The sequence below is a fragment of the Duganella sp. BJB1802 genome (genome assembly GCF_013369445.1).
Taxonomy (GTDB): Bacteria; Pseudomonadota; Gammaproteobacteria; order Burkholderiales; family Burkholderiaceae_D; genus Rugamonas; species Rugamonas vulcania_A.
Genome location: NZ_JABWEF010000012.1, coordinates 56,843 through 113,298 on the forward strand (window position 1 = coordinate 56,843; position 56,456 = coordinate 113,298).

At 66.2% G+C, this 56,456-nt stretch carries 53 protein-coding genes (2 of these 53 running past the window's edge); 16 read left to right on the plus strand and 37 right to left on the minus strand.

All coding sequences use genetic code 11. From position 1 onward, the window contains the following. The 3 genes from HUX88_RS18990 to HUX88_RS19000 all read right to left on the minus strand — a co-directional run. A protein-coding gene (locus HUX88_RS18990; protein WP_176362779.1) for a hydantoinase B/oxoprolinase family protein crosses the window boundary here: on the minus strand, positions 1-295 show its 5' portion. The gene continues 3,317 nt to the left of window position 1, outside the view; only the first 295 of its 3,612 coding nucleotides appear in the window; it begins with the start codon at positions 293-295; its stop codon lies off the left edge, out of view. A gap of 22 nt (positions 296-317) precedes the next feature. After that, a complete protein-coding gene (locus HUX88_RS18995; RefSeq protein WP_117013644.1) occupies positions 318-1,589 on the minus strand; it encodes an MFS transporter in 1,272 nt (423 codons plus the stop codon). An 81-nt stretch (positions 1,590-1,670) separates the two neighbouring features. Next, positions 1,671-2,444 carry a putative hydro-lyase gene (locus HUX88_RS19000; RefSeq protein ID WP_176362780.1) on the minus strand — a complete coding sequence of 258 codons (774 nt, stop codon included), beginning with the start codon at positions 2,442-2,444 and terminating at the stop codon, positions 1,671-1,673. A gap of 156 nt (positions 2,445-2,600) precedes the next feature. On the opposite strand from HUX88_RS19000, the gene HUX88_RS19005 reads away from it, so the two are divergent. Beyond that, the gene (locus HUX88_RS19005) at positions 2,601-3,536 is read left to right on the plus strand and encodes a LysR family transcriptional regulator (RefSeq protein WP_117013642.1); all 936 of its coding nucleotides are present in this window, start codon (positions 2,601-2,603) and stop codon (positions 3,534-3,536) included. Between the two features lie 117 nt (positions 3,537-3,653). Next, on the plus strand, positions 3,654-5,393 hold the full coding sequence (locus HUX88_RS19010) for a PHB depolymerase family esterase (protein WP_176362781.1): 1,740 nt from the start codon (positions 3,654-3,656) through the stop codon (positions 5,391-5,393). An 11-nt stretch (positions 5,394-5,404) separates the two neighbouring features. On the opposite strand, the gene HUX88_RS19015 is transcribed toward HUX88_RS19010, so the two are convergent. Beyond that, the gene (locus HUX88_RS19015; protein WP_176362782.1) at positions 5,405-7,429 is read right to left on the minus strand and encodes a pyridoxamine 5'-phosphate oxidase family protein; all 2,025 of its coding nucleotides are present in this window, start codon (positions 7,427-7,429) and stop codon (positions 5,405-5,407) included. 12 nt (positions 7,430-7,441) lie between these two features. After that, positions 7,442-8,065, minus strand: a complete 624-nt coding sequence (locus HUX88_RS19020; protein WP_117013639.1) for a glutathione S-transferase family protein — start codon at positions 8,063-8,065, stop codon at positions 7,442-7,444. Positions 8,066-8,187: 122 nt separating this feature from the next. On the opposite strand from HUX88_RS19020, the gene HUX88_RS19025 reads away from it, so the two are divergent. Beyond that, the gene (locus HUX88_RS19025; protein WP_176362783.1) at positions 8,188-9,093 is read left to right on the plus strand and encodes a LysR family transcriptional regulator; all 906 of its coding nucleotides are present in this window, start codon (positions 8,188-8,190) and stop codon (positions 9,091-9,093) included. A gap of 49 nt (positions 9,094-9,142) precedes the next feature. On the opposite strand, the gene HUX88_RS19030 is transcribed toward HUX88_RS19025, so the two are convergent. Together HUX88_RS19030 and HUX88_RS19035 are read right to left on the minus strand one after the other, a co-directional pair. Beyond that, entirely contained in the window at positions 9,143-10,084 is a 942-nt protein-coding gene (locus HUX88_RS19030; RefSeq protein WP_176362784.1) for a hypothetical protein, read from the minus strand. A 795-nt stretch (positions 10,085-10,879) separates the two neighbouring features. Further along, positions 10,880-11,779 (minus strand): DMT family transporter, encoded by a 900-nt coding sequence (locus HUX88_RS19035; protein WP_176362785.1) that lies wholly within the window; start codon positions 11,777-11,779, stop codon positions 10,880-10,882. Positions 11,780-11,925: 146 nt separating this feature from the next. Between HUX88_RS19035 and HUX88_RS19040 the strand changes: the two genes are divergently transcribed. Genes HUX88_RS19040 through panC form a run of 3 tightly spaced genes read left to right on the plus strand, consistent with a single transcriptional unit; the run spans position 11,926 to position 13,993 of the window. Further along, entirely contained in the window at positions 11,926-12,135 is a 210-nt protein-coding gene (locus HUX88_RS19040; RefSeq protein ID WP_117013636.1) for a DUF3460 family protein, read from the plus strand. Positions 12,136-12,153: 18 nt separating this feature from the next. Further along, positions 12,154-13,110: a ScpA family protein gene (locus HUX88_RS19045; RefSeq protein ID WP_229219418.1), complete on the plus strand. Its 957-nt coding sequence runs from the start codon at positions 12,154-12,156 to the stop codon at positions 13,108-13,110. 43 nt (positions 13,111-13,153) lie between these two features. Beyond that, a complete protein-coding gene (panC, locus tag HUX88_RS19050; protein ID WP_117013635.1) occupies positions 13,154-13,993 on the plus strand; it encodes a pantoate--beta-alanine ligase in 840 nt (279 codons plus the stop codon). On the opposite strand, the gene HUX88_RS19055 is transcribed toward panC, so the two are convergent. From HUX88_RS19055 to flhD, 17 genes are all read right to left on the minus strand, one after another. Then, positions 13,990-14,475 carry a hypothetical protein gene (locus HUX88_RS19055; RefSeq protein ID WP_176362786.1) on the minus strand — a complete coding sequence of 162 codons (486 nt, stop codon included), beginning with the start codon at positions 14,473-14,475 and terminating at the stop codon, positions 13,990-13,992. The genes panC and HUX88_RS19055 overlap by 4 nt on opposite strands. A 63-nt stretch (positions 14,476-14,538) precedes the next feature. Further along, positions 14,539-15,747, minus strand: a complete 1,209-nt coding sequence (locus HUX88_RS19060) for an EAL and HDOD domain-containing protein (protein ID WP_176362787.1) — start codon at positions 15,745-15,747, stop codon at positions 14,539-14,541. Positions 15,748-15,792: 45 nt separating this feature from the next. Continuing rightward, on the minus strand, positions 15,793-16,440 hold the full coding sequence (cheZ, locus tag HUX88_RS19065) for a protein phosphatase CheZ (protein WP_117013632.1): 648 nt from the start codon (positions 16,438-16,440) through the stop codon (positions 15,793-15,795). Beyond that, positions 16,440-16,829, minus strand: a complete 390-nt coding sequence (gene cheY, locus HUX88_RS19070) for a chemotaxis response regulator CheY (RefSeq protein ID WP_008450066.1) — start codon at positions 16,827-16,829, stop codon at positions 16,440-16,442. Before cheY ends, cheZ begins: the two co-directional genes overlap by 1 nt. A gap of 133 nt (positions 16,830-16,962) precedes the next feature. Next, a complete protein-coding gene (locus HUX88_RS19075; protein WP_117013631.1) occupies positions 16,963-18,033 on the minus strand; it encodes a chemotaxis response regulator protein-glutamate methylesterase in 1,071 nt (356 codons plus the stop codon). A 47-nt stretch (positions 18,034-18,080) separates the two neighbouring features. After that, positions 18,081-18,680, minus strand: coding sequence for a chemoreceptor glutamine deamidase CheD (gene cheD / locus HUX88_RS19080; protein WP_117013630.1), 600 nt, complete (start codon positions 18,678-18,680; stop codon positions 18,081-18,083). Between the two features lie 9 nt (positions 18,681-18,689). Then, on the minus strand, positions 18,690-19,559 hold the full coding sequence (locus tag HUX88_RS19085; protein WP_117013629.1) for a CheR family methyltransferase: 870 nt from the start codon (positions 19,557-19,559) through the stop codon (positions 18,690-18,692). An 85-nt stretch (positions 19,560-19,644) separates the two neighbouring features. After that, entirely contained in the window at positions 19,645-21,363 is a 1,719-nt protein-coding gene (locus tag HUX88_RS19090; protein WP_176362788.1) for a methyl-accepting chemotaxis protein, read from the minus strand. Between the two features lie 123 nt (positions 21,364-21,486). After that, on the minus strand, positions 21,487-21,975 hold the full coding sequence (locus HUX88_RS19095; protein ID WP_117013627.1) for a chemotaxis protein CheW: 489 nt from the start codon (positions 21,973-21,975) through the stop codon (positions 21,487-21,489). A gap of 19 nt (positions 21,976-21,994) precedes the next feature. After that, entirely contained in the window at positions 21,995-24,193 is a 2,199-nt protein-coding gene (cheA, locus tag HUX88_RS19100) for a chemotaxis protein CheA (RefSeq protein ID WP_176362789.1), read from the minus strand. 45 nt (positions 24,194-24,238) lie between these two features. Beyond that, complete coding sequence (locus HUX88_RS19105) at positions 24,239-24,604, minus strand: response regulator (RefSeq protein ID WP_117013625.1); 366 nt, start codon at positions 24,602-24,604, stop codon at positions 24,239-24,241. 65 nt (positions 24,605-24,669) lie between these two features. Beyond that, the gene (locus HUX88_RS19110; RefSeq protein WP_117013624.1) at positions 24,670-25,218 is read right to left on the minus strand and encodes a chemotaxis protein; all 549 of its coding nucleotides are present in this window, start codon (positions 25,216-25,218) and stop codon (positions 24,670-24,672) included. Between the two features lie 24 nt (positions 25,219-25,242). Next, positions 25,243-26,187 (minus strand): flagellar motor protein MotB, encoded by a 945-nt coding sequence (motB, locus tag HUX88_RS19115; protein WP_117013623.1) that lies wholly within the window; start codon positions 26,185-26,187, stop codon positions 25,243-25,245. Positions 26,188-26,232: 45 nt separating this feature from the next. Continuing rightward, entirely contained in the window at positions 26,233-27,093 is an 861-nt protein-coding gene (gene motA, locus HUX88_RS19120) for a flagellar motor stator protein MotA (protein ID WP_117013622.1), read from the minus strand. Positions 27,094-27,224: 131 nt separating this feature from the next. Then, positions 27,225-28,019 (minus strand): class I SAM-dependent methyltransferase, encoded by a 795-nt coding sequence (locus HUX88_RS19125; protein ID WP_373886812.1) that lies wholly within the window; start codon positions 28,017-28,019, stop codon positions 27,225-27,227. Continuing rightward, positions 28,016-28,561, minus strand: a complete 546-nt coding sequence (gene flhC, locus HUX88_RS19130; RefSeq protein ID WP_117013621.1) for a flagellar transcriptional regulator FlhC — start codon at positions 28,559-28,561, stop codon at positions 28,016-28,018. The genes HUX88_RS19125 and flhC overlap by 4 nt, the downstream gene beginning before the upstream one ends. 20 nt (positions 28,562-28,581) lie before the next feature. Then, positions 28,582-28,899 (minus strand): flagellar transcriptional regulator FlhD, encoded by a 318-nt coding sequence (gene flhD / locus HUX88_RS19135; RefSeq protein WP_117013620.1) that lies wholly within the window; start codon positions 28,897-28,899, stop codon positions 28,582-28,584. Positions 28,900-29,497: 598 nt separating this feature from the next. Between flhD and kynU the strand changes: the two genes are divergently transcribed. The 4 genes from kynU to HUX88_RS19155 all read left to right on the plus strand — a co-directional run bounded on the left by kynU (position 29,498) and on the right by HUX88_RS19155 (position 33,169). Continuing rightward, positions 29,498-30,748, plus strand: coding sequence for a kynureninase (gene kynU / locus HUX88_RS19140; RefSeq protein WP_176362790.1), 1,251 nt, complete (start codon positions 29,498-29,500; stop codon positions 30,746-30,748). Between the two features lie 16 nt (positions 30,749-30,764). After that, positions 30,765-31,637, plus strand: a complete 873-nt coding sequence (gene kynA / locus HUX88_RS19145; RefSeq protein WP_176362791.1) for a tryptophan 2,3-dioxygenase — start codon at positions 30,765-30,767, stop codon at positions 31,635-31,637. Positions 31,638-31,964: 327 nt separating this feature from the next. Further along, positions 31,965-32,510: an alpha/beta hydrolase gene (locus tag HUX88_RS19150; RefSeq protein WP_176362792.1), complete on the plus strand. Its 546-nt coding sequence runs from the start codon at positions 31,965-31,967 to the stop codon at positions 32,508-32,510. Positions 32,511-32,569: 59 nt separating this feature from the next. Continuing rightward, the gene (locus HUX88_RS19155; RefSeq protein WP_176362793.1) at positions 32,570-33,169 is read left to right on the plus strand and encodes a CHRD domain-containing protein; all 600 of its coding nucleotides are present in this window, start codon (positions 32,570-32,572) and stop codon (positions 33,167-33,169) included. On the opposite strand, the gene HUX88_RS19160 is transcribed toward HUX88_RS19155, so the two are convergent. The 3 genes from HUX88_RS19160 to HUX88_RS19170 all read right to left on the minus strand — a co-directional run bounded on the left by HUX88_RS19160 (position 33,170) and on the right by HUX88_RS19170 (position 38,899). Next, positions 33,170-35,161, minus strand: a complete 1,992-nt coding sequence (locus HUX88_RS19160) for a CocE/NonD family hydrolase (RefSeq protein ID WP_229219419.1) — start codon at positions 35,159-35,161, stop codon at positions 33,170-33,172. It lies immediately after the preceding gene. Positions 35,162-35,219: 58 nt separating this feature from the next. Beyond that, positions 35,220-37,139: a molecular chaperone HtpG gene (gene htpG / locus HUX88_RS19165; protein ID WP_176362794.1), complete on the minus strand. Its 1,920-nt coding sequence runs from the start codon at positions 37,137-37,139 to the stop codon at positions 35,220-35,222. Positions 37,140-37,219: 80 nt separating this feature from the next. Further along, the gene (locus HUX88_RS19170) at positions 37,220-38,899 is read right to left on the minus strand and encodes a PLP-dependent aminotransferase family protein (protein ID WP_176362795.1); all 1,680 of its coding nucleotides are present in this window, start codon (positions 38,897-38,899) and stop codon (positions 37,220-37,222) included. A 106-nt stretch (positions 38,900-39,005) separates the two neighbouring features. On the opposite strand from HUX88_RS19170, the gene HUX88_RS19175 reads away from it, so the two are divergent. The 4 genes from HUX88_RS19175 to HUX88_RS19190 all read left to right on the plus strand — a co-directional run bounded on the left by HUX88_RS19175 (position 39,006) and on the right by HUX88_RS19190 (position 43,439). Beyond that, complete coding sequence (locus HUX88_RS19175; RefSeq protein ID WP_176362796.1) at positions 39,006-39,977, plus strand: DMT family transporter; 972 nt, start codon at positions 39,006-39,008, stop codon at positions 39,975-39,977. Positions 39,978-40,064: 87 nt separating this feature from the next. Further along, positions 40,065-40,526: a RidA family protein gene (locus HUX88_RS19180; RefSeq protein WP_117013612.1), complete on the plus strand. Its 462-nt coding sequence runs from the start codon at positions 40,065-40,067 to the stop codon at positions 40,524-40,526. 100 nt (positions 40,527-40,626) lie between these two features. Further along, positions 40,627-41,820: a PLP-dependent aminotransferase family protein gene (locus HUX88_RS19185; RefSeq protein ID WP_117013611.1), complete on the plus strand. Its 1,194-nt coding sequence runs from the start codon at positions 40,627-40,629 to the stop codon at positions 41,818-41,820. A 254-nt stretch (positions 41,821-42,074) separates the two neighbouring features. Next, on the plus strand, positions 42,075-43,439 hold the full coding sequence (locus HUX88_RS19190; protein WP_217916374.1) for a diguanylate cyclase domain-containing protein: 1,365 nt from the start codon (positions 42,075-42,077) through the stop codon (positions 43,437-43,439). Here HUX88_RS19190 and HUX88_RS19195 read toward each other — a convergent pair. Next, a complete protein-coding gene (locus HUX88_RS19195; protein WP_176362797.1) occupies positions 43,417-44,580 on the minus strand; it encodes a hypothetical protein in 1,164 nt (387 codons plus the stop codon). The two genes, HUX88_RS19190 and HUX88_RS19195, sit on opposite strands and share 23 nt — an antisense overlap. A gap of 173 nt (positions 44,581-44,753) precedes the next feature. On the opposite strand from HUX88_RS19195, the gene HUX88_RS19200 reads away from it, so the two are divergent. Beyond that, positions 44,754-45,809 (plus strand): AraC family transcriptional regulator, encoded by a 1,056-nt coding sequence (locus tag HUX88_RS19200; protein WP_176362798.1) that lies wholly within the window; start codon positions 44,754-44,756, stop codon positions 45,807-45,809. Between the two features lie 10 nt (positions 45,810-45,819). Here HUX88_RS19200 and HUX88_RS19205 read toward each other — a convergent pair whose 3' ends face one another. The 3 genes from HUX88_RS19205 to HUX88_RS32470 are packed head-to-tail and all read right to left on the minus strand — an operon-like array spanning position 45,820 to position 49,627. Then, on the minus strand, positions 45,820-46,686 hold the full coding sequence (locus HUX88_RS19205) for an SDR family oxidoreductase (protein ID WP_176362799.1): 867 nt from the start codon (positions 46,684-46,686) through the stop codon (positions 45,820-45,822). Between the two features lie 11 nt (positions 46,687-46,697). Then, positions 46,698-48,218, minus strand: coding sequence for an aldehyde dehydrogenase (locus HUX88_RS19210; protein WP_176362800.1), 1,521 nt, complete (start codon positions 48,216-48,218; stop codon positions 46,698-46,700). Positions 48,219-48,229: 11 nt separating this feature from the next. Beyond that, the gene (locus HUX88_RS32470; RefSeq protein WP_117013606.1) at positions 48,230-49,627 is read right to left on the minus strand and encodes an NAD(P)/FAD-dependent oxidoreductase; all 1,398 of its coding nucleotides are present in this window, start codon (positions 49,625-49,627) and stop codon (positions 48,230-48,232) included. 249 nt (positions 49,628-49,876) lie between these two features. On the opposite strand from HUX88_RS32470, the gene HUX88_RS19220 reads away from it, so the two are divergent. After that, positions 49,877-52,303 carry a TonB-dependent receptor gene (locus HUX88_RS19220; protein ID WP_373886813.1) on the plus strand — a complete coding sequence of 809 codons (2,427 nt, stop codon included), beginning with the start codon at positions 49,877-49,879 and terminating at the stop codon, positions 52,301-52,303. Positions 52,304-52,383: 80 nt separating this feature from the next. Here HUX88_RS19220 and HUX88_RS19225 read toward each other — a convergent pair whose 3' ends face one another. From HUX88_RS19225 to HUX88_RS19250, 6 genes are all read right to left on the minus strand, one after another. Beyond that, a complete protein-coding gene (locus HUX88_RS19225; protein ID WP_176362801.1) occupies positions 52,384-52,749 on the minus strand; it encodes a DUF4844 domain-containing protein in 366 nt (121 codons plus the stop codon). A 30-nt stretch (positions 52,750-52,779) separates the two neighbouring features. Then, complete coding sequence (locus tag HUX88_RS19230) at positions 52,780-53,430, minus strand: GNAT family N-acetyltransferase (RefSeq protein ID WP_373886814.1); 651 nt, start codon at positions 53,428-53,430, stop codon at positions 52,780-52,782. Between the two features lie 23 nt (positions 53,431-53,453). Further along, positions 53,454-53,747: a type II toxin-antitoxin system VapC family toxin gene (locus tag HUX88_RS19235; protein ID WP_176362802.1), complete on the minus strand. Its 294-nt coding sequence runs from the start codon at positions 53,745-53,747 to the stop codon at positions 53,454-53,456. Positions 53,748-53,779: 32 nt separating this feature from the next. Then, positions 53,780-54,016, minus strand: a complete 237-nt coding sequence (locus tag HUX88_RS19240; protein ID WP_176362803.1) for a type II toxin-antitoxin system Phd/YefM family antitoxin — start codon at positions 54,014-54,016, stop codon at positions 53,780-53,782. Between the two features lie 70 nt (positions 54,017-54,086). Next, the gene (locus HUX88_RS19245) at positions 54,087-55,046 is read right to left on the minus strand and encodes a hypothetical protein (protein ID WP_176362804.1); all 960 of its coding nucleotides are present in this window, start codon (positions 55,044-55,046) and stop codon (positions 54,087-54,089) included. Between the two features lie 47 nt (positions 55,047-55,093). Beyond that, a protein-coding gene (locus tag HUX88_RS19250) for an FGGY-family carbohydrate kinase (protein WP_117013600.1) crosses the window boundary here: on the minus strand, positions 55,094-56,456 show its 3' portion. Its footprint extends 200 nt past the window's final position; only the last 1,363 of its 1,563 coding nucleotides appear in the window; its start codon lies beyond the right edge, outside the window — the gene reads right to left on this strand; its stop codon occupies positions 55,094-55,096.

Genomic DNA, 56,456 nt, shown 5'->3' on the forward strand with positions numbered 1-56,456 from the left:
TGATCGCCAGCGCGGTGCGCGCGCCCTTGCGCTCCAACAGCGCGTTGGTGGCGACGGTGGTGCCCATCTTGATCACTTCGATCTGATCGGCCGGCAGCGGATCGCCGGTCTTCAGTCCGAGCAGGTCGCGCATGCCCTGCGTGACGGCGTCGTCGTAGCGCTCCGGGTACTCGGACAGCAGCTTGTGCGTGACCAGCTTGCCGTCCGGGCGGCGCGCGACGATGTCGGTGAATGTGCCGCCACGGTCTACCCAGAACTGCCAGCGGAGCTGTTGGGTGGGGATGTCGTTTTTCATGATAATGCCTCTACTGTCTAAATCAGGATTCAAGTTGTTTGCCGGCGGTTTCGGGCAGCGTCAGCGCGGCCAGGATCATCACGCCGTAGGCGGTGCCGGCGAACACGCCGATCGCCTCGCCCAGCGCCATCGACTGGCTGCTCATGCCGATCATCAGCGGGAACAGCGAGCCGATGGCGCGGCCCATGTTGTAGCTGAAGCCCTGGCCCGAGCCGCGTATCTCGGTCGGGAACAATTCGGTCAGGAAGGCGCCCATGCCGCTGAACACACCGGACACACAGAAGCCCAGCGGGAAGCCGAGGAACAGCATCACGCCGTCCGTCACCGGCAGCCGGGTGTAGGCCAGCGCGATGCACAGCGAGCCGGTGGCGAACAGGATGAAGTTCTTCTTGCGGCCCAGGTAATCGGTCAGGAAGGCGCTGACGATGTAGCCCACATACGAGCCGACGATCACCATCGCCAGGTAGCCGCCGGTGCCCAGCACCGTCAGATGGCGCTCGGTTTTCAGGAAGGTCGGCAGCCAGGTGGTGATGGCGTAGTAGCCGCCCTGGGCGCCGGTGGTCAGCAGCACGGCGCGCAGCGTTGTGCTCAGCATCTTCGGCGCGAAGATCTGCGCGAACGAGGCGCGGTCCGCCGGCGCCACCTTCTTCTGCTGCGCCACGAACACCTCAGGCTCGTCGACGAAGCGGCGGATGAAGATCACGAACAAGGCGGGCAAAATCCCCAGGAGGAACAGCGAGCGCCATGCCCATTCGGCCGGCAGCAGCGAGAACATCAGCGCATACAGCAGCGCCGACACGCCCCAGCCGATCGCCCATCCCGCCTGCACCATGCCGACCGCCTTGCCGCGGTCCTTGGCGCGGATTACCTCGCCGATCAGGATGGCGCCGGCGGTCCACTCGCCGCCCATGCCGAAGCCCATCAGGCCACGCGCCACCAGCAGCTGCGTGAAGTTCTGCGCCAGCCCGCACAACACGGTGAAGAAGGCGAACCACAGGATGGTCAGCTGCAGTGTCTTGACGCGGCCGATGCGGTCAGACAGGATGCCGGCGATCCAGCCGCCGGCGGCGGAGGTCAACAGCGTGACGGTGCCGATCAAGCCGGCGTCGCCCTTGGACAGGCCCCAGGTGGCGATCAGCGTCGGGATCACGAAGCTGAGGAATTGCGTGTCCATCGCATCGAGCGCGTAGCCGATCTTGCAGCTCCAGAAGGTGCGGCGCTCCTTGCCGGTCAAGGCGTGGAACCAGGCGAAGAATCCTTCCGGCTGGGTGGTTGATAGTGCTCTGGTGTTCATGGTGGTCCCCTTTTGTCAGGCGTAGCACTCCCCTGCGGACGCGCTGTACGGGTCCGTCGCGGGTGCCACTTTGGTTTTAAATCAGAACGCTGCTAAAGATGAATTGAGTATGTCCGTCACCAGCATGTAGCCCGGCTGGTGGGTGATCGCCAGCGGCAGGCGCGCGTGGCGCAAGGCTTCCTGCGGCGTCACGCCGCATGCCCAAAAGACCGGTATCTCGTCCGGCATGATCTCGACCGGATCGCCGTATTCGGGCCGCGCGATGTCGGCGATGCCGATCAGCGCCGGATCGCCCAGGTGTACCGGCGCGCCGTGCACCGCCGGGTAGCGGCTGGTGATCTGGATCGCGCGGATCGCGTCGGCCGCCTTCATCGGCCGCATCGATACCACCATCTCGCCGCCGAACGGGCCGGCGGCCTGGTTGCGGATATTGGTGCGGTACATGGCGACGTTGCGGCGCTGTTCGATGTGGCGCAGCTTGATGCCGGCCTCGATCAGCATCTGCTCGAACGAGAACGAGCAGCCGATCGCGAACACCACCAGGTCGTCGCGCCACACGTCGTGCAGCGCGTGGGTTTGCGACGCCAGCTGGCCGCCGCGATAGATGTTGTAGCCGGGGACGTCGCTGCGCAGGTCCATGTCGGCGCCCAGGCGCGGCACGTTCCACTGGCCAGGCTCGCCCACCGCCAGCAGCGGGCAGGCGCGCGGATTACGCTGGCAGAAGAGCAGGAACTCATCGGCATGCGCCTGCGGCAGGATCACCAGGTTGGCCTGGGCGTACGGACCGCAGTAGCCGGAGGTCGGCAGGCGGAACTCGCCGCTGCGTACCTTGTGACGTAATTCGAGTGGGGTCATTGGATGGCTCTCTGTCAAATCATGAATAACTTGCATGAGTTAAGAATAAACTTGAATACCCCTACACGCCATCTAGTTATTTTTGCTGTTGTTGTATAGTTTTTCTTACCACTCTGCGCTATCTTGGTGCGTCAGGTTAAGGTATTCTTGTTTGCCATGAACACCCGCTTCCTGGAGACCTTCGTCACCCTCGCCCAATTGCGCAGCTTCCGCGCCACAGCCCGCGCGCTGCACGCGACGCCGGCCGCCATCTCGCTGCGCATCAAGACGCTGGAGGAGGAACTGCAAACGGAGCTGATCGACCGCACCAGCAAGGACTTCCGCCTGACCGCCAACGCCGAATACCTGCTGGCCCACGCCAAGGCGGTGGTCGACGCCACGCGCCGGCTGATGGCGGCGGCGCAGAAGGACAGCGCGATCCGCGGCCGCCTGCGCGTGGGGGTGATCGAATCGGTGGTGCACAGCTGGCTGGCGCAGTACATCCGCGAGTTGAACACCATGTACCCGGAGCTGGAGGTCGACCTGACCGTCGACATGAGCAATGTGCTGGAGCGGCGCCTGCGCGCGCGCGAGCTCGATCTGGTGATCCAGGTCGAGGGCGTGGAGAGCAGCGACATCGTCTCCGAGGCGCTGGCCGTCTATCCGCTGCACTGGATCGCCCGCAAGGGACTGATCGACACGCGCAAGGAAGGCCTGAACCAGCGCCTGCTGGCCCTGCCGATCCTGACCTTCGGACGCGGCACCGCGCCGCAGCGCATGATCGAGGAAATCGTCAGCAAGATGGCCAACCTGGCGATGGTGCCGCTGGAGCAGACCCGCATCACCTGCTCGCCGTCGGTGGCGGCCATCGTCCAGTTGGTGAAGGACGGCTACGGCGTGGCGGCCATCCCCAGCCTGTTCGTGGTCGACGCGCTCAAGAACGGAGAGTTCATCGAACTGCCGGTGCAGCCGGAGCCGCCGGCCATCATCGTCTCGATGTGCTTCCACTCCAACGCCGAGATGCTGGTGCACGCCGCCGCCAACGCCGCCCGCCAGTCCTGCGCAGGCTACTGCGCACAGATCGATCCTCGCTACATCAAGTCGCTGGGCTGAGTTCACATCCCGCCGAATGCACAACAGTAAAACTACTGGGGTGCGCGTGCGCGCGCGTTTTTGAACTACTATTTTCCTTCCGCCGGCGCCCCCTCACAACGACAACGGAGACAAATCATGGCCAACCACATCAAGCGATTGGTGTCGCACGTATTCGTCTGTACGATCCTGCTGGCGGCGGCTTGCTTCGCGCAAGCGGCGACGGCCGGCCCCGGCGCGTGGAGCGCGCAGCAGACCTGGGCCGCCGACAGCGTCAACGGCGGCAATCTCACCGGCTACTTCTACTGGCCCGCCTCGCAGCCCACGCTGGGCGGCAAGCGCGCGCTGGTGCTGGTGCTGCACGGTTGCCTGCAAACGGCGGCCGGCGACGTGATCGACAGCGCCAGCGACGGCGGCTTTAACTGGAAGGCGGTGGCCGATCAATACGGCGCCGTGATCCTCGCACCCAACGCCACCGGCAACGTCTACAACAACCACTGCTGGGACTACGCCAACACCACGCACACGCGCAGCGCCGCCGGCCACGACGCCATCCTGCTCGACCTGGTCGGCCGCTTCGTCAACGATCCGCAGTACGCCATCGATCCCAAACAGGTCTACGTGACGGGCCTGTCGTCGGGCGGCGGAGAGACCATGGTGCTGGGCTGCCTGGCGCCGGACATCTTCGCCGGCGTCGGCATCAACGCCGGGCCGCCGCCGGGCACCACCACCGCGCAGATCGGCGCCGTGCCGTCGGGTTATACCGCCACCACGGCGGGCAACCAGTGCAAGGCGATGGCCGGCTCCAACGCCGGCGCCTTCGCCACGCAGATCGCCGGCGCCATCTGGGGCACGTCCGATTTCACGGTGGCCCAGGCCTACGGGCCGATCGACACGGCCGGCATCCGTTTGGCCTACGGCGGCAGCTACAGCAAGGGTGGCGCGGTGTCGGTGGCGGGCGGCGGCAGCAACGTCCCCTACACCGACAACAACGGCAAGCTGCGCACGCACGAGATCACGGTGACCGGCATGGGCCACGCGTGGCCGGCCGGCAGCGGCGGCCAGAACACCAATTTCGTCGACAGCACCAAGGTCAACTACCCGGCCTTCGTGATGGATTTCTGGTTCAAGAATAATCTGCGCGTGTCGTTGACGCCGGGGCCTGTGATGAACTCCTGCGGCACCACGGTGATCAGCGGCAGCGGCGTGACCGTCAGCGGCGCAGCCACGGCCAGCGGCGCCGTCGCCAGCTACGCGGTGCAGCTGAACGGTCCGACCGCGATCAACGATGCGGCGGCCGGCAGCGGGGCCAGCTTCAGCAAGAGCTACAACGTCGCCAGCGGCTACTACACCGGAAGCGTCACCGCCACCGACACGCTCGGCCAGGTTTCGACCGCGTGTCCATTGGCGCAGTTCCTGGTCGGCAGCGCGCCGGTGCTGCCGCCGCCGCCGGGCCTGAGCGCCGGCACGCCGACCTCCAGCGCCGTGGCGCTGGCATGGAACGCGGTCAATGGCGCCACCGGCTACAACGTGTACCGCAACGGCGGCAAGGTGACCGCCTCGCCGCTGGCCGGCACCAGCTACACCGCGACCGGGCTGGCGGCAAGCACCAGCTACAGTTTCGCCGTGTCGGCGGTTGGTTCGGCCGGCGAGAGCGCGCTGTCGGCGGCGATCAACATCACCACCGCGCCGGCGTGGAGCTGCACCGCCGTCAGCGCCAGCAACTACGCCCATGTGCACGCGGGCCGCGCGCACGACAGCGGCGGCTACGCGCTGGCCAACGGCTCCAATCAGAACATGGGGCTCGACAATCTGTTCTTCACCACGATGCTGGCGCAGACGGCGGCCGGCTACTACGTCATCGGCGCCTGCCCCTGAGGCGCGCGGCCTTACAGCGCCAGCTTGATGGCCGCGCTGCCGGCTGCGGGAACGGCGGAGCATAGCAGCACCTGCCCCGGTGCGATGTCGGCGGCGCAGGCGCGGGTGTATTCGACCTCGCCTGCGATCAGGCCGACCGCGCAGGCGCCGCACTGGCCCGAGCGGCAGCTCGACTCGGCCGGCACGCCCTTGGCTTCGGCCAGCGCCAGCAGGCTGTCCGCGCTGCCGTCCCACATCGCCGTCATGCCCGACTGCGCAAATTGCACCGGCACCGGCGGGCCGGCACGCACGGCGGCGCTGGCGGCCGGCTTGGCATCGCGCCGCACGCTGGCCGGGCCGAAAGCCTCGAAGCGTATGCGTGCGTCGGCGACGTTCAGGCCGCGCAGGCCGTCGTACATCTGCTGCATGAAGGCCGCCGGGCCGCACAGGTAGAAATCGTAGTCGTCGAACGGCAGCTGGGCCTTCAGCCAATCCAGGTCGACGCGCCCCCTGCTAGCCTGCCAGTTGGCGATGTCGCCAGTCTCGCCGTCCTCGCCGCTGTAGCGTATGTGGACGTTAAGGTTGCGGTGTCCCGCCGCCATCGCCTGCAGATGCTCGGCAAACGCATGCTCGTCGCGGTTGCGCGCGCCGTGGAAGAAGTGGATGGCATGCCGGTGCCGCGTGCGGCTTCCATTCACCAGAAGCCCGTTCAGCATCGCGATCATCGGCGTGATGCCGATGCCGGCCGACAGCAGCACCGCCGGGCGCCGCGTGCCCTGCTCGAAGACGAAATCGCCCCCGGGCCCCAGCAGCTCGACGCGCGCGCCCGGTGCCAGGTGATCATGCAGCCAGCCGGAGACCGCGCCGTCGCGCTTGACGCTGATGCGGTAGCTGCGGCCGTTGGGCGCGTCGGACAAGGTGTAGCTGCGGATGCGCGGCGCGGCATCGCCAGCGGCAGGCGCACGCAGTGAGATGAACTGGCCCGGCACGTGCGCGGCCACCGCCATGCCATCCGCCGGCTCCAGGTAAAACGATCGCACGGTGGCGCTCTCGCGCACCACCTGGGCGACCGTGTAGGGCCGCCACTTGCTGGTCAGCGCGGCGGCTTCCAGCACGCGGTCGGCCTCTTCCCAGATACCGGTGCGCGCCACCTGCGCGGCTGGCTTGGGGACGCTCCAGCGAAACGGCAGCGCACCCACATTGCGTACCACCTCGCGCACGTGAAAACGCAGCAGCTGCTCCGCGCCGGCGAAAGCCCGCAACTGCGCGCCTTCCCAGATGATCTCCACGTCCACCGCCACATGCAGCATGTCGCCGCGCTCGAAGTCGATGAACAGCAAACCCGCGCGCGGATGCGCAAGCAGATTGCCCATCGTGTTGAAGAAGAAGTTACCGACAAATTCGGGCGACGTCAGCGTGCGCTCGTCGTCGATCCGCACAAAGCCTGGCCGCCCGCCGCGATGCGAGACATCCACGCCGCGCCCCGCCTCGGTCTCCAGGTTGGCGCTGGCGATGAAGAAGGTATCGGCACGGGCGATCAGCTCGCGGTCCTGCGCGTTCAACGCATCGGCGCGCAGCACCTGCGGCGTGGGCGCGGCCGGCACCGGCGTCTGCACACGATCCTGGATGTACTGCGGGCAGTTGCCGAAACTCTGCGTCACCGCCACCCGCATGCGGCCCTCGTCCATCGCGGCGATCACGCCGTTGACGCGGTTGCGCCGGCGCGTGGCCGGCACCAGTCCCAGCCCGCCGATGTGGGCGCCAACGCGCAACTGCCCTTGCAGCGGATCGCCGGCCAGCATGCCGCCGTCGATGCGCAAGGTGCGCGCATCGGGCGTCGAAATGAAACCGGCATCGTTGACCAGCATGGTGGCCCACGGCTGCCCAGCTCCATCGAGCGCGCCGATAAAGAACAGCGGCAGCTCGCCGAAGAACTGGCGATGCTGGTCCGGCATGTAGTCGCGCACACCGGCGCTGCCTGCGCCGGCCATCTGTTCGCGCACGCCCACCCGCTGCTGGATGGCCAGTTCGCCCGCATGGAACGGCGTGACGCTCATGATGGCCTCCGCTTAAATAGTCTCGGGAGCCAGGCCGCAGGCGGTGGCCTGCATAGGCACGAAGCCCGGCAGCGCGCGCACATTGGCCAGCCAGGCGCGGATGTTCGGGTAAGGCTTGAGCGATACGCCGCCCTCCGGCGCATGCTCGATGTAGCTGAACGCGGCGACATCGGCGATGCTGGCCCGCTCGCCCAGCGCGAAGCGGCGACCGGCCAGCTCCGCCTCCATCGCGTCGAACAGGCGCACCGCGATGCTTTTGGCGCGCTCGTGATCGAACGGCATGCCGAACGCCACCACCAGCCGCGCCACGCACGGGCCGTAGGCGATCTTGCCCGACGCGTTCGACAACCAGCGCTGCACCGTGGCCGCCGCCACCGGTTCGCGCGGCAGCCAGCGGCCGCTGTCGTCGTATTTCAAGGCCAGGTAGACCAGGATGGCGGTCGAATCGGGGATGGTCACGTCGCCGTCCTCCAGCACCGGCACTTCGCCGAAGGGGCTGCGCGCCAGGTGTTCGGGGGTGCGGTTTTCGCCGGCCCGCATGTCGAGTTGGACGAATTCATACGGCAAGTTCAACAGGCTGAGGAACAGGCGCACGCGGTGGGTGTGGCCGGAAAGGAGGGAGCCGTATAGTTTCATGATGGATGTCCTGTGTCGATGAATGGTCTGGCCAGTATATTCAGCTACAATCGTGCCGATAAGCTGGACAAAACCGGACACTCAGTTCACTCCAAGTGGACAATCATACTCAGCACCCTGCCATGGCCGATTTAAGCACCGTCAACCTGAACCGCCTGATCACCTTCGTCGCCGTGGTGGACGCCGGCTCGCTGACGGCCGCCGCCGAGCGCCTGGGCCTGGCCAAGTCCATGGTCAGCAAGCACATGCAGCTGCTGGAGGCCGAGGTCGGCGTCGCCCTGCTGCTGCGCTCGACCCGCAAGCTGTCGCTGACCGAGGCCGGCCGCGCCTTCTACGAGTCCAGCCGCCAGCTGCTGCTGCAGGCCGAGCAGGCCATCGAGCAGGCCCGCAGCGGGCGCGCCGTCCCGCAGGGCACGCTGCGGGTGGCCGCGCCGATCGACTACGGCGCAATGGTGGTGGCGCCGGTGCTGTCGCGGCTGCGGCGGGACTATCCGGCGCTGAAGGTCGACCTGGTGTGCGGCGACAGCCTGATCGACCTGATCGCCGAGGGCATCGACGTGACGGTCAGGCTGGGCAAGCTGGCCGATTCGGGCTATATGGCGGCGCGCATCGGGCGCATGGTGCGCCTGCTGGTGGCCAGTCCGGACTTTGTGGCGCGCCACGGCATGCCGGCCGATCCGCAGGCGCTGGCGCCGCTGCCCTACATCTCGCTGACGGTGCTGCGTCAGCCCAACAGCTTCGCGCTGGTGGACCCGGCCGGCAACCAGGAGGAGGTCAGGATGCGCAACATCGTGTTCTCGACCAACACCGCCCCCGCCTGCCGGGCCGCCGCGCTGGCCGGCGACGGCGTGCTGCGCGCGACCTGGTTCTCGGTGAAGGAGGACGTGGCGGCCGGCCGCCTGCTGCCGCTGCTGCCCGAGTGGTCGCTGCCGGAGGGCGACATCCACGCGGTGTTCCCGGCCACGCCGCACCTGCCGCAAAAGGTGCGGGTGTTCATCGACGCGCTGAAGGAGGCGGCGGGCGACTAGCGCGCGGCGACGGCGGCCGGGCGCAGCGCCCGCGCACCACCCGGCGCGACTACCGCGGCGGCGGCCGGCGGCGCAAGCGCGCCACCAGCGCGGCCCCCGCCACCGCCGCAAAGCCGAACCACAACCAGGTCGCCAGCACCGACGGCGGCTTGCGCTCGCTCGGCGCGGCGGCGTCGCGGAACGAGGCCGGCAGCACGCGCGGCGCCACCGGTACGATTTTCCAGTCCGCGTGATTGGCCGGCGCGCGCTGCTGATATTCGTGCAGCGACATCACCGGCTCGCTGCCGAACGCGCGCGACGACGGGAACTGCGGTATCCGCACGAACAGCAGTGCTTCCAGATCCTGGCCCAGTTGCGCTTCCAGCTGCTCGCTGCCGGCGCGGCCTGGCACGGCCAGGCGCGTCAGCAAGTCCTCGGCGATGGTGTTGAAGGCCACGAAGGGCAGCAGCTCGGTGCGCTCGGTCTTGAGGTAGTCGTAGGCGCTCTGGCCGCTGGCCAGGCTGACCTCTTTGAAGGCCATGTACGGCAAGGCCACCGCCGCCTTCAGCGGGCTCTCGCCGCCCAGGCGCGGGATCTTCCAGCCCAGCGTGCGCAGCGTTTCGACGTTGATGCCGGCGCAGTTGGTGCTGGCGTGGCGGTAGTGGAAATCCTGCCGGTAAAAATGGTTGAACACGCGGCTGATCGCCTCCTGGTACAAGGCCGGCGCGCGCTGGTCCTTCAGCACGGCCACCAGCATGTAGGACGGCCGGTACCAGGCCTGGCCGCTGTTGAGGTCCCCCATGTAGGCGTCCATCGGCAGGATCGAGGCGACGATGCCTTTTTCGCTGACCGAGGCCAGGCTGTAGAAATTGTTCACCAGCCAGTTGTCCCATTCGCCGGCGGGGCCGAAGCGGCCGGTGGCGACGGCGAAGTGGCCGCCGTAGGATTCATCGTCATCGCCCTGGGCGCCGTTGAGCATGAAGGCCAGCACCGGCTTGCCGGCCAGCGGCAACGGCGCGCGGCCGCCGTCGCTGCCGCCACAGGGTCCGGCTGTCCGAACGGCGCGGTGGCGCCCCCATGCGCGGCGCGCACCAGGCTTTCGACCGTCTCGCCTCCGGCCAGCGGCACGCTGGGCGCCGCCGCGCCGATGGCGTAACGCTTGGGCCACAGCGTGCGTACCACGAAGCGCTCCTCGGTCAGCGCGCCGCGCGCCTTGACGTCACCGCCGGCAAAGAACGCCAGGCTGCCGGCGTCGGCATAGGAACGGTTGGTGGACAACTTCGGCGTCAGCTCGACCGCCAGCGAGGCCGCGCCGTCGGCCCGCGCCAGCCGCGCATCCGCGCCCAGGCGGCCCTCGGCCACATGCGGCGAACCTATCCACACCAGCGGCGGCGGCTGGTCGCGCGGGCGCCCGCCGCCGCTGAGCAGCCAGGCCTGGACGTCTTCCTGCGCACGCAGCCGTGGCGTGTAGCCGGCCGGGTCGGCCTTGGCCACGGCGATCATGTCGTCATTGAAGTACCACAGCGCCTGCTGGGGCGCCGCGCAGTCCTGGCAGCGGCCGGTGGCCAGCTTGAACCGCTCGCTGGGATAAAGGCCCAGCAAGCCGGGCGCGAGGGCGTCGCGCAGGCTGGGCTCGGCGGGCGCCGCGTGGGTCGGCGGGGCGGTGCCGATCAGGGCCGCTGCCGCCAGGATGCCGGTGATGGTGTATGCGCTGTGCCACATGCTGTCGCTCCCGAGGAAGTTGGCGAAGCTGCAGTGTAAGGTGGCCCGGCCGGCGGTTTGTTACGCTCCGTCAACCTTTGGCCGGCTAGCGCCGCGCCGACACCACGATGCCGCCGACGATCAGCGCGAACGCGGCCACGTGGTAGCCGTGCGGCGCGTCGCCCAGGAAGGCGGCCGACAGCACGGCCGTGAACAGCGGCGTCAGGTTGACGAAGAAGGCGCCGATCGCCGGCCCCGCCGCCTGCACGCCCGCGCCCCAGCAACGGAAGGCGATCACGCCCGGCCCGGCCGCGACGTAGGCCAGCGCGGCCGCCAACGTCCAGCTCCATTGCACCGGCTGGGCGCCCAACACCTGCTCGCCCAGCGCGAAGCCGCCCGACCACAGCACGCCGAACGCCACCTGCGCCAGCAGGAAACCGGCCCAGTCGGCGCGCAGCGCGGCCGGTTCGCGCGCCCGCGTCAGCAGCCAGCTGTACAGCGACCAGGCGATGGTGGCCAGGATCATGAACAGGTCGCCCGCCACCAGCCGCAATTCCAGCACGTGGCGCCACTCGCCGCGCGCCAGCACCAGCAAGACGCCGGCGATCGACAGCACGGCGCCGGCCATCTGGCGCCGGCTGACCGGCACGCCGAAGAACAGCCAGCCGGTCAGCATCATCCACACCGGCATGCCGGACGCCACCAGCGTGACGTTGATCGGGGTCGAGGTCTGCAGCGCCATGTATTGCAGCGTGTTGTACAGGCCGATGCCGAGCAGGCCCAGCAGCGCGTATTGCTTCCAGTAGCGCCACATGCCGGCCGCGCGCCCGAACACCGGCCCGGCCAGCGGCAGCAGGATGGCGCCGGCCAGCACCCAGCGCAACAGGTTCAGCAGCACCGGCGGCAGCTGGTCGTGCACCAGCCGGCCGACGATGGAATTGCCGGCCCACAGCAGCGGCGGCAGGGTCAGCAGGAAAACGGTGCGCGGGGTCAGGCGGGTGCTCATCGGGTGTTTTATCGGGGAAACTATGCAATATTGCAACTTAAGCATAGCCGATTCCGCCGTTTCTCGCTGGCGGCCACCGATAGCATTGGCGTCCGGCCGCCGCGGCGCGGTAAAATAGCCGCTGCTGATCCACCCACTTGAAAAATATGAAACTCTCCAAACAACATTCGATGTACGAATCCGAGCACACCCTGTTCATCAAGGCGCTCAAGGAAAAGAATCCGGGCATGGAAGCGGGCCAGGCGCAGGGCCGCGCCTTGCTGTGGGACCGTCCGCCGGTGTCGCTGGACGAGCAGGAGCGCCAGATGAAATCGGCCATCAAGCAACAAGCCTACGTCTACCAGAACAAGGTCTAAGCATTCAGGGCGGCAAGGATGTTGCCAGACGATACGGCTGAAGCGCAGCCGCCAGCAAGCGACGGCGAACTCGCCGGCGTGGCGGCGCCACTGTCGCCGGAGCTGGCCGAGGCCGCCGTCGTGGCCGATGCCGTGGCCGCCGATGTGGCCGTGTCCGATGCCGCCGCCGCCGAGGCGGCCGCCGTCACCACCGAAGTGGCCGCCCTCGCCCGCCTGTACGGGGAGCCGCTGCTCAAGCTGCCCAACGACCTGTACATCCCGCCGGACGCGCTGGAAATCTTCCTCGACGCCTTCGAGGGCCCGCTGGACTTGCTGCTCTACCTGATCCGCAAGCAAAACTTCAACATCCTCGACATCCCGATGGCGCAGCTGACGCTGCAATACCTGAAATATGTCGACCAGATACGCCTGTCCAACCTGGAGCTGGCCGCCGAGTACCTGCTGATGGCGGCCATGCTGATCGAAATCAAGTCGCGCATGCTGCTGCCGCAGCGCCCGTCCGAGCTCGACATCGAGAGCGACGACCCGCGCGCCGAGCTGGTGCGCCGCCTGCTGGAGTACGAGCAGATCAAGCTGGCCGCCTACGACCTGAACACGATCCCGCAGCTGGACCGCGACTTCGTCCGCACCCAGATCTTCATCGAGCAAAGCCTGGTGCCGAGCTGGCCCGAGGTCGAGGCCATCGACCTGCAGCAGGCCTGGCTGGACGTGATGAAGCGCGCCAAGCTGACCCAGCACCACAAGATCAGCCGCGAGGAACTGTCGGTGCGCGAGCACATGACCGGCATCCTGCGGCGCCTGCAATCGAGCCGCTTCGTCGAGTTCGCCGACCTGTTCGACATCGCCGGCGGCGTGCCGGTGGTGGTGGTGAACTTCGTCGCGCTGCTGGAGCTGGCCAAGGAAACCCTGATCGAAATCACCCAGGCCGAACCGTTCGCGCCGATCTACGTGCGGCTGGCGTATTCGCCGGCCTGAACGGCGCCCCACCCATTCCCATTACGCCCATAGCGACCTAGTCATGAAAATCATCACTTCCATTGAAGAACTGCGCGACCAACTCAGCGGCCAATTGCGCACCGCCTTCGTCCCGACCATGGGCAACCTGCACGAGGGCCACCTGTCCCTGATGCGCCTGGCGCGCAAGCACGGCGACCCGGTGGTGGCGTCGATCTTCGTCAACCGCCTGCAGTTCGGCCCGAACGAGGACTTCGACAAATACCCGCGCACCTTCCAGGCCGACGTCGAGAAGCTGGAGAAGGAAGGCGTGTACGTGCTGTTCGCGCCGACCGAGAAGGACCTGTACCCGGAGCCGCAGGAGTTCCGAGTGCGCCCGCCGGACGACCTGGGCAACACGCTGGAGGGCGAGTTCCGCCCCGGCTTCTTCACCGGCGTGACCACCGTGGTGCTCAAGCTGTTCTCGTGCGTGCAGCCGCGCGTGGCCGTGTTCGGCAAGAAGGATTACCAGCAGCTGATGATCGTGCGTAACATGAGCCGCCAGTTCGCGCTGCCGACCGAGATCATCGCGGCCGAGACCTACCGCGCCGACGACGGCCTGGCGCTGTCGTCGCGCAATATGTACCTGTCGCCGGCCGAGCGCGCCGAGGCGCCGGCGCTGTACCAGAGCCTGAACTTCGTCGCCAACGAGGTGCGCGCCGGCCATCTGGACGTGTTCCAGCTGGAGCACAAGGCGATGGAGGACCTGGCCCAGCGCGGCTGGAAGCCAGACTACATCTCGATCCGCAAGCGCATCGACCTGCAGCCGCCAAGCGCGGGCGACCTGGCGCAAGGCACGCCGCTGGTGGTGCTGGCCGCCGCCAAGCTGGGCTCGACCCGCCTGATCGACAATCTGGAAATTTAAGGTTTGACCGGCGGGGCCACAGGCGCCGCCGGGGTCAATGGCTGCACGGTGAGGCCCTGCGGCGTGACCTGGATGAGCACGGCCGGCACCGCTGCGGCGGCCGGCGCGACGGGCGCGGGCGGCTGCGCCTTGGGGATGGCGTTGTTCAGCACGAAGGTCATCACCGTGACGACGATGGTGATCCCCGCAGCCAGCACGCCCACCATCCATTTGACCATCTGCGAGGTGGCCCGCTGGAAAGCACTCTCGATTTTCGCCTCCAGCGCCGAACGCATCTCCACCATCATCGCGATGATGGATTCCAGCTTGGCATCGGTGGCGTCGAACCGGGTATTGACCGCGTCGAAGCGGGTATTGACCGCGTCGAAGCGGGCATCAACCGCGCCGAACTTGGCGTCGCTCGTCCCGCTGGCGGCAGCCAGCCTGGCGTCGAGACCTTCCACCTTGGCATCGATATAGTCTTTGTCGGCATTGGAGTTCATAAGCCGATGATCCGCCCCGCAACCTGCCCTGTCAACGCGCGCACGCGCGCCGCTTGAGACGGATCAGGCGGCGACGTTTTGCGCCCAGGCCAGCGCGGAGAGATGGGCGCGGTTGACGTCCTCGGGCCCCAGCTTGAGCGACGCCGCCAGCGAGGCCACCAGGTCGGAACTGAGCTCGCACGCCTCGGCCAGCGCCAGGAACGGCCCGTACTTGCCGCTGCGCGTGAGCAGCGCGGCCACCACGTCGTCGGACAGCTGGATGTTGGCCAGCACCTCCTGCATGGCGATGCCCAGCAGCCGGTCCAGCAGCGAGAACATGCCCGCCACGAACACATTCTCCGCCTCGCCCTTGCCCAGCGCGGCCTGCGCCAGCAGCTCGGCCAGGCGGCCGCGCACCACCGCCGTCTCCAGCAGCACCGGCGAATAGCCCGAGGTGCTGGCCGTGGCCAGCAGCAGGGTCAGCCAGCGGTACAGCGGCGTGTAGCCCAGCAGGGTCAGCGCCTGGCGCAGCGACTGGATCTCGCGCCCGGCGCCGAAGCCGGCCGAGTTGATGAAGCGCAGCAGCTTGTACGACAGCGTGGCGTCGCGCTTGAGCACGGCCTCCAGCTGGACGATGTCGGCGTTCTGCCGCACCATCTGCATCAGCTGCATGATGATGGTCTGGGCCGGGTTCAGGCCCTTGGCGTCGGTGCTGGGGCGCGGCGTCAGGTGCAGCTTGCCGACGAAGGCGTTCAGGCCCAGCGCCGCGCAGGCGTCGAAGTCGGCCCAGTTGCTGACCGGGCGCGCCACCATGCCCACGCTCGACTGCTTGAGCGCGGCGTCGGCGCGCGCCTGGCTGCCGACGTCGGCGCCGGAAAAGCGCACCTCGACGTACGAGGCGATGGTCGGCAGGCGGCTGCCGATGCGGGCCAGGTCGGCCTCGCGCAGCAGCACGCCGACGCCGCCCGCGCGCAAGCCTTGCACGGCGGCCAGGGTGTCGGGATTGGCCAGTTCGGCCGTTTTGAGGGACAAGACGGTGCGCTCCGGCGGCAGCCGGTGCAGCGCGTCGGCCGACAGCATGGCCGGCACCGCGTCGAGGAACAGGATTTTGTCGCGCAGCAGCCAGTTGTCGTCGTCGTCGACCACCTGGCCGGCAACGAAGTCCAGCAGCGCCTCCAACGCGGCGGGCGACGACGGCGCCGCCCCCTGCTGCTGCCAGCAGAGCTCATACCCAACCACGCGCTGCTTGGGATCGAGCAGCGGCTCACGGACGATGAAATTGGTCTGATGCATGATGCTCGTCTCGGAGGAAGCCCGCGGCGAACGGGCCGGTACAGATCAGAAGCCCAGACTATCCAGCAAGTCGTCCACCTGCTCCTGGTCAGCCACCACGTTCTCGCGGGTCGGATCGATCTGCGGTCCGTTCAGCAAGCCGTTGTCGATTTCCTTCTTCATCTGGTCAGGCGCGAAGTCGATCAGCATCTGCACCAGCTGCTTCTCCAGGTTTTGCGCGATCGAGGTGACCTTCTTGATCACCTGCCCCGTCAAGTCCTGGAAATCCTGCGCCATCATGATGTCCATCAGATGCGCCTTGGTCTGCGAGGTGCCGGCGGTGGCGCCGTCCAGCGCGGCCACGGTCTGCTGCGCCAGCGCGCGCCATTGCTCGTCCGAGGCGCCTGCCGCCAGCAGGCCGTTCCACGAGGCGCTCAGCTGCTTCGCGTCGCCGGCGATCCGGTCCTGCAGGGGACTGGCCGCGTCGGTGGCGTTGAGCACCTTCTGCGCCGCGTCCTCGCTCAGGCGCGCCACGTAGTCGAGCCGGTCGCGCGCGTCCGGAATGTCGGACGCCGCTTTTTCGATCAATTTATCCAGCCCCAGTCCGCGCAGGCTTTCATGCAGGGCGCGCGTCATGTGACCGATGCGCGACAAAAACTCTTCGTTCGGCTCCACCGCAGCCGCGGTGGCGCCGCCTTGTTGCTCAACCATCATCAAGCTCCGAGCTTCTCGAAGATCTTGTTCAGCTTTTCATCCAGCGTCGCGGCGGTGAACGGCTTGACCACGTAACCATTGGCGCCGGCCTGGGCCGCCGCGATGATGTTTTCCTTCTTGGCTTCGGCGGTCACCATCAACACCGGCAGCTTGGCCAGCGCGGGATCGGCACGGATGTTTTGCAACATCGTCAAGCCGTCCATGTTCGGCATGTTCCAGTCTGACACGACGAAGTCGAACGATTCGGCGCGCAGCTTCGCCAGCGCCATCACGCCGTCCTCGGCCTCGTCGACATTGGCATAACCCAGTTCCTTCAACAGATTCCGGACGATGCGGCGCATCGTCGAAAAATCGTCAACGACTAAAAATTTCATCTTTGGATCAGCCATGAATTACTCCGTTGTTTCTCTACGCGGTTGTTAATAGTGCCTACAATTGCCAGCAAGTTGTAGGATAGCATTTTCGTTGCTTTAAGGCGAACAAAGTAGCAGTAAAACGTCACACTTGACGATTTAAAGCTTTTTATACCCGCAAAGCGCGCATGCCGTGGGCCGCCAGGTAGCCCAGCACCATGCCCGGCAGCGCCTGCAAGGCCCCCACTTCATGGGCGGCGCCGACCGCGATCGCCTCGCGCGGCATGCCGAACACCACGCAGCTGGCCTCGTCCTGGGCGAAATTATACGCCCCGGCCTGCTTCATCTCCAGCATGCCGGCCGCGCCGTCCTTGCCCATGCCGGTCAGGATCACGCCGACCGCGTTCTTGCCGGCGCACTGGGCGGCCGAACGGAACAGCACGTCCACCGACGGCCGGTGGCGGTTGACCGGCTCGGCCTGGTCGATCTTGGTCATGTAGTTGGCGCCGCTGCGGGTCAGGTACAGGTGCGAGTGGCCGGGCGCGATGTAGGCGTGGCCGGGCAGCACCCGCTCGTTGCCGGCCGCCTCCTGCACCGAGATCTTGCACAGCGAGTCGAGCCGCTTGGCGAACGAGCGCGTGAAGCCCTCCGGCATGTGCTGGGTGATCAGGATGCCGGGGCAGTCGGACGGCATCTGCATCAGGAACTCGCGGATCGCCTCGGTGCCGCCGGTGGAGGCGCCGATGATGATCAGCTTCTCGGACGAGGTCAGCGGATTGCGCAGCTGCGGCAGCTGGCCCTGGGCCTCGGCGCCCGGCTGCGGCAGCGTGCGGGCCCGCACGCGCGCCTTGGACGCGGCGCGGATCTTGTCGGTGATCAGCTCGGTGTACTCGCGCATGCCGGCCTGGATCGAGATCTTCGGCTTGGTGACGAAGTCCACCGCGCCCAGCTCCAGCGCGCGCATGGTGATCTCCGAGCCGCGCTCGGTCAGCGACGACACCATCACCACCGGCATCGGGCGCAGGCGCATCAGTTTTTCCAGGAAGTCGAGGCCGTCCATCTTGGGCATCTCGACGTCGAGCGTGAGCACGTCGGGGTTGGTCTGCTTGATCAGCTCGCGCGCGACCAGCGGATCGGGGGCCGTGCCCACCACTTCCATGTCGGGCTGGCTGTTGATGATCTCGCTCATCACGCTGCGGATCAGCGCGGAGTCATCGACGATCAGGACTTTGATCTTCATAATAAAATGCTACTTTCCGGGCAAAAGGCCCACTGTCACTATCACTATCAAAACAGGTCGATCTCGCCGCCCACCGGCGCCACCTTGAGGCGGCTGGCGTATTCGATCTCGCGCTTGGCCAGGGTGTCGTTGTGGGTCTGCATCAGCTTCTTGACCAGCACCTTGCCGGTGCGCGGGAAGAAGTACACCTTGCGCGGGTGGATGTCGTTCAAGTCCTCGGCCACCACGCGGATCTTCTCGACCTTGAGGAAGTTGAGCACGAAGGCCGCGTTGCGCTCGCCGACGTTGATCGCGGTGAAGCCCTTGAGCACGGCGCCGCCGCCGAACACCTTGGCCTCCATGTTCTCGCGCTTGGCGCCGGCCTTGAGCAGGTCGTTGATCAGGATCTCCATCGCGTAGGTGCCGTAGCGGGCCGAGGCCGACACCGGGCTGTTGGTGTCGCTGCCGCCGTCGGGCAGCATGAAGTGGTTCATGCCGCCCAGGCCGGTCACGCGGTCGCGGATGCAGGCCGACACGCACGAGCCCAGCACGGTCACGATCAACATGTCCTTGTTGGTGAAGTAGTACTCGCCCGGCAGGATCTTGGCGGCTTCACAGTCGAACGTCCTGTCGTAATACACGTTCGTGGCAAATTGTTCGAGGTCCATGGTTTATTCTCATGTGCGTTGCGTTGCCTTGAGGGCAGCGCCACGGTGTTGATCGTCCAGCTCGTACACCGTCTTGCCGCGTAGTTTGAGCGACTCCGACACGTAGAGGAAATTCTCCGAGTGGCCCGCGAACAGCAGGGCGTCCGGTTTCATCAAGGGGACAAAGCGCGACAGGATCTTGCGCTGCGTGGCCTTGTCGAAGTAAATCATCACGTTGCGGCAAAAGATCACGTCGAACGGGCCGCTGATGGGCCAGCTGTCGGCCAGCAGATTGAGCTGCTTGAAGGTGATCATGTTGCGCAGCTCGGGCCGCACGCGCGCCATGCCCTCGCGGTCGCCCTTGCCCTTGAGGAAAAAGCGGCGCGAGCGCTCGGGCGACATCTTGTCCAGCCGGTCCATCGCGTAGACGCCGTTGGCGGCCGTGGCCAGCACATTGGTGTCGATGTCGGTGGCGATGATGTGGCAGTTGGGGGTGAGCGTGTTGAACGCCTCGCACACGGTCATGGCGATCGAATACGGCTCCTCGCCGGTCGAGCTGGCCGAGCACCAGATGGTGATCGGTTCGCGCTTGTGCTTGATGTGCTCGGCCAGCAGCGGGAAGTGGTGGGCCTCGCGGAAGAACGAGGTCAGGTTGGTGGTCAGGGCGTTGGTGAACGATTCCCACTCCTCGCCCAGGCGGCCGGCCTCGAGGTCGTCGAGGTACTTGCCGAAGGAGCCGATGCCGGTGGCCCGCAGGCGCCGCGCCAGGCGGCTGTACACCATCTCCTGCTTGCTGTCGGCCAGCGAGATGCCGGCCCGCTTGTAGATCAGGCCGCGGACGCGTTCGAAGTCCTTGGCGTTGAAGTCAAACTCTTTGACGGTGTCTTTGGTATGCGGCATATGTTAAACCTCTTATTTATCACTACTAACAATGCCCACGCCGCCGCCGTTCCCGCGCGGGCGGGAACGGCGTGGTACAGCTCGGTTAAAACTCTTCCCACTCGTCGCCGGCGGCCGGCGCGGCGGAGGCCAGCTTCTTGGGCGCGGCCGGCTTGGCGGCCACGGCCGGACGCGGCGCCGGCTTGGCGGCAGGCCGCGCGCTCACCGCCGGCGCCGGACGCGGGGCCGGCACGGCCGGGACCGCGCGCCGCACCTGGTCGTTCGTCAGCTTGAAGATGCTGACCGCCTGGGCCAGCATCTCGGCCTGTTCCTGCATGCTCTCGGCCGCCGCGGCGGCCTCCTCCACCAGCGCGGCGTTCTGCTGGGTCATCTCGTCCATCTGGGTGATGGCCTGGTTGACTTCCTCGATGCCGTTGCTCTGTTCCTGGGTGGCGGCGGTGATCTCGCCCATGATGTCGGCCACCTGGCGGATCGAGGTGACGATCAGGCCCATGGTCTGGCCGGCCTCGTCGACCAGCTTGCTGCCGGCGTCGACCTTGTCGACCGAGTCGCCGATCAGTTCCTTGATCTCCTTGGCGGCGCCGGCCGAGCGTTGCGCCAGGTTGCGCACCTCGGAGGCCACCACCGCGAAGCCGCGGCCCTGCTCGCCCGCGCGGGCCGCCTCGACCGCGGCGTTCAGCGCCAGGATGTTGGTCTGGAACGCGATGCCGTCGATCACGCCGATGATGTCGACGATCTTGCTGGAGCTGGCCTTGATCGAGCCCATGGTCTCGACCACCTGCGCCACCACGGTGCCGCCCTTCTCCGCCACCGACGAGGCGGTCACGGCCAGCTGGTTGGCCTGGCGCGCGTTGTCGGCGTTCTGCTTGACGGTGGAGGTCAGTTCCTCCATCGACGAGGCGGTCTCCTCGAGCGAGCTGGCCTGCGACTCGGTGCGGGCCGACAGGTCGGCGTTGCCGGAGGCGATCTCCTGCGAGGCGGTCGAGATCAGGTCGGTGCCGCTGCGCACGTCTCCGACCGTCTTGGCCAGGCTGTCGTTCATGTCCTTGAGCGCCTGCAGCAGCTCGCTGGTCTCGTCCTTGCCCTCGACGTGGACCTGCGAGGTCAGCTCGCCGGCCGCCACCTTCTGCGCCACCTCGACCGCGCCCGACAGCGGCACCGTGATCGAGCGGGTGATCACCACCGCGCAGGCCACGCCGATCGCCACCGCGACCGCGCCCAGCAGGAACAGCATCATCATCAGGCTGCGGTCGGCCGTGACGGAGCTGTCCATGACGTCGCGCGCGGCGGCCTGCTGCATGTCGACCAGCTTGTTGATCAGCGCCAGCGTCTGCTGGTTGAGCGGATCGATGCGGCCGGAGATGACCTTGGCCGCGCCCTCGCTGTTGAAGGCCAGCACCTGGCCGATGGCTTCCTTGAAGGCCTTGTCGACGTCGACGTCCAGCGCGGCGATGTCGGCCAGCGCCTTCTTCTCGTTGTCGTTCAGGCCGAGCGCCTTGAGGTCGGCCTGCGCCTTGTCGTAGCGGGCGCGCTGGTCCTTGACCTTCTGCTCTTCCTTCTGCATCAGGCTGACGTCCGACTGCAGGCCGATGTTGCGCATCGCGATGCCGGTTTCCAGCATCGCGCTTTTCATCGCGCCGGCCTGCAGGTTCTTCTGGGTCGACAGCTCCAGGCCGCGCGTGAGCTTGCCCTTGTTGCTGTAGTTGAGGTAATTGGTCATCAGGACCATGACCACCAGGATCGCCAGGATGGCGCCGAAGCCAAGGCGCAGCCGTGAGCCGATTTTGAAGTCGCGTAAATTCATGTTGTTTTCTCCCCTATGCTGTCTGTGCTTGTCCGCCGGGTACTGCCTGCGGACCCCGTTATTGTGTAGGTGATAGGCGCGCACTCTGTTGGGCGCTGCCGTGGCTGCTTGCCGGGGCGTGGGTTAGGCCGCCAGCTGTTCCATCAGACCCATCTCGGCGCTCGACATCAGTTTGTCGATGTTCACCAGGATCAGCATACGCTCATCAATGGTGCCCAGTCCAATCATGTAGTCGGAACTGAAGGCGGTGCCCATCTCCGGCGCCGGCTTGACCTGCTCCGGCGTCAGCGTGGTCACGTCCGACACCGAGTCCACCACCATGCCGACGATGCGCCCGCTGATGTTGAGGATGATGACCACGGTGAACTGGTCGTACACCGGTTCGCCGAGCTTGAACTTGATGCGCATGTCGACCACCGGGATGATGATGCCGCGCAGATTGATCACGCCCTTGATGAACTCGGGCGCGTTGGCGATCCGGGTCACCGTCTCGTAGCCGCGGATCTCCTGCACCTTGAGGATGTCGATGCCGTATTCCTCCGAACCGAGCGTGAAGGCCAGGTATTCGTGGCCGGCGATTTCGTTGGCCCCGCTGGTTAGTACGTCTGCCATGATGGTTTCCTTGGTGGGGTTAGCTAAATATCTGTTCGTCAGCGAGCTGACGGGACGAGCGGATCAGGGCGGCCACGTCGAGGATCAGCGACACGCCGCCGTCGCCCAGAATGGTGGCGCCGGAGATGCCGGCCACCTTGCGGTAGTTCGATTCCAGGTTCTTGACCACCACCTGCTGCTGGCCGACCAGGTCGTCGATGAACAGCCCGGCCTTGCGGCCGTCGGTCTCGATGATGACCACGATGCCCTGGCAGGGGTCGGTGAAGCGCGGCGTGATGCCGAACATCTGGTACAGCGGCACCAGCGGCAGGTATTCGCCGCGCACCTTGACCACCCGGCCCTTGCCGGAGATTTCCTTGACGTCCTCCGGCGCCGGCTGCAGCGATTCGATCACAAAGCCCAGCGGCAGGATGTAGACCTCCTCGCCGACCCGGATCGACATGCCGTCCAGGATCGCCAGCGTCAGCGGCAGCGAGATCGAGATGGTGGTGCCGAAGCCCTTGGCCGAGCGGATGTCGACCACCCCGCCCATGGCGGTGATGTTGCGCTTGACCACGTCCATGCCGACGCCGCGGCCCGACACGTCGGTCACCTGCTCGGCGGTGGAGAAGCCGGGCGCGAAGATCAGCTGCCAGACCTCGGCGTCGCTCATGTTCTCGGCCAGCGGCAGGCCGCTCTGCTGGGCCTTGGCCAGGATCTTCTCCCGGTTCAGGCCGCCGCCGTCGTCCGACACCTCGATGATGATGTTGCCGCCCTGGTGGGAGGCCGACAGGAACAGGCGGCCGGCGTCGCTCTTGCCGCCGGCGCGGCGCACCTCGGGCATCTCGATGCCGTGGTCGATGGAGTTGCGCACCAGGTGGGTCAGCGGGTCGACGATGCGCTCGATCAGGCCCTTGTCGAGCTCGGTCGCGGCGCCGTTGGTGATGAAGTCGACCTTCTTGCCCAGCTTGGCCGCCAGGTCGCGCACCATGCGCGGGAAGCGCGAGAACACGAAGTCCATCGGCATCATGCGGATCGACATCACCGCTTCCTGCAGGTCGCGGGTGTTGCGGGTCAGCTGGCTCACGCTGTTCAACAAGCGCTCGTGCACCATCGGGTCCAGCGTGTCGACGCGCTGCTCGATCATCGCCTGCGTGATGACCAGCTCGCCCACCAGGTTGATCAGCTGGTCGACCTTCTCGATCGACACGCGGATCGACGACGACTCGGCGCCGGGGCCGGCGCCGGCCTTCTCTTCCTTCTTGGCGGCCTTCTTGGCCTCCTCGGCGGCGGCGGGCTGCGGTGCGGCCGGCGCCTCGATCACGATGCCGGCCGCCGCGCGGATCTGCTCGACCGGCTGGAAGAAGCCGTAGCCCTGGGCGTCCTCGCTGCCGGCCTGGGCGTCGGCGCGGATCTGCTCGAGCGGCTGGAAGAAGCCATAGCCCTCGCCGCCGCCGGCCTGCGCCGGGTGCAGCTCGGTCTCGTCGAAGAAGCCGTAGCCCAGGTCCTGCTCGACCCTGGCGCGCTCGGCGTGCTCCAGCCCGGCCTGCCGGGCGTCCAGCGCCGGCAGCTCGGTCACCACCATGTCGTCCGGGTTGAGCACGAACGAGCAGATGGCGATGATGTCGTCCAGGCTCTCGTGGGTGGTGACCACCATGGCGTTGCGGTCCTTGTCGAGCGGGGTGATGGACACATGGCCCATCAGGCCCAGCTCGGCGCCCAGCGCGGTCACCTCGCGGTGCACCATGGCCGGCAGCTCGAGCCGGTAGCGGCGCCCGCCGCTGTGGTCGACCACCTTGGCCTCGGCCGCGTGGAACGACGGCGCCACCGGCGACAGCGCCGTCAGCGGCACGTCCTGCGCCAGCGACTGCAGCATCATGCGCACGTCGCCCACCGCGTCCTGGTCGACCGTGCCGCCGTGGCGGTGGCCGTCCAGCTGCATCTTGAGGATGTCCTTGGCCGCCAGGAAGGCGTCCACGTGCTCCGAGGTCAGCGCCATCTCGCCCTTGCGCACGCGGTCGAGCAGGGTCTCGAGGATGTGGGTGACCTCGGTCATGTCGGTCACGCCGAACGTGGAGGCGCCGCCCTTGACGGAATGGGCGGTGCGGAAGATCGCGTTGAGGTCCTCGGGGTCGGGACGGTCGACGTCGACGGCCAGCAGCAGGCGCTCCATTTCAGCCAGCAGCTCCTCGGCCTCATCGAAAAAGACCTGGAAGAACTGGCTTATATCGATGGTCATGGGGATACTCCGTAAGTTTCGCTCAGCATCATTGCACGCGCCTTATCAGCCGATGACCTTCTTCACCACCTCGATGAGCCGCTGGGGATCGAAGGGCTTGACCAGCCAGCCGTTGGCGCCGGCGGCGCGGCCCTTGGCTTTCATCTCGTCGGACGATTCGGTGGTCAGCATCAGGATCGGGGTCTTCTGGTAGGCCGGCAGCTCGCGCAGCAGCTTGATCAGCTGCAGGCCGTCCATGCGCGGCATGTTCTGGTCGGTCAGCACCAGGTCCACGCCCTGCAGCTTGGCCTTCTCCAGGCCGTCCTGACCGTCCACCGCCTCCACCACCAGGTAGCCGGCCGCCTTCAGGCTGAAGGCGACCATCTGGCGCAGGGAACTGGAATCATCAACTGCAAGTATTGTCTTGGCCATCTTTGCTCTCACTCATTAAATGCGGGACGTGGCGTCCGGGTAGTTCAATCGGTAGGTCGCGGCGTTCAGAACAGTTCGATGTCGCCGCTCTCCAGGTGTTGTTGACTGACGGCCTTGCGCAGCACGCTGCGCAACTCCAGGCTCTGGATCGCCAGCGCCATGCTGACCTTGCCCAGCAGCGCGACGATCTCGTCGTTGTCGCTCTCGGGCAGCATCTCGGCGCCGTGCGCGCCCAGCGTGCCGAGGAACTCGCGCAGGCCGGTCACGCGCTTCAAGGTGCGGTCCAGCAGCTGGCTGGTCATGTCCTGGAACTGCAGGCTGGTGATGGCGGCGTTGACATAGCCGCCCACCTGGCCCTGCAGCGCCTCGAGCTGGGCCCGTTGCTCGGGCGTGGCGGTGCCGCCGTCGAGCAGCAGCCGGATCGTGGCTTGTTCGGCCTCGACCGCCTGGTGGATGGCCATGAAGTTGAAGGACAACTTCTCGATGGCTTCCTCCAGCAGCAGGCCGGTCTGGATCAGGTCGGTCTCGACCTCGGTCAGATGCTTGCGCCCATGGTCGGACACGCCCGACAGCAGGCGCTTGACATGGGAGCCCAGGATTTTTTTTCTCGTCATAACAGTCTCGTCACTCCACCTGCTTTATTTGCGCACCGGCGGGCCGGACGGCGCGGGCGCCGGCGCCGGCGCCTGGCCGTCTTCGGCGTCCACGTCCAGCTGGCGGGCGCCGTCGCGCATCACGTTTTCCTCGGTGCGCTTGTTCATTACGATGATGCTGATGCGGCGGTTGATCGGGTTGAACGGGTCGGCCTTGTCCAGGTGGGCGGCCGAGGCCAGCCCCACCACCCGCAGCACCTTGTTGTCGGCCATGCCGCCGGCGATCAGCTCGCGGCGCGAGGCGTTGGCGCGGTCGGCCGACAGTTCCCAGTTGCTGTAGCCGGCGTCGCTCAGATACGGCGTCGAGTCGGTGTGGCCGGACAGGCCGATCTTGTTGGGCACGTCGTTCAGCACGAAGCCGATCGCGTGCAGGATCTCGCGCGTGTACGGTTGCAGCTCGGCCTTGGCCAGCGCGAACATCGGCCGGTTCTGCTCGTCGACGATCTGGATCCGCAGGCCCTCGCTGGTGATGTCGAGCAGCAGCTGGTCCTTGTATTTCTTGAGCAGCGGGTTGGCCTCGATCTGCGCCTCGATCTTTTGCTTGAGCGCCTTGAGGCGCTGGTTTTCCTCGGCCTCCAGCGCGGCCTTGGCGGCGGTCAAATTGAACGTCTTCTTGATCTGCGGGTCGTCGCTGGCCTTGACCTGGCCGTCGCGGCGCGTCAAATCCTTGCCGCCGCCGGGGATCACCGACGAGCTGTCGCCGCTGCCCGAGCCGCCCTGCATGGCCACCTTGAGCGGCGTCTTGAAGTATTCCGAGATGCCGTTCAAGTCGCCCTTGGTGGTCGAGCCGAGCAGCCACATCAGGAGGAAGAAGGCCATCATCGCCGTCACGAAGTCGGCGTACGCGATCTTCCAGGCGCCGCCATGGTGGCCGCCGCCGCCCTTCTTGATGCGCTTGACGATAATCGGCCGCAAGCCCTCTTCAGCCATGATGCTTCCTTATGGTTGCCGCGGCGCCGCCTGTCACGCGCGCGCTCACTTGGACTTCGATTTCTTGATATGGTCCTCCAGCTCGGCGAAGCTGGGGCGCTCGGTCGAGTACAGGACCTTGCGGCCGAACTCCACCGCCAGCGCCGGCGCATAGCCGTTCAGGCTGGCCAGCAGCGTGACCTTCACGCACTGGTACATCTTGGTCGATTCGTCCAGCTTTTGTTCGAGCAGGCTGGCCAGCGGGCCGACGAAGCCGTAGGCCAGCAGGATGCCGAGGAAGGTGCCGACCAGCGCGTGCGCGATCAGGATGCCCAGCTCGGCCGGCGGCAGGCCCACCGATTCCATCGTATGCACCACGCCCATCACCGCCGCCACGATGCCGAACGCCGGCATGCCGTCGCCCAGCTTGGCGATGGCGTGCGCCGGCACGGCGTGCTCGTGGTGGTGGGTCTCGATCTCGTTGTCCATCAGGTTCTCGATCTGGAACGCATCCATATTACCGGACACCATCAGCCGCAGGTAGTCGGTCATGAACTCGACGATGTGGTGGTCCTCCAGCACGCTCGGATACTTGCTGAACAGCGGGCTCTGCTCGGGGCTGTCGATGTCGCCCTCGATCGACATCAGGCCTTCCTTGCGCACCTTGGACAGCACATCGAACAGCAGCGACATCAGCTCCATGTACAGGTCCTTGGTGTAGCGCGAACCCTTGAACAGGGTCGGGATCGCGGCCAGCGTGGCTTTCAGGGCCTTGGCGTTGTTCCCGACCAGGAAGGCGCCGAGCGCGCCGCCGCCGATCATCACCAGTTCGAGCGGCTGCAGCAGCGCGGCCAGATGCCCGCCATTCATGGCGAAGCCGCCGAACACGCCGACGCAGACCACTACATATCCAATTATGACTAACAAGTGCCCAGACTCCCCGGTATGAAAACGGGCGGTATCATACCTAACAATCGCCCGATTTCAATAAATTTACATGTAGAACTACAATAGCGTGACTAGGGGGGAGCGGGCAAGAGAATAACGCGAAATGATGCTTAAAAGTACCATATGTAGAGGGCATCCTCGCCCTCTGTGGTGTGGATGGTGCGGTCCGGCGCCCGGGCGTCGATAGCGAATTCGTAGCTGGCCAGCATGGCGCCGGGCCGCATTTCGGCCGCCGCCTTGCGCCACAGGCCGGGCATGGCGGCCGGCGACAGGTAGGCGAACACCAGCCCATAGCGGCCGAAGTCCAGCTTTTCGTAATCGCCCAAGGTGAAGCGGGCGCGGCTGCCGGTGATGGCGGCGCGCAGTCGGCTATACAACCAGGGCAGCGGCGCCAGCTCGATGCCGTGGCATTCGGCGTCCGGGCGCTGGCGGGCCAGGTACAGCACCAGCCCGCCCAGGCCGCTGCCGATGTCGATCACCCGCAGCGGCGCGCCGTCGGCCGGCGGCGGCAGAATTTGACGTACCGCATCCCACACCGCCGGGTGCGACGGGTAGTACGGCACCTGGGTGCGGAAGGTCGACCAGTACAGGCCGAGCAGGAACAGGAAGGCGGCCAGGAACAGCCAGGGCGGCAGCCGCAGCGCCAGCGCGGCCAGCAGCGCGGCCGGGAACAGCAGCTGGATGACGCGCCACCACGCGGCCAGGCCCAGTTTCCAGGTCAGGCCGGCCGCCAGCAGGCCCTGCACGGCGGCCACGCTCCAGTAGTCGACCGGTAAACGGCAACTGGCCATCACGTAAATGATGGCCAGCGTCAGCGGCGCGGCGCCGCATTGGATCAGCAGCGCCCGCACGGCGGGCGCGCGGGCGATGCGCAGCAGGTAGGGATCGGGGCCGGGCCGGCTCACGCGGCCAGGACGTCGGCGTCGCGGGCCTTCTTGGTCTTGCCGGCGCGCGAGGGCATGTGGCACAGGCCGCAGACATAGCTGCCGTTCAGGTCCATGCAGTTGACCACGAACTTGCCCTGGCACCGCCCGCACGGCGCCAGTTCCAGCATCTTGCCGCTGAAGAAGCGCACCAGGGTCCAGGCGCGGGTCAGCGACAGCAGCGGCTCCTCGCCCGCCTCCGGCGGCATTTGTTCCAGGTACAGCTTGTAGGCTTTCATGACCGCCTCGATGCCGGTGGCGCCGGCGTGCTCGGTCAGGAATTTGTGGATGTTGATGAACAGCGAGGAGTGGATGTTCGGCTGCCAGGTCAGGAACCAGTCGGTGGAGAACGGCAGCATGCCCTTCGGCGGCGACACGCCCTTCAGTTCCTTGTACAACTTGAGCAGGCGCTCGCGCGACAGCGACACTTCGGACTCCAGCAGCTGCAGGCGCGCGCCAAGCTGGATCAGTTCGATGGCCAGCTGGATTTCCTGGGCTTCCGTCACTACGCTTTTCTTGCTCATGATCCGCTCCGGCGCGTGGGTTAAGCGATTTCTTCGACGGCCTGGCCGGCCATCAGGATGGCGGCGTGCGACTGGGCCAGCACACGGTCCTTATTATAGTTGGTCAGCATCGACAGGATGGCGCCGTCGTCGAAGCGGAAGCGGGCCAGCATCATGTTGCCGCCTGCCAGTTTCAGGATCTGCGCGTTGCTCATGCCTTCGATCAGGTCGGCGATCTCGGCGGCGATGCCGAGGCGGAAGATCGCGGTGACTTTGTCGGCGCGGATCATCTGCTGGGCCAACATCAGGTAGCTCAGGTTAGCGTCGCGAATTTCAGCCATCATATCGTTAGCGGTCATTTCCATCTCCTAGTCCGTTATCTGCACTTGCGGAACACAATTGCGTTTCCAGTGAGATACATTCTGCTTGAGCAACAAAAATACCGTTAGAGGATGGGCTCCGTATTTTTCGTCGGGAAATAGCGAACGCGATCCGTCGGTGTTTGTCTGACAAACACTCGCGAATCACTCATCAACGCCCTTGCGGCGCCGGTTTGGTAAGGTCCAAGATCTTCAAAAAAGTCCTGTCATGAAGCGAAAATAAAACGGTTCAGCGACTCTTTTTTGCTACATCTAACCCGGTTACGGCAGCTTTTTCAGGAACTTTAGGGTTCCGGTGAAAATATTTTGAACTATTTTCGACTCGCTTCCTGCAACCTGATGGCGCTTTTCCGCTCATCATGAATCTGGTAACGGCAGCGTTTTGGGGAACTTTAGGGTTTTTTTGAAAAAAATCGAAAATAATTCAAAAAAGGCCGCAAAGCCAGCATCCATGCGGGTTTGCGGGCGCCCCGCCGGCCCAGGGCGGACCCGCGGGGTCCGACGCCGGTTTTTCGGGTTACACTGGCAACTTATTGAAGCCTAAAGCATTTGACCACCCTTGCAAGAAAGTTACATAATGACAACTCGCAATGACTGCCTGGACCGCGACGCGCAAGATCCGCTCGCCGCGCTGCGCGACCAGTTCGACCTGCCCGACCATGTGATTTATCTGGATGGCAACTCTTTAGGCGCCCGCCCCAAGGCCGCGCTGGCCCGCGCGCAGGACGTGATCGCCCGCGAATGGGGCCATGACCTGATCCGCAGCTGGAACAGCGCCGGCTGGTTCGAGCTGCCCAAGCGCCTGGGCAACCGCCTGGCCCCGCTGATCGGCGGCATGGACGGCGAGGTGGTGGTCACCGACACCACCTCGGTCAACCTGTTCAAGGCGCTGGCCGCCGCGCTGCACATGCAGGCCGGCGACCCGGCCCGCGCCGGGCGCCGCGTGATCGTCACCGAACGCTCCAACTTCCCCACCGACATCTACATGGCCCAGGGCCTGAGCGGCTGGCTGGAGCGCGGCTACAGCGTCAAGCTGGTCGACTCGGTCGAGGAACTGCCGGCCGCCATCGGCGCCGACACCGCCGTCGTCCTGCTCACCCACGTCAACTACCGCACCGGCTACCAGCACGACATGCGCGCCACCAGCGCCCTGGCCCACGCGGCCGGCGCGCTGATCGTCTGGGATCTGGCGCACTCGGCCGGCGCGGTGCCGGTCGACCTGAACGCCGACGGCGCCGACCTGGCCGTGGGCTGCACCTATAAATACCTGAACGGCGGCCCCGGCGCGCCGGCCTTCATCTGGGTGCCGCGCAAGCACCAGGAGCGCTTCCGCCAGCCGCTGTCGGGCTGGTGGGGCCACGCCGCCCCGTTCGCCATGGCGCCCGACTTCGCGCCCACCGACGGCATCGGCCGCGCGCTGTGCGGCACGCAGCCGGTGGTGTCGCTGGCGATGGTCGAGTGCGGCCTGGACGTGTTCGGCCAGACCAGCATGGCCGCCATCCGCGCCAAGTCGCTGGCCCTGACCGACCTGTTCATCATGCTGGTCGAGCAGCGCTGCGCCGCTCACCCGCTGGGCCTGGTCACGCCGCGCGAGCACGCGCGCCGCGGCAGCCAGGTCAGCTTCACCCATCCACACGGCTACGCGGTGATGTCGGCGCTGATCGCGCGCGGCGTCATCGGCGACTACCGCGAGCCGGCCATCATGCGCTTCGGCTTCACGCCGCTGTACACCAGCTATGCCGACGTTTGGGACGCGGTGGAGATCCTGCGCGACATCCTCGACCGCAAAGACTACAACATCGACGCCAAGCGCGACGCCGTGACCTGAAAACGAGATAAATAATATGAGCGATTCCAAAACCAGCACCGGCGGCTGCCCGATGCACGCCGCCGGCAGCGCCGAATGGCACGGCGCGCAGATGGACTTCAGCAACTCGATGAGCTACGGCGACTACCTGGGCCTGGACCAGATCCTCAACGCCCAGCACCCGCTGTCGCCCAACCACAACGAGATGCTGTTCATCGTCCAGCACCAGACCAGTGAACTGTGGATGAAGCTGATGCTGCACGAGATGCACGCGGTGCGCAGCCACCTGCAATCGGACGACCTGGCCCCGGCCTTCAAGATGCTGGCCCGCGTGGCCCGCATCATGGACCAGCTGGTGCACGCCTGGGACGTGCTGGCGACCATGACGCCGCCCGAGTACACGGCCATCCGCCCCTACCTGGGCGCGTCGTCGGGCTTCCAGTCCTACCAGTACCGCGAGATCGAGTTCATCCTCGGCAACAAGAACGCCGCGCTGCTCAACGTCCACACCACCGCGCCCGCCGCGTTCGCCGTGCTGGACAAGGCGCTGCGCGAGCCGTCGGTCTACGACGAGGCGATCAAGCTGCTGGCCCGCAACGGCCTGCCGGTCGCCGCCGAGCGCCTGAACGCCGACTGGACCCAGCCGACCGTCGCCGACGAGTCCGTCAAGAACGCGTGGCTGGAAGTCTACCGCGACCCCAGCCGCCACTGGGCGCTGTACGAGCTGGCCGAAAAGCTGGTCGACCTGGAGACCGCGTTCCGCTTCTGGCGCTTCCGCCACGTCACCACGGTCGAGCGCATCATCGGCTTCAAGACCGGTACCGGCGGCACCGCCGGCGTCAGCTACCTGCGCAAGATGCTGGACGTGGTGCTGTTCCCCGAACTGTTCTCCCTGCGCACCGCCCTCTGAGATTGCCGCGAGAATACACACCGGGGGTGGGTGTGCACGCTCCTTCGGTAAACGCTACTGAGACCGCCTTCTGAAACCTTCTGAAATCATCCGGATCGTGCTGTAAATTCCGCCGTCCCCACGCCAGCGGGAATCCGCAGATTTCAGAAGGTTTCAGAGAGCCGAATCAGTACCGTTTTTCCGAAGGCCCGCAAAAAGGCCCCCCATCCCCCTGCTCCGGCTTAATTCCCGGCATTTGTCCACGCTTGCGCAAAACGTCCGCGCCGGCGCATATTGCGCACCTTGGCGCAGTAAGATAAGCACCATCTTACCCAGCAAGGAAAGCGCATGGACTACGAAGTACTGACCCTGGCCGGCCTGTGGAACTCCGGCCCCGCCCACTGGCAAACGCATTGGGAAGGCCGGCACCCGGACTGGGTCCGCGTCCCGCACCGCGACTGGGACACGCCCGACCGCTCCGAATGGGTGGCCGAACTGGACGCCGCCATCGCCCGCTGCAAACGCCCGCCGGTGCTGGCCGCGCACAGCCTGAGCTGCTCGCTGGTCGGCCGCTGGGCCGCCTCCGGCTCGCCGCTGAAGATCGCCGGTGCCTTCCTGGTCGCCCCCAGCGACACCGATGCCCCCGGCTACCCCGACTGCACCACCGGCTTCCAGCCCATGCTGCTCGACCGCCTGCCCTTCCCCAGCATCGTGATCGCCAGCGGCGACGACCCGTACGTCAGCCCGCAGCGCGCCCGCCAGTTCGCGCAAGCCTGGGGCAGCGAGTACGTCGAGATCGGCAATGCCGGCCACATCAACGGCGACGCCGGCTACGGCCCCTGGCCCGACGGCGAACGCCTGCTGCGCGATTTCTGCGAAAAAGTGCACCGCTGAGGGAACTCCCGCGCCGGCCGGCCCTCTAACTAGGCATCACGCACAAGGAGGGAAGAAAAATGAACCAGCATCTCCGCCATTGCGCAGCCGCCGCCGGCCTGCTGCTCATGACCGCGACGGCCAGCGCCGCCACCTACACCGCCATCCTCACCGGCCCGAAGGAATCGCCATCGAACACCTCACCGGGCATCGGCGCGGCGGTGGTCGCGTTCGACGCCGCCACCCACGTCCTGCAGGTGGACGTGGCCTTCAGCGGCCTGCTCGGCCCCAGCACGGCCTCGCATATCCACTGCTGCACCGCCACGCCGGACGCCGGCACCGCCGGCATCGCCACGGAAACGCCCACCTTCGGCGGCTTCCCCATGGGCGTGATGAACGGCGCCTACAGCAACACCTACAACACCTCGCTGGCCAGCAGTTGGAACCCGGTCTTCATCAGCAGCCACGGCGGCACCACGGCCGGTGCGGAGGCGGCCTTCGGCGCCGGCCTGGCCAGCGGCGAAGCCTACCTCAACATCCACACCAGCAAATATCCCGCCGGCGAAATCCGCGGCTTCCTGACGGCCGCGCCAGTGCCCGAGCCCGCCATGCTTGGCATGCTGGGCCTGGGCGTGCCGGTCGTGCTGCTGATGGCGCGGCGCCGCCGCAAGCAGGCCTGACTAGCGCGCCGCGCCGACCAGCGGCAGCTCGACATAGCTGTCGTGGTAGACGCGCTGGGTCGCCTTCTTGTAGTCGCCCGGCTGGGCGTAGAAGATGTTCGGCACGAAGGTCTGCGGGTTGCGGTCGTACAGCGGAAACCAGCTGGACTGCACCTGCACCATGATGCGGTGCCCCGGCAGGAACACGTGGTTGGCGGTCGGCATGGCGAAGGTGTAAGGCAAGGCCGTGTTGGCGGCGATCGGCTTGGCCGTCTCCAGGCTCTCGCGGTAGCGCCCCCGGAAGATATCGGCCGACACCATCAACTGGTAGCCGCCCATCTCCGGCTGCGCCGCCACCTGGTCCGGATAGACGTCGATCAGCTTGACGACCCAGTCCGCGTCGCTGCCGCTGGTGGCCGCCAGCAGGTGCGCCACCGGTTCGCCGCTGATCTTCACCGGCGCCGTCAGCACGTCCGTCGTATAGCTCAGCACATCGGTGCGGCCGGACGCCTCGCGCTGGTCGTCCACCAGCCAGCGCGGCCAGGTCTGGCCCTTGGCCTCGTCGTAGCCATACGGCGCGATCGGCCGCGCGCGGTACGGCACCGGTTTGGCCGGATCGGACACATACTCGTCGAACGCCGCCCGCTGCGCCGGCGCCGAGGCCGGCCGGGACGCCTCGCTGGTCAGCCGCAGCTTGCCGCCGGCCGCCAGCCTCAGCGTGGCCGGCGCGATCGCGCAGCCGCTGACGCAGCCGCTCGGCCAGCTGTTCAGCGAACGCCACTTGTTGCTGCCCGTCTCGAACGCCGTCACCGGTGCGATCTGCGCGGGCGGCGCGTCGTCCTTCAGGTAGCGGTCCAGGAAAGGCCGCAAAATCTCCTGCCTGAAGTGCAGCGCCGTATCGCTGTTGAAGCGCAGCGGCCCCAGATGACTGCCGTCGCCGATGCCGCCGCCATGATTCCACGGCCCCATCACCAGAAACACCTTGTTGTCCTGGTCATGCGGCTTGATCGCCTTGTACACCGCGATCGCGCCATAGATATCCTCGGCATCCCACAGGCTGTGCACCAGCATGGTCGGCACCGTCACCGGCTCCCGGGCCAGGATCTTGTCCATCGCCTGCCCGCTCCAGAACGCGTCATAGCTGGGATGCGCGACGATCTTGCACCAGAAACCGCTCTGCTCCACACCGCGCTGGCGTGCCAGCTCGCCCACCGAACCGGCGCGCATGAAGGTATCGTAATCGTCGAAATGCGAGGTGTACCACTTGGCCTCGTTGCGCCGCGTGACCACCTGCTCCAGCACATACGACAAATTCACCTGCCGGAACGCGCCGTTGTGGAACCAGTCGTCGCCGCGCCAGCCGTCCACCATCGGATTCATCGGCACCGCCACCTTCAGCGCCGGATGCGGATGGACCAGCGCCATCAGCGGCAGGAAGCCGTCGTACGAGATGCCGATGATGCCGACCTTGCCATTGGTCTCGGGGATGTTCTTGACCAGCCAGTCGATGGTGTCCCAGGTGTCGGTGGAGTGATCGACCGGCGTCGGGTTGAGCGCGCTGCCGCTCAGCGGCCGGTTCATCACATAATCGCCCTCGGAGCCGTACTTGCCGCGCACATCCTGCACCACGCGGATGTAGCCGCCCTCGGCGATGACATCGGCCGCGTTGTCATAGCCCTGCAGCATGGACTCCATCTGCGAGCTCTCGTTGTGGCTGGTCAGCTCGGCCGCGTTGTAGGGCGTGCGCGTCAGCAGGATGGGCGCATGGCTGGCCTTGCGCGGCACGATGATCACGGTGTTGAGCTTGACGCCGTCGCGCATCGGTATCATCACGCTGCGCTTGACGTAGTCCAGGCCGTCCAACGGCGCCTTGAACTCGTCCGGCGTCTCGCTCGGCAATGCTGGATAAAGGGGAACGGCCGCCACGCCCGGCGTCGACGCCGGCAGCTGGGCCAGGACGGCCGGAGCGGAAACAACAAGGGCGCCAGTGAGCGCCCAGAGGATCTTATTCATGTACATCCCGGGAGTGTGCCTATGAAACCCTAAAATAGCACAACTCCCGGGACAGGTCTTACTTGCTTGCCCCGTTCAGCAGCATCTCGTTCAGACGCTTGACGAAGGTGGCCGGATCGCTCAGCGAACCGCCCTCGGCCAGCAGCGCCTGGTCGAACAGGATGTTGGCCCAGTCGCTGAAGGCGCTGCCCGCCTCCTCGTACTTCAGGCGCGTCACCAGCGGATGGTTCGGGTTGATCTCCAGGATGGGCTTGGATTCGGGCGCGCTCTGGCCGGCCGCCTTCAGCATGCGCAGCAGGTTGCCCGACAGCTCATGCTCGTCCGCCACCAGGCAGGCCGGCGAATCGGTCAGGCGGAACGTCACGCGCACGTCCTTGGCCTTGTCCGACAAGGCTTCCTTCATCTTGCCGACCAAATCCTTGTACGAAGTCTCGGTCTCCTCGTGCTCCTTCTTCTCGGCCTCGTCCTCCAGCGCGCCCAGATCCAGGCCGCCCTTGGCCACCGACACCAGCTCCTTGCCTTCGAACTCGGTCAGGAAGGACAGCATCCACTCGTCCACGCGGTCGGTCAGCAGCAACACTTCCACGCCCTTCTTGCGGAAGATTTCCAGGTGCGGCGAGTTCTTCGCGGCGACGTAGTTGTCGGCCGTGACGTAGTAGATCTTGTCCTGGCCTTCCTTCAGGCGCGCCACGTACTGCTCCAGCGAGACGCTTTGCTCGTCGCTGTCGTTGGCGGTCGACGCGAAGCGCAGCAGCTTGGCCAGACGGTCCTTGTTGGTCGCGTCCTCGCCGATGCCCTCCTTCAGCACCTGGCCGAACTCCTTCCAGAAGGTGACGTACTTGTCCTTCTTCTCCTGCTCCTCGGCGTTCGCCAGCTCCTCCAGCATGCCGATCACACGCTTGGTCGAGCCGTCACGGATCACCTTCACATCGCGCGACTCCTGCAGGATCTCGCGCGACACATTCAGCGGCAGGTCGGCCGAATCGATCACACCCTTGACCATGCGCAGGTAGGCCGGCATCAGCTGCTCGGCATCGTCCATGATGAACACGCGCTTGACATACAGCTTGATGCCGCCGCGCTTGTTGCGGTCCCACAGGTCGAACGGCGCCTTGGCCGGGATGTACAGCAGCTGCGTGTACTCGCTGCGGCCTTCCACGCGGTTGTGCGTGTGCGTCAGCGGCGCCTGGAAGTCGTGCGACACGTGCTTGTAGAATTCCTCGTACTGCTCCGGCGTGATGTCCGCCTTGTTGCGGGCCCACAGCGCGCTGGCCTGGTTGATGGTTTCCAGCTCGTCCTTGACGACGGTTTCCTTCTTCTCCTCGTCCCACTCCTCCTTCGCCATCACGATCGGCAGCGAGATGTGGTCCGAGTACTTGCGGATGATGGACTTGATCTTCCACGACGACAGCAGCTCGTCCTCGCCCTCGCGCAGGTGCAGGATGATGTCGGTGCCGCGGCCGGTCTTCTCGATCTGCTCGACCGAGTAATCGCCCTCGCCGGCCGATTCCCAGCGCACGCCTTCGGAGGCCGGCGCGCCGGCGCGGCGGGTTTCGACGGTGATCTTGTCGGCCACGATGAAGCCCGAATAGAAGCCCACGCCGAACTGGCCGATCAGGGCCGCGTCCTGCTGCTGGTCGCCCGACAGCTTGCCGAAGAACTCCTTGGTGCCCGATTTGGCGATGGTGCCCAGGTGCGAGATCGCCTCGTCGCGGCTCATGCCGATGCCGTTGTCGGAAATCGTGATGGTGCGCGCGGCCTTGTCGAACGATACCTTGATCTTCAGTTCATGGTCGTTGCCGTACAGGGCGTCGTTGTTGATCGCCTCGAAGCGCAGCTTGTCGGACGCGTCGGACGCGTTCGAAATCAGCTCGCGCAGGAAAATCTCTTTATTGGAGTACAGCGAATGGATCATCAGCTGCAGCAGCTGTTTTACTTCGGCCTGAAATCCCAGGGTTTGCTTATCGGTGTCTGCCATTTTGAAAGCCTCAATAGTCTTGTGGTGGATGATACAAAAAACGCAAAAGTTCCAAGAAAGTGGGGATTATAAGAGCGATTTCAAGAGCGGCCCAACTCCCGTTCGAGGAAACGCCACACCGCCGGCTCCTGCATGGCCGCCACATTGACCCGCATGCGGGTCGACGGCAGCTGCTTGGGCGAGAACAGGCTGCCCGGCGCCAGCAGCATGTTGTGCGCCATCGCCTTCTCGGTCAGCACATTGGTGTCGCAGCCGGCATCGACCCACACGAACATGCCGGCCGGCGCCACCAGGTCCACCTTCAGCCCCACCCGCTCCATCTGGCGGATGGTCTTGGCGCGGATGCCGTCGAGCCGCGCACGCACCCGGTCGATATGCTTGCGGAACGAGCCCTCCGACAGCACCTTGTACACCACCCGCTCGCCGATCTCGCTGGTGGTGAGCATGGTCAGCATCTTGCGGTCGGCCAGGCGCTCGGCACGTTCCGGCGACGTCGCGATGAAGCCCACCCGCAGGTTGGCCGCCATCGTCTTCGAAAAGCCGCCCAGGTAAATCACCCTTTGCAGCTGGTCCAGCGCCGCCAGCCGCGTGGCCGGCTGCACCGCGGCGCCGGGATGCAGGTCGCAATAGATGTCGTCTTCGACGATGACGAAGTCGTGTTCCTCCGCCAGCCGCAGCACCTGGAAGGCCTTGGCCGCCGACAGCGAGGTCGAACTGGGGTTGTGCAGTACCGAATTGATGATGTACAGCTTGGGCTTGTGCAGCGCCGCCAGCTCCGCCAGCTGCGCGATGTCCGGGCCGTCGGCCAGGCGCGGAATGCCCACCACCTTGGCGCCCAGCGCCGCGAAGGAGCCGAACATCAGGAACCAGGCCGGATCGTCGACGAAGATCGTGTCGCCGGGCCGCGTGAACTCGCGCGCCACCAGGTCCAGCGCCTGCGTCACGCCGGCCGTGGTGACGATCTGCTCCGGCGCGGCGGCGATCTCCAGCTCCGCCAGCTTCAGCTGCAGCTGCTGGCGCAGCGGCAGGAAGCCCTGCGGCACGCCATAGCCGATCAACAGGTTGGCGTTCTGCCGGCTGACCGCGCGCAGCGCATTGCCGATGGCGACACCGTCCATCCAGTCCGGCGGCAGCACGCCGGTGCCCGGCATCTGCCCGTGCGGCATCTGGCGGAACATGTTCCGCACCAGCCAGACCACGTCGATCGGCTTCACGCCCGGGTGTTCGCGTTCCGCCTCGCCGGTCCGGCGCCGCCCGCCCGGCCGCCGCTGCGCCAGGTTCAGCTCCATCGCCGCCGGCTCGCGCACGAAAAAGCCCGCGCCCCGGCGCGACTCCAGATAACCGGAGGCCACCAGCTTGTCGTAGCCGGCCACCACCGTGAACGCCGACACCCCGTGCGCCGCCGCGAACGCGCGGATCGACGGCATGCGCGCGCCGCCGCGCAGCAGGCGGTCGTCGATGCGCGCCGCCACCGAGCGCACGATCTGGTCGATCAGCGTCTCGCCCGACTCGCGCGACAGCAGGCCCACGATAGGCCCGGACTGCGCCGCCTTGCCGGCCGCCCGTGCCGCACGCGCCGGCGCAGGCGTCGGCGCCACCGCCGCCACCGCGGGCCCCGGCGCAGCCGCCGCCACGGCCCGGCCGGAAACCGCCTTGGCCGCCGAACGCGCCTCGGCCGCCGCCAGCGCATCGGCCACCGCCTCCGCCGCGGCCGACGCGGCGGCGCCCAAAAGTGAAGTGCGCGTGCGTGTATTGGTCATTTTACCGTCACAGTATGAGAAATTATGTGCGTAAGTGTACTGGCACTGTACTGGTTTTGTCACGTAGCATACATCCATACCAACCATAACCAACCCTGGAGACCGCATGACCCACAGCGCCCCGCCGCCCGCCGCCGTCCCCATCGCCACCCGTCCCGGCCTGAGCGACGAAACCACCGGCATGCTGCTCGGCCTGATCGCGGTCGCCATCTTCAGCCTGACGCTCCCCTTCACCCGCCTGGCCGTGGGCGGCGGCGATGCGGGCAACGGCCTGTCGCCCGCCTTCGTCGCCCTCGGCCGCGCGCTGGTGGCCGCCGCGCTGGCCGCCGGCTGGCTGGCCTGGAAGCGCGCGCCGCTGCCGCCGCGCTCCGCCCTGGCGCCGCTGGCCATGGTGGCGGCAGGTTGCATCATCGGCTTCCCCTGGCTGACCTCCATCGCCATGCGCAGCCTGCCGGCCGCCCACGGCGCCGTGCTGGTCGGCATCCTGCCGCTGGCCACCGCCGTCTTCGGCGCCCTGCTGGCCGGCGAAAAGCCGTCGCCCGGCTTCTGGGTCATGGCCAGTGTGGGCTCGGCGCTGGTGATCGGCTTCGCGCTGGGCCAGAGCGGCGGCAGCCTGCAGCCGGCCGACCTGGCCATCTTCCTGGCCGTGCTGCTGGCCGCCATGGGCTACGCCGCCGGCGGCCGCCTGTCGCAGACGCTGGGCGGACAGCAAACCATCTGCTGGGCGCTGCTGCTCTCGGCGCCGGCGCTGCTGCCGCTGGTCGGCTGGCTGTGCTGGCAGGACGGCCCCCGGCTGGCCGCGGCCAGCGCCGCCGCCTGGACCGGCTTCGCCTACGTCTCCGTGTTCTCGATGTTCATCGGATTCTTCTTCTGGTACCGCGGCATGGCGCTGGGCGGCGTGGCGCGGGTCGGCCAGGTGCAGCTGGTCCAGCCCTTCCTGTCGCTGCTCGGCGCGGCCCTGGTGCTGGGCGAGGCGCTCGCATGGCCCACCGTGGTTTTTGCAATCGCCGTCATCGCCGTGGTGGGTGCCGGCCGCAAAATGCAGGTAAAACGGGGCGAAAACCGTAGACTATCTTGATTTCGCCGCGATTGCGGGCAGCCCCTGCCGCTGACGTACAATATCGGTCTTGAACCTGCATTTCCCACTTACTCTTTGGATAACCACATGTCTGTCTACGAAAAACTGAAAGCGCTCGATATCACCCTCGCCGCACCCGCCACCCCGGCGGCGGCCTACGTCATGTACGCCCAAACCGGCAACCTGGTGTTCCTGTCGGGTCATATCGCCAAGCGCGCCGACGGCAGCGTGTGGGTCGGCCAGCTGGGCAAGAACATCGACACCGCCGAAGGCAAGGCCGCCGCGCGCGCCATCGCCGTCGACCTGATGGGCACCCTGCAGGCCGCCGTCGGCGGCGACCTGACCCGCGTCAAGCGCATCGTCAAGGTCATGAGCCTGGTGAACTCCACGCCCGAATTTACCGAACAGCACCTGGTCACCAACGGCGCCTCCGAGCTGCTGGGCGAAGTCTTCGGCGAAGCCGGCAAGCACGCCCGCTCGGCCTTTGGTGTCGCACAAATCCCGCTTGGCGCCTGCGTCGAAATCGAACTGATCGCGGAAGTCGCGTAAGCGGGCGGCTTCTTACCCGAAGCCGTTCCTTTTATAAGAGCACGCCACAAGCGAGCTTGATGAACAACCGGCAGCGCCGGTTACCTTTAGTGAGACATGTATGAAAATCGAAAACCCCAATCCGATCCAGTGGCGCTTCTCCGAACGCGCCGACCAGCTGCAATCGTCCTTCATCCGCGAGATCCTCAAGATCACCCAGCAGCCGGAGATCATCTCCTTCGCCGGCGGCCTGCCGTCGCCGCTGACCTTCCCGGTCGACGAGATGAAAGCCGCCTTCGACAAGGTGCTCAGCGAAAACGGCAAGGTCGCCCTGCAATACGGCCCGACCGACGGCTACCTGCCGCTGCGCCAGTGGATCGCCGACTCGCTCTCCACCAACGGCGCGAAAATCGTGCCGGAACAGGTCTTGATGACCTCCGGCTCCCAGCAGGCGCTGGACCTGCTGGGCAAGGTGCTGATCGACGAAGGCAGCCGCGTGCTGGTCGAGACCCCGTCCTACCTGGGCGCGCTGCAGGCGTTCTCGGTCTACCGTCCTGAATTCAAATCCGTCGCCACCGACGAACATGGCCTGGTGCCGTCGTCGCTGGACGCCGTCGCCCAGGGCGCGCGCCTGCTGTACGCGCTGCCGAACTTCCAGAACCCGACCGGCCGCACCCTGTCCGTCGAGCGCCGCCTGGAGCTGGTGGAAACCTGCGCCCGCCTCGGCCTGCCGCTGATCGAGGACGACCCGTACGGCGCCCTGAGCTACAAGGGCGACCCGCTGCCGAAGATGGTGGCGATGAACCCGGACGGCGTGATCTACATGGGCTCCTTCTCCAAGGTGCTGACCCCCGGCATCCGCCTGGGCTACGTGGTCGCCCCGCTGCCGCTGGTGCGCCGCCTGGAGCTGGCCAAGCAGGCCGCCGACCTGCACACCTCGCAGCTGACCCAGATGGTCGTGCACGAAGTGATCAAGGACGGCTTCCTGGGCCGCCACATCCCGAAGATCCGCGCCCTGTACGGTGACCAGTGCCAGGTCATGCTGGACGCCATGGCCCAGCACTTCCCGGCCGGCGTCGAGTGGACCAAGCCGGAAGGCGGCATGTTCATCTGGGTCACGCTGCCTAAGCACATCGACGCCATGAAGCTGCTGGACGAAGCCATCGCCCAGAAGGTCGCCTTCGTTCCGGGTTCGCCGTTCTACGCCAACGAGCCGGAGACCAACACGCTGCGCCTGTCCTTCGTCACCGTGGCGCCGGACCGCATCCGCACCGGCATCGAGATCCTCGGCAAGCTGATCGCCGCCAAGATCTAAACGTCCCGCCATTTGTGGGCGGCCGCGCGCCGCCCACAAATACAACAAAGCCGCCGCGACTTTATCACCAAAAGTAACGATCGCCGGCCAAAGCCATAACATCCCATCAACATTAAGTAAGCCACTCGCATGCTGGCGTGGCATCGCCGCCAATTCCGAAGAAATCCTCAAAAAACTGCCCATGATTTTTCACATGGCGGCGGGCCGACGCGTTATGATTTGAACGAATAGTCACTTTCCTATCAGGCCAGCCCTTGTTCAACCCAGTCTCCAATCCTCTTCTGGCCACGCGGCGCGACGCCGCGATACTCATAGTGGACGACGCGCCGGAGAACCTGAGCGCGCTGCGCAAGCTGATGGTCCAGCAAGGCTACCAGACCTTTGTCGCCACCTCGGGCGAACGGGCGCTGAAGATCGCCCGCCGCGTCCATCCCGACCTGATCCTGCTCGACGTGGTCATGCCCGGCATGGACGGCTTCGAGACCTGCCGCCAGCTCAAGAGCCACGCCGCCACCCAGCGCATCCCGGTCATCTTCATGAGCGCGCGCACCGGGACCGAGGACGTGGTGGCCGGCTTCGACATCGGCGCGGTGGACTACATCAGCAAGCCGCTGCGCATGGCCGAGGTGAGCGCCCGCGTACGCACGCAGCTCAACATCCGCAGCCGCAGCGAGACCCAGGAGGAGCAGGCCGAGCGCCTGCGCACCATCGTCAACAACATGGCCGAGGGCCTGCTGATCATCGAGGCGGACGGCCGCATCCAGTTCACCAACCCGGCCTGCGACAAATACCTGGGCTACCAGGAAAACGAGCTGGCCGGCAGCTCCATCGCCGACCTGCTCAATCCCCTGGTGGCGCAGGAATACCTGGACTACTTCGACCGCTACGCCGCCGCGCCGGAGTCGGCGCACAGCCACGGCACGCGCGAAGTGATCATCCGCCACCGCGACGGCAGCTCGGTGTGCATGGACCTGACGCTGACGCCGATGTACCTGCGCCAGCCGCTGTTCATCGGCCTGCTGCACGACATCACCCACCACAAGCAGTCGGAGGACGCGCTGCAGCGCGCCGCCATGGTCGACCCGCTGACCAAGATCGCCAACCGCCGCCACTTCGACACCTTCCTCGAAAAGGAATGGCAGCGCGCCATGCGCAGCGGCCTGCCCCTGTCGCTGGTGGTGCTGGACGTCGACCACTTCAAGCTGTACAACGACACCCTGGGCCACCCGGCCGGCGACGCCTGCCTGCAGCAGGTAGCGCAGGCCATCGCCTCGCACGCGCTGCGCCCGACCGACCTGGCGGCGCGCTACGGCGGCGAGGAGTTCGTGCTGCTGTTCGCCGAAACCGACGGCGACTCGGCCCACCTGCTGGCCGAATCGATCCGCGCCCACGTCGAATCGCTGCAGATCCCGCACCCGCGCTCGACCACCTCGGCGTGGCTGACGGTGAGCATCGGCGTGGCCACCATCCGGCCGCACCAGCTGGACAACATCGAATCGCTGTTCGTCGCCGCCGACCGCGCCATGTACGTGGCCAAGGAGGGCGGCCGCAATCAGGTGCAGGCCACCACCACCGGCAGCGCCGCGATGGAGGCCGTCAAGGCGCTGGTGATGCGCTGATCCGGCCGTGGCCGCGCAGGGCCTTGAGCCCGAGCGGCACGCTGGCCGCCAGCGCCAGCACCGAAAACAGGATCACGCCCACGCCGCCCAGATCCTGGAACAGCGCCCCGGCGCCGACCGTCCCCAGCGCCACCGCCGCGAAGGTCACCACCACCGATTGCGACAGCAGCCTGCCGTCGTGGTCGCGCGCCGAGATGAAGCTGTTCAGTATCGCCATGACGGTATAGAAGGCCACGTTCAGCGCCAGTTGCGCGACGAAGAACGCCGCCACGCTGCGCGCCATGAAGAAGACCGCCACCGACGCCGACATCACCACCAGCGCCGCCATCACCGTCAGTCCGCGCCGCGCCGCCAGCGCCGGTATGGCCGGCACCACCGCGCCGAAGAAGCCCAGCAGCGACGACAGCGACAGCACCATGCCGACGGAAGGCAGCGACAGGCCGATGCGCTCCCCCTGCAGCGCCGACACCGCCCACACGCCCGCCTGCACGCTGTAGACGCCGACGAACACGCCCCACGCCAGCCATACCTCCCGCCGTCCGCGCCGGTGGCCGGCATGGCCCGCCGGCTGCGGCGCCGGCCTCAGCGCCGGCCCCCGCCCCGCCGCCCGCCCCCGCACCGCGGCCAGCAGCGCCAGCCCGTACCAGATCCCGCTGCCCGCCGCCACGCCCGGCAGCAGCGTCAACAACGTGAACACCCCCGCCACCGCCAGCCCGGAAAGCAGCAGCACCACGCCCCACAGGCGTTCCGCGTCGCGATGGCAAGCCAGGCAGATGCCGACCATGACGATCATCTGCGCCTCGCAAAAGCCGGCAGCGAAACGCGCCATGGCGAACGCCGGCGCCGACACCGTCAGCGCCGACAGCACCTGGCTCCACACCAGCATCACCAGCGCACCGGCGGTGAGCTGCGACGGCCAGCGCCTGGCCAGCGCCGGCAGCGCGACGCAGCCGGCCAGCATGCCCACCATCTCCGCCCCGGCCAGCATGGAGGCCGCGCCCTCGTCCAGCCGCAGGCGCGCCATCGCGTTCGTCACCAGCAGCGGCATCATGGTGGTGCCGCCGATGCCCAGCGCCCAGCTGCAAGCCAGGACGAAGGTGGGACGGATTTGGCGCGCGGGCCGCGCTGGCGTAATGATCATCTTTCCTCCGAAGTGAGCGGCGAGATTGCACGCTGGAGTCAAGCATACGGCGGCGGCACGCGGCATGGGGGCCGAAGCGGCCAAAAAGAGACACCGATCCGGCCATTTCCACGCCGGACGCCCCACGTCCGCGAATCCATACTATGCTGGCTCCATCTACAAAAGGAGCTGCCGTGACGGCGAAATCCCACCATCCCGATTCCGACGCCGACGTGCCGCCGCATGTGATCCGCCAGGTCCTGCAATTGCTGGCCAGCCGCGGCCACTCGCCCGAACGCCTGTGCAAGGGCCTGGGCTTCACGCCCGAGAACCTGTGCGACGCCAGCTTCCGCGTCTCCTACCGCCAAACCAGCCTGCTGGTGAAGCGCGCCATGCAGCGCTGGGGCGACCCGGCCATCGGCATCGCCACCGGCGCGCGCCAGACCGTGGTCTGTTTCGGCCTGCCCGGCCTGGGCATGCTGACCTGCGCCACGCTGGGAGAAGCCTTCCACTACCTGGTGCGCCACCAGCGCGCCGCCGGCGCCCTCACCGTCAATGAACTCGGCATCCTCGACGAACACCACTTCGTCGCCGAAGTCACCACCCGCTTCCACGATCCTGAAATGGAGCCCTTCTTCATCGAGGAGATTTTCGTCAGCAGCGTGGAGGTGTCGCGCGCCTTGGTCGGCTCGCATTTCCGGCCCGCGCGGCTGGAGCTGCGCTACCCGCGCCCGGCCTACGCCAGCGCCTACAACGAATACTTCCGCTGCCCGGTGACGTTCAACGCGCCGATGAACCGGCTGATCTGCGACATGGCCTGGTTCCACTGCCCGCTGCCCACCCACGACCGCTACATGCAGACCACGCTGCAGGCGCAGATCGACAAGCTGCTGAACGTGGACCAGCCGCGCAACGACCTGGTGGAATCGATCATGAACCTGTTGCGGGTCTCGATCGACGAAGTGCCCGGCCTGGCCACCATCGGCGCGGCGCTCAACCTCAGCGAACGCACGCTGCGGCGCCGCCTGTCGGACCTGAACACGAGCTACCAGCGGCTGGTCGACCAGGTGCGCTACGAATGCGCGCTCGACCTGCTCAAGCGCAGCGACATGCCGCTGGTGGACGTCGCCATGGCCACCGGCTTCACCGACGCGCGCAACTTCCGCCGCGCGTTCAAACGCTGGTCCGGCATGCTGCCGAACCAGGTGCGCCAGGGCGCGGCGGCGCCGCGCCCCAACGCCTGGGCCTAACGCTGGCCCGTCAGGACAGCTCCCACTTGCCTTCGTTGGAAACCACCAGCCCGCGCTTGCGCAGCGATTCCATGTAGCGCGCGTGGCCGCGCACGCCCTTCTTGCGGAACAGCGGTATCAAGCGCGGAAGGAAATTCGGCGCCAGCATCGCCAGCCGCACCGACCACGACTCGCTCCAGCGCGGGTAACGCTCCAGGCAGGGATTGTCGAGCATGCGCATCACCTGGCGCGCCACGTCCGCCGGCTGCTGCGGCGGGTCCATAAACTGCAGCGTATTGCCGCCTTCGACCGCCTCGCGCATCAGCATCGGCGTCTCCGTGGCCGAAGGCAGCACGCTGCCCACATGCACGCCGTGCCGTTCGCGGTCCATGCCCAGGCACAGCATGGCCCCGCGCAGCCCGAACTTGGTGGCCGAATACACGCCCGTCTCCGGCAGCGGGAAGATGCCGCCCAGGGACACGGTGTTGATCACGCGGCCATCGCCGCTGCGCTGCAGGGCCGCGAAGGCCAGCCGCGTCAACACGATGGGCGACAGCAGGTTGATGTTCAACTCCCCCAGGATATGGTCGACCGAACGCTCCTCGAAATGGCCGGTGCCGGTGATGGCGGCGTTGTTGACCAGGATGTCCAGCCGCCCGTAGCGCGCCTGCACGAAGGCCAGCAGCGCGGGCAGCTTGCTGAAATCGGACAGGTCCACCGCCACGCCGACCGCCGCCGGCCCCAGCTCGGCGGTGGCGCGGTCCAGCGCCTCCTGATTGTGGTCGGCCAGCACGCAGATGATGCCGCGCTCGATGAAGCCACGGCAGATCTCGCGGCCGATGCCGCCGGCGCCGCCGGTGATGAGAGCGACCCGGCCGCTCTTCGAAGTAATAGCCATGTGTGTTCCTATCAGATGGTGCCGGTGCCGCCGGCCGCGCCGAGCTGCATCCAGATGGTCTTGGTCTCGGTGTACTGGTCGTGCGCCATCAGCGATTTCTCGCGCCCGCCGAAGCCGGACTCCTTGTAGCCGCCGAACGGCACGCCGGTATCGCCTTCGGAAAAGCAGTTGACCGACACCGTGCCGGCCCGTATCGCCCGCGCCACGCCGTGCGCCGCATCCAGGTTGCTGGTGTAGACCGACGAGGCCAGGCCGTAGTTGGTGTCGTTGGCCATCGCCACGCCCTCGGCCAGCGTATCGAAGCCCAGCACCGACAGCACCGGCCCGAAGATCTCCTCGCGGGCGATGTTCATCGAAGGCTGCACATGGTCGAAAATCGTCGGCTCCACGAAGCTCCCGCCGGAATCGCGCCGCACCTGCGCGCCGCCGTGCACCAGCGCCGCGCCCTGCGCCTTGCCGCCGTCGATGTAGGCCAGTACGCGCTGCATGTGGCCAGGCTCGATCAGCGCGCCCACCCGCGTGGCCGGATCGAGCGGATCGCCGACCCGCCACTCGTCGAACGCCCCCTTGACCAGTTCCAGCAGCTCGTCCTTGCGCGAGCGATGGACGATCAGGCGCGAACCCGCGCTGCAGTTCTCGCCCTGGCAGAACAGCGCCCCCGTGGCCACCTGCTGCGCCACGCGCGGCAAATCGGCGGCATCGGCCAGCACCAGCGCCGGGCTCTTGCCGCCGCATTCCAGCACCACCCGCTTCAGGTTCGACTCGGCCGAATACTTCAGGAACAGCCGCCCCACCTCGCCCGAGCCGGTGAAGCTGATGCAGTCGATATCGCGGTGCCGGCCCATCGCCTGCCCCACCGTCTCGCCGTAGCCCGGCACGATATTGAGCACGCCCTCCGGCACGCCGGCCTCCAGCGCCAGGCGGCCCAGCATCAGCGCCGTCAGCGAGGTCTGCTCGGCGGGCTTGATCACCATCGAATTGCCGCTGGCGAGCGCCGGGCCGATCTTCCAGCCGGCCAGATACAGCGGAAAATTCCACGGCAGGACCGCGCCCACCACGCCGATCGGCTCGCGCACGATCATCGCCACCACATCGGACGCGGTCGGCGCCATCTGGTCGTACAGCTTGTCGGCCGCCTCGGCGTGCCAGCGCAGGCTCTCGATCATGTCCGGCAGGTCGGCCGCCAGCGCATCGCGTATCGGCTTGCCCGAGTCCAGGCTCTCCATGATCGCCAGCGTCTCCAGGTTGGCCTCGACCAGGTCGGCCAATCGCAGCAGCACCTTCTTGCGGTGCTTGGGCGAGGCCCCCGACCAGTGTCCGCGCTCGAAGGCCTGGCGCGCCGCGCTGACCGCATCGTCCACTTCCACCGCGCCGCAGCGGGCGATGCCAACCAGCCGCCGCCCGGTGGCGGGATTGACGGAGTCGAATTCCTCGGCCGAGACGGCGTTGACGAAACGCCCGCCGATCAGCGCGCGGGTTTCAAAGTCCAGCTGCGCGGCTTGCTGCTGGTAGTACTGCAAAGTCTTGTCCATGTATGGGATCCTCACGCGGCCACGCGCAGCGCCGGCGACCGTTGCGCCGTGGCGCCGGTGCGCAGATGGTCGTAATAGGTCTCACTCAGCTCCGGCCAGCCCATCTTCCTGCGCAGGCGCTTCAGGTAGGACTTGAGCGCATGCGCCTCCAGATAAACCTCGTGCCGCTGCGACTTGACGAATTTCAGGCCGCCCGACAAGTCCGGGTCATCGTTGGCGATCAGCGCATCGAACCGGCTGGCGCCACTCGGGTTGTCCAGCTGGTCGCGCAAGTAGGCCGCGATCATGAAGGCTTCCGTGTCGAACAGCTTGTAGGCACTGGAATTGGTCTCGACATAGCCGATGCCGAACAGGTTGCGGTGGTCGCGGCTGAACATCGACAGGTAAAGCTGCGGCCTGCCGCCGCGCCACTCGAAGTATTCGGCCGCGTATTTGCAGCTCCACTTGTAGCCGGTGGCGTAGATCACCAGGTCCAGCTTCTCGCGGCTGCCGTCCTTGAAGACCACCTCGTCGCCGTCGTAGCTCGCCACGTCCGGCTTGACGGCGATATTGCCGTGCTGGAGATTGTGCAGCAGCTGGGAGTTGAGCAGCGGATGGCTCTCGAACAGGCGGTGGTCCGGCTTGGGCAGGCCGAAGCGGGTCAGGTCGCCGGTGAACATCTTCAGCAAAAGGCCCATGACCGGGCGCGCGATCCACATCGGCAGGTGCGGGCCGCTCTCGCTCACCTGGTCGGCCGGCAGGCCAAACAGATGCTTGGGAATGAAGTGGTAGCCGCGCCGCAGGCTGATGAAAGCCTTGTCCGCGCGCGCCGCCGCGTCGCAGCCGATGTCCGCGCCCGAGTTGCCCGCGCCGACGATCATCACCCGCTTGCCGGCGAATTCGTCGCTGCTCTTGTAGGTGACGGAGTGGCGGATCTCGCCGTTGAAGTGTCCCTTCACCTCCGGCATATTGGGATCCCAGTTGCAGCCCGTGGCGCAGATCACGGCGCGATAACGCCGGCGGCTGCCGTCGCCCAGCGTCACAAGCCACTTGCCGCTGTCCTCCTTCTTCACGTTCTGCACCGCCGTGTTGAAGCGGATCGCGCCGCGCAGGTCGAAGGCTTCGGCATAGCTGCGCACATAGCTCAGTATCTGCTGGTTGGTGGGATAGTCCGGAAACGACTTCGGCATCGGAAAACCGATAAAGCCCGACAGGTCGCGCGACGAGATGAAGTGCGCCGATTCGTAGATCGGGCTACCGGGATTGCTCATGTCCCAGATACCGCCCACGTCCGAATGACGCTCGAACTGTTCATACGCCAGCTTCATGCCCTTCAACGCCCGCGCCGCCGACAGGCCGCCCGGCCCCGCTCCCACCACGCACACCGCGTCGCCGCACTCGATAATTTTATCCGTCTGTTGGTCAGCCATTTCTATCTCCCGTTTTATGAAAAGCCAGGATTCATTGTGCAAACAAAGCCGCCGCCGCATGGGGGCCAAAAGGACAGGCAGGGAGCAATTCCGGCCAAGGCGGCCGCTTGGGCGCACTTACAACGGTGGGGCCGCCTTGGCCATGCCGGCATCCCCGGCTGTCCGATCCAGCCCCCTTCCCCGTTCTTCGCGCGTCTACAGTCCATTCGCAAGGCAGCAAAAAACATAACCATCGAACCGGGAGATATCGTGAAGACACCAGCAGCAAAGCCCCCCTCCAAGCGCTTGCGCACCCTCGCGCACAGCATCGCCATCGCCTTCGCCGGCGGCGCCACGCTCGCCGCGCACGCCGCCAACGACGACATACAGAAAGTGGTCGTCACCGCGCAATCGCGCTCGCAGTCGGCGCAGGAAGTGCCGATCTCGATGGAGGTCATATCGGCCAAGGACATCCAGAACCTCGGCGCCAAGAACCTCGGTGATCTGAACGGTTACCTGCCCGGCCTGCAGGTGGACTCCACCCAGGCAACGCAGCCGGTGTTCGGCATACGCGGCGTGCAGCCCGGCGACTTCGGCATCGGCACCGATACGCCGGTCGGCATCTACGTGGACGGCGTCTACACCGGCAAGACCGGCGGCGCGCTGATGAACTTCATCGACATCCAGCGCGTGGAAGTGCTCAAAGGGCCGCAAGGGACGCTGTTTGGCCGCAACAGCGCCGCCGGCGCGATCTCCGTCGTAACCAATGAGCCGGACAGCAGTTTCGACATGGCCGGCCACGTCAAGGTGGGCAACGACAACCGCGCCAACATGGACGCGATGATCAACGTGCCGCTCGGCCAGGACACGGCCGCGCGCCTGGTGGTGGTGCGCGCCGCCAGCGACGGGTGGGTACGCAACAGCGCCACCGGCACCCGCACCGGCGGCGACAACTCATGGGCCACGCGGCTGTCGCTGAAACAGAAGATCAAGGACGCCACGCTCAACCTCTCGTGGGAACACGAGCAGCTGCGCCAGCACGGCTGGCCAGCGTTCGGCGTGGTCAAGGACCCCACGCTGCCGCAGGGTGGCTACACCGGTGTCTATGATGCGGCCTACGTCGCCAACTTCGTCGATCCGCGCAAGGCGCCGCTGGAGAACGACACCGACGGCGCCGAGCGGCGCGTGTTCGACGGCGTGACGCTGCGCGCCGAACTGCCGCTGGGCGGCGTGACGCTGCATTCCACCACCGCCTTCCGCACCTTCTCCTCGTCCAACCTGACCGACAACGACGGCACCAGCCGCGCCGACTTCCACCTGTCCACCGACGACCACAAGAACGCCTACAACTGGCAGCAGGAATTCAAACTGTCCGGCAAGACCGATAAGCTGGACTGGATCGCCGGCGTGAGCTTCTACGACAACCGCGAACGCCAGACCGCGTCCGCCATCGTCAACACCGCGACGCTGGACACCATCAGCCAGATGCAGGGCGGCGCCGCCGATTTCGCCACGTTGTTCGGCGGCCTCGCGCAGGCCGGCGTGCCGGGCGTCGACGGCTCGTCGAATTTCACGTGGGGCGAAAACACCTACAACAAGCTGCATAGCCGCGCGGTGTCGATCTACGAAGACATCATCTGGCACGCCACGCCGTCCACCAACCTGACCGCCGGCGTGCGCTGGAGCCGCGACCGCAAGACCATGCAGTGGTACGTGCCCGCGCGCCAGTCGCCGGAACTCGACCGCCTGCTCAACACCTACGGCCCGGCCGCCGGGATGGATGCCTCGACCCTGCCGGCCAACGTGGTGTTCAGCGCGGCCGGGCAGCTGGCCGCATCGCCGGTCAGCGCCTCGCACAGCTGGAGCGACTGGAGTCCGCGCGTGGTGGTCGATCATAAAGTCAGTGGCGACCTGCTGCTGTTTGCATCGCTGTCGCAAGGCTACCAGGCCGGCGGCTTCAACGTCTTCACCCCGCCGAATCCATCGTCGGCCGACGCCAAGGCGCGCGACCCGAGCTTCGCGCCCGAGAAGATGACCAACCTGGAGCTGGGTTTCAAGCTCTACGTCCCGAGCATCAAGGCCACGCTGAACGGCTCTCTGTTCGCCTACCGCTTCAAGAACCTGCAGGACATCAAGCTAGGCGGCAGCGGCGCCATCTCGACCTACAACATCGTCAGCAGCGACCAGCAGGCCAAGGGGCTTGATCTCGATGGCCGCATCCGCATCGCGCCCGGCCTCACACTGTTCGCCGGCCTGGAACTGATCGACCAGACCTACCACCGCTACCAGACCACCGGCGACGGCGGCGTGCCGCTGAACCTCTCCGGACAGCCGGTCGGCACGCCCTTCTTCAGCGGCATGGCCGGCATGAACGGCAGCTGGGAAGCGCCCGGCGGCAGGATCAGCGCGACGCTGCAAGGCAGCTACCACAGCAAATCGCGCTGCAACGACGACACGCGCGCCCTGCAGTGCATGAACGCGCCGGCCTTCCGCACGGGAGAAGCCGGCAGCAAGGCCGACCTGCGCCTGGCGTGGGACCACGCCAACGGCAAATTCGGCGTGGCGCTGTTAGTCAACAACCTGTTCGACAAGCGCTACGTCTACAACCTCGATGGCCAGACCAAGACGCTCGGCATGCCGTACGCCAGCGTCACCGCACCACGCGCGATCGGCCTGGAATTGAGGGGCAGCCTGTAAGGGGCGACGGGCGCGCGGCAAGCATGCCGCCGCCCGTCGCTATTGGAGAGTTCTAGTACCGGCCCTGGCGATATCGATCGTCAGATTCCGCCCAGATAGGCGGCAAGCAGGCCGTCTGAACTTTCGATACCTAGAACATCCATGATGGTCTCCATCTCGGTGCCGAAATGTTCGCGTGCTTCGGTGTCCTCATTCTCAACCAGCTTTAACGACCGCTGGAATTCGGTAAGAACCCAGAGCTTGGATGGATTGGCCTCAACGCCCCCAATCAATCGAGCCAGCAAATCATTGAGGACAGCTGACAGGCGCGCCTTCTCCTCGGCCGTGTCTTCTCCCGGAAGAGAATTAAACTTCTCCACTACTCTGAGGATGTGCAGCTTCGTCACCGTCGTATCGTCAAACTCGATAGGCGCATCAATAACTTCGGCGAGCGGGTCATAAATCATAAGGATTTCAGTTGTCTATTCAGGGGATTACTAATCAACCAGCACCGCCGTCGACCACGGCGCCAGCACGGTCCAGCCCAGGCGTTCGTAAAGCGCGCGCCCGGCTTCTGTTGCGACAAGCAGCCGCTCCACGACACCGCCCTTCCCAGCGACGGCATCGAGATGCTGCATCACCACGCTGCCCAGGCCGAGCCGGCGATGGCCTTCTTCGGTAACGATCTGGTCAAACACAGCGCTGCCCGCATGCACCGCGATGCGGCCTGACGCGGCCAACTCGCCGCTGGCATGGACAACACGTGCGATGTATCCACCGTGTTCGGCATCCACCGATACGCGGTAGTCCGGCGGTAATGTCACGGCGCCTGGCGTTGCCGCAGGGCCGTACATCAGATATCCCGGACCTTCTATTGTCCAGCGTTCGGAAAGTGCGGCACGCATAATATCAGGCGCAACCGCCGCTTTCAAAAAAATCCGGGGTGCGTGGATTTGCGCGGCACAGGCTTTCAATGCAGGTCCCGCATCGACGAACACATGGCGGCGTAATTCCCCGGCACTACCAACCTCCACGCACAATCCGCCGGAATGATTTGACGGAAGCGACAGCCCCCGAGCCAGGCTGCGGCCGGTGAGCCAACGTTCGATCAGGGCTAAATTCAACTCTATTGTTCTCTTTAATGTCACGGCCAAAACTTCCTTATCCTCTATCACACCCCATTACGGGAGATCAGGTACAAGGACACGCCCGCTTTCTTCGCTGCCTTGCGCAAATCCCTATCCAGAGTGGCAAGAGGCAGGTTAAGTCGGCGCGCAAGCTCAAGATACTGAGCGTCGTATCCCGTCAGCCTGAACTCTCGCGACACCGCCGCGACGGCAAGCAGCAGGCCGGCGGGAGCGGCGCTATCTACTCGGATCGGCAAATGGCCCAGCTGATAAATAAATCCGGTGACCGCCGCCTCCCCTAACTGGCCGTTTTTTTCCGCACAACGCAGAACATGCACAATTTCAGTTGCCCAGAGAATTCCTTGACCATTTACCGGCGGCCTTTGGTACGCATTTCGACAAATTCAGCTTGGGTAATTTTCCCAGTGCGCGCGCTTTTGATCGCTGCAATGGCATCCCGTGTCTGCTGTACGGAACTGCTGACGCTCGGAACCAGATCCGCAACCGGCGCGCCACGGTTGGTAATCGTTATGCGCTCACCTTGTTGAGCGCGTTTGATGAGATCCGCTAATTTCGTCTTCGCCTCATAGACACCATATGCGCGCATAATGCCTCCAGGTTAGTTCCACCATATGATCTAGTCTATACACCAGACCAACATGAAGCAAGGCGAGATATCAATTGGAGTTATCGAGGCGCAGCCGTGACGCGAAAGTTTGGGCGGCATCGCGCAATACCGACAGCGAATCACCTTTCGCGCCCACTATCGTGCTGGTGATGATCGCGACACGTCCGTTCACATTCAGCAGTTCGGTATAGGCCTGATTACCGGAAGCCTCCGTCAGAAGCGCACACACCTTGTCCGGCTCATCGCATGTCAGCTTGGCGGCGCCCATTTCGGCGACGAAGCGCTGCTTGACGGTGCCGAAGTCCCTCGCCTGAACGGGCTTCGCTCCGTAACGCACATCATCGAGCACAAGAACCATCCGCGCCGGCTTGGACTGCGACACGGAAGCGCCCACCGGAGCGAACGCGCCGATGAACAGACTGGTATTGACCGCGGGACGCAGCCGCTCGTCGGCATACGGGTCGATCAGTACCGGCTCCCACCCCGCCGGCAAGCTCAATGCCAGCGAGCTGGCAGGTGCGCGTCCGACCCGAAGCTTGCTCTCACCGCGCGGCGTGCAATTCGCCGTGGAACCGCCAGCATCGGGCCGGACCCGCACCGACACCGATTTCAAAATGCGCGGCTGCTTTGCGCCGGCCACGCCAGCGGGGAGCTGGCGCTCGATCATCAGCCAACGGTCTTCGATGCGATACCGGAGTTCTGAAGGCGCGCCTTTTGCCGCGCGCGTCGACGGATCGAGCGGCGTCACGCGCAAGGTATCCTGTCCGACGCGCTGCCACGCCGACAAAGTCCCGGTCTGTCCGGAGGCGCCGGAACAGCGCGAACGCACGAATTCCGCATCGTACTCACTCACGCAATCGCCGTTCTGGTCATTATGCGATTGGTCGGCAAGCGTCACCTGCACCTGCTGGCTGCGCCAGCAACCCAACAGCGCTTCGTCGGCACCGGCAGCGTGCGCGCTAAGGCCGACGGCAAACAGCAGCGAACCAAACGCGGAAGGCTTCCACACAATATGCGCATAAAATTATCGAAAATGCATTATGCCACAGGCCTGCGTCACAGCTGCTCCGGATACCCGGTGATATCGGCGATCTCCTGGTACATCGGCTGCAACTGCTTGTACATGTTCAGGTACACGCGCCGATACAGCTTGTCGTAGATCTGCCGGTTCGCCTCGATCGGATGGAACACCCGGCCAGGCCGCGTCATCGCGCGCGTCGCGGTATCGAAGTCCTTGTGCAGTCCCAGCCCCGCCGCCACCGCGATGGCCGCGCCCAGTCCCGACGTCTCATACACGTGCGCGCGCGCCGCCGGAAGGCCGAAGATATCGGCCGTCAGCTGCATCGCCGCGTCGCTCTGCGAACCGCCGCCGGCCACGCGCAGCTCCGTCACCGGCACGCCGCCGCGCTTCTCGATGCGCTCCCGCCCTTCGCGCAGCGCATAGGCCAGGCCTTCGAGGATCGCCCGGTACATATGGGCGCGCGTGTGGACGTCGCCGAAGCCGATCATCGCCCCCTTGGCCTCAGGCCCCGGCGTCTTGATGCCCGGACTCCAGTAAGGCTGCAGCATCAATCCCATCGAACCGGGAGGCACCTCGTTCACCAGCAGATCGAACATCGCCTCCGGCGAGGTGCCCTGCTCCGCGCCGGCCATCCGCTCGAAGTGCCCGAACTGCTCCTTGAACCAGTTCACCATCCAGTAGCCGCGGAAGATCTGCACCTCCGTGCTGTAGGCGCCCGGAATGGCCGCCGGATAAGGCGGTATCAAGGGCGTGACCTCGACATATTTTTTGGTGGTGGTGTTGATGGTCGCCGTGGTGCCATAGCTCAGGCAAGCGATATGCGGCTCCAGCGCGCCCGCGCCGATCACCTCGCAGGCCTTGTCGGCGGCGGCGGCGACCAGCGGCGTGCCTTCCGGGATGCCGGTCGCCTCGGCGGCGGCGGCGGTGATCGCGCCGATCACCGTACCCGGCGCCACCAGCTCCGGCAGCATCTCCCGCCGGATGGCCAGCGCTTCCCATTTCCAGTCGCGCGCACCGGCCCACTTGTGGCGCTTGTAGTCGAACGGCAGGTACGCCACCTGCGAACCGATGGAATCGACATGCCGTCCGCACAGGCGAAAATTCAGGAAGCCCGACAGCAGCAGGTACTTGTCGGTCCTGGCCCAGATGTCCGGCTGATACTCGGCGATCCAGTTGATCTCCGCCTCGCGCCGGAAGTACTCGATGGTGCCGGACACGCGCGCCAGCTTGAACGCCGTGCGCCACAAAAAACTCAACGGTTTCTGCTTGCCCACGCGGCGCTGGTCCAGCCACGTGATCGCCGGCCGCAGCACCTTGCCGTCGCGGTCCAGGTTGACCACCGTGCCGCGCTGCGTCGTCACCGCCACGCCCTTGACGGCGGAGCGGGGAATATCGGTG

What these genes read in the sequence shown, in the direction of transcription:
- htpG (WP_176362794.1), bottom strand. Translation starts at nt 37,139, where the DNA reads ATGGCAGACACCGATAAGCAAACCCTGGGATTTCAGGCCGAAGTAAAA.
- HUX88_RS19155 (WP_176362793.1), top strand. Translation starts at nt 32,570, where the DNA reads ATGAACCAGCATCTCCGCCATTGCGCAGCCGCCGCCGGCCTGCTGCTC.
- flhD (WP_117013620.1), bottom strand. Translation starts at nt 28,899, where the DNA reads ATGACCGCTAACGATATGATGGCTGAAATTCGCGACGCTAACCTGAGC.
- HUX88_RS19055 (WP_176362786.1), bottom strand. Translation starts at nt 14,475, where the DNA reads ATGAACTCCAATGCCGACAAAGACTATATCGATGCCAAGGTGGAAGGT.
- HUX88_RS19010 (WP_176362781.1), top strand. Translation starts at nt 3,654, where the DNA reads ATGGCCAACCACATCAAGCGATTGGTGTCGCACGTATTCGTCTGTACG.
- HUX88_RS19075 (WP_117013631.1), bottom strand. Translation starts at nt 18,033, where the DNA reads ATGAAGATCAAAGTCCTGATCGTCGATGACTCCGCGCTGATCCGCAGC.
- cheD (WP_117013630.1), bottom strand. Translation starts at nt 18,680, where the DNA reads ATGGACCTCGAACAATTTGCCACGAACGTGTATTACGACAGGACGTTC.
- HUX88_RS19210 (WP_176362800.1), bottom strand. Translation starts at nt 48,218, where the DNA reads ATGGACAAGACTTTGCAGTACTACCAGCAGCAAGCCGCGCAGCTGGAC.
- HUX88_RS19060 (WP_176362787.1), bottom strand. Translation starts at nt 15,747, where the DNA reads ATGCATCAGACCAATTTCATCGTCCGTGAGCCGCTGCTCGATCCCAAG.
- HUX88_RS19035 (WP_176362785.1), bottom strand. Translation starts at nt 11,779, where the DNA reads ATGAGCACCCGCCTGACCCCGCGCACCGTTTTCCTGCTGACCCTGCCG.
- HUX88_RS19185 (WP_117013611.1), top strand. Translation starts at nt 40,627, where the DNA reads ATGAAAATCGAAAACCCCAATCCGATCCAGTGGCGCTTCTCCGAACGC.
- HUX88_RS32470 (WP_117013606.1), bottom strand. Translation starts at nt 49,627, where the DNA reads ATGGCTGACCAACAGACGGATAAAATTATCGAGTGCGGCGACGCGGTG.
- HUX88_RS19090 (WP_176362788.1), bottom strand. Translation starts at nt 21,363, where the DNA reads ATGAATTTACGCGACTTCAAAATCGGCTCACGGCTGCGCCTTGGCTTC.
- HUX88_RS18995 (WP_117013644.1), bottom strand. Translation starts at nt 1,589, where the DNA reads ATGAACACCAGAGCACTATCAACCACCCAGCCGGAAGGATTCTTCGCC.
- HUX88_RS19005 (WP_117013642.1), top strand. Translation starts at nt 2,601, where the DNA reads ATGAACACCCGCTTCCTGGAGACCTTCGTCACCCTCGCCCAATTGCGC.
- HUX88_RS19045 (WP_229219418.1), top strand. Translation starts at nt 12,154, where the DNA reads ATGTTGCCAGACGATACGGCTGAAGCGCAGCCGCCAGCAAGCGACGGC.
- cheY (WP_008450066.1), bottom strand. Translation starts at nt 16,829, where the DNA reads ATGGCTGATCCAAAGATGAAATTTTTAGTCGTTGACGATTTTTCGACG.
- HUX88_RS19195 (WP_176362797.1), bottom strand. Translation starts at nt 44,580, where the DNA reads ATGATCATTACGCCAGCGCGGCCCGCGCGCCAAATCCGTCCCACCTTC.
- HUX88_RS19205 (WP_176362799.1), bottom strand. Translation starts at nt 46,686, where the DNA reads ATGGCTATTACTTCGAAGAGCGGCCGGGTCGCTCTCATCACCGGCGGC.
- flhC (WP_117013621.1), bottom strand. Translation starts at nt 28,561, where the DNA reads ATGAGCAAGAAAAGCGTAGTGACGGAAGCCCAGGAAATCCAGCTGGCC.
- HUX88_RS19020 (WP_117013639.1), bottom strand. Translation starts at nt 8,065, where the DNA reads ATGAAACTATACGGCTCCCTCCTTTCCGGCCACACCCACCGCGTGCGC.
- HUX88_RS19180 (WP_117013612.1), top strand. Translation starts at nt 40,065, where the DNA reads ATGTCTGTCTACGAAAAACTGAAAGCGCTCGATATCACCCTCGCCGCA.
- HUX88_RS19240 (WP_176362803.1), bottom strand. Translation starts at nt 54,016, where the DNA reads ATGCGCGCATATGGTGTCTATGAGGCGAAGACGAAATTAGCGGATCTC.
- HUX88_RS19105 (WP_117013625.1), bottom strand. Translation starts at nt 24,604, where the DNA reads ATGGCCAAGACAATACTTGCAGTTGATGATTCCAGTTCCCTGCGCCAG.
- HUX88_RS19150 (WP_176362792.1), top strand. Translation starts at nt 31,965, where the DNA reads ATGGACTACGAAGTACTGACCCTGGCCGGCCTGTGGAACTCCGGCCCC.
- panC (WP_117013635.1), top strand. Translation starts at nt 13,154, where the DNA reads ATGAAAATCATCACTTCCATTGAAGAACTGCGCGACCAACTCAGCGGC.
- kynU (WP_176362790.1), top strand. Translation starts at nt 29,498, where the DNA reads ATGACAACTCGCAATGACTGCCTGGACCGCGACGCGCAAGATCCGCTC.
- HUX88_RS19085 (WP_117013629.1), bottom strand. Translation starts at nt 19,559, where the DNA reads ATGCCGCATACCAAAGACACCGTCAAAGAGTTTGACTTCAACGCCAAG.
- HUX88_RS19095 (WP_117013627.1), bottom strand. Translation starts at nt 21,975, where the DNA reads ATGGCAGACGTACTAACCAGCGGGGCCAACGAAATCGCCGGCCACGAA.
- HUX88_RS19225 (WP_176362801.1), bottom strand. Translation starts at nt 52,749, where the DNA reads ATGATTTATGACCCGCTCGCCGAAGTTATTGATGCGCCTATCGAGTTT.
- HUX88_RS19025 (WP_176362783.1), top strand. Translation starts at nt 8,188, where the DNA reads ATGGCCGATTTAAGCACCGTCAACCTGAACCGCCTGATCACCTTCGTC.
- HUX88_RS19170 (WP_176362795.1), bottom strand. Translation starts at nt 38,899, where the DNA reads ATGACCAATACACGCACGCGCACTTCACTTTTGGGCGCCGCCGCGTCG.
- HUX88_RS19175 (WP_176362796.1), top strand. Translation starts at nt 39,006, where the DNA reads ATGACCCACAGCGCCCCGCCGCCCGCCGCCGTCCCCATCGCCACCCGT.
- motB (WP_117013623.1), bottom strand. Translation starts at nt 26,187, where the DNA reads ATGGCTGAAGAGGGCTTGCGGCCGATTATCGTCAAGCGCATCAAGAAG.
- cheZ (WP_117013632.1), bottom strand. Translation starts at nt 16,440, where the DNA reads ATGATGGTTGAGCAACAAGGCGGCGCCACCGCGGCTGCGGTGGAGCCG.
- HUX88_RS19160 (WP_229219419.1), bottom strand. Translation starts at nt 35,161, where the DNA reads ATGAATAAGATCCTCTGGGCGCTCACTGGCGCCCTTGTTGTTTCCGCT.
- HUX88_RS19000 (WP_176362780.1), bottom strand. Translation starts at nt 2,444, where the DNA reads ATGACCCCACTCGAATTACGTCACAAGGTACGCAGCGGCGAGTTCCGC.
- HUX88_RS19110 (WP_117013624.1), bottom strand. Translation starts at nt 25,218, where the DNA reads ATGACGAGAAAAAAAATCCTGGGCTCCCATGTCAAGCGCCTGCTGTCG.
- HUX88_RS19015 (WP_176362782.1), bottom strand. Translation starts at nt 7,429, where the DNA reads ATGAGCGTCACGCCGTTCCATGCGGGCGAACTGGCCATCCAGCAGCGG.
- HUX88_RS19040 (WP_117013636.1), top strand. Translation starts at nt 11,926, where the DNA reads ATGAAACTCTCCAAACAACATTCGATGTACGAATCCGAGCACACCCTG.
- cheA (WP_176362789.1), bottom strand. Translation starts at nt 24,193, where the DNA reads ATGACCATCGATATAAGCCAGTTCTTCCAGGTCTTTTTCGATGAGGCC.
- kynA (WP_176362791.1), top strand. Translation starts at nt 30,765, where the DNA reads ATGAGCGATTCCAAAACCAGCACCGGCGGCTGCCCGATGCACGCCGCC.